Raw genomic sequence first — 57,671 nt, forward strand, 5'->3', positions numbered from 1 at the left:
TTGTGCTAGGCGAGCGGTAAAAACATCACTCACAGAAAGTTCTTCTAACGTGACTGTGCGCTGCTCTGCGAGTATTTGCTGACGCTCTTGTTTGCTGCGACGAATGAGCAACACTTCTATCGGTAGCTCTTTCACTAATTCTTGCACACGCCCAGACAAATCAGCCAAGTAGCCCTGTGCGCTAATTTCAATATCTAACCACAGAGGTAACTCATTCGTGATTTGCTGACTATACTCTTGCGCTAGCTGTTCAATGCTTGTCGCCAGCTCGTCAACACTAGTTTTGAGCATTGCCATTGGTCGAAAGCGAGGAATTGCCAGTGCTTCGACTTCAACAGTGGATTGGCCATTAAAGGTAACTAAATTAACCGTTTTGTCATGCGACGCTTCATCAAAACTGAGCGGTATAGGTGAACCTGAATAACGAATAGTGTCATTTTCGGCAACCTTTTGCGGGCGATGGATATGACCAAGTGCAATATAGTCGGCTTTGGGAAATGCATTTGCCGGGAAAGCTTCTAAGGTGCCTATGTATATCTCACGAACAGAGTCAGACGTTGTGCTACCCACTGTAGTGAGGTGGCCAGTCATGATCACTGGCAGTTGGTAGGCACTCGCCGATTCATAAAGTGTTTGATAATGCTCGGTAATTGCTACTTGCAGCTGCAATTGCTTGTCGGTTGCACTTTGTCCCGCTTGACTTGTCACTAAATCACGTGGACGTAAAAAAGGAATTGCACACACTACCCCCAGCGCCTCGCCACTGGCATTTTTAATCGTGACTAACTGCTCGTCACTATCGGTTGATGCCGTTGTGATCACTTTCGTATTCAGTGCTGCTAGCAATTGTTTCGACTCATTTAACATGGCAACAGAATCATGGTTGCCTGCTAGCGCAATCAACTGACAGCCTAATCTATTCAACTTATTAATAAAGTTAAAATACAGCTCGCGAGCATAGCTTGGCGGTGTGCTGGTATCAAAAATATCACCCGCTAAAATGATGGCGTCAACGCTGTGCTCAGTAACCTGTTCAAGCAACCAATTGAGAAATTGCAGGTGTTCATTGGCGCGGCTTTTGCCATAAAAGTGTTGACCTAAATGCCAGTCAGAAGTGTGAAGGATTTTCATCAAAAGCGGAGATTATTTTTATTTTCGAAAGCCCACAATTTTACCCGAAAAGTGAATTTTAGATAGCGCTATTTTCACACTCTAACTAAAACCTTTGATGAAATATTTTATAACTGCTTTCTGTTGATAAGTGCGCTAAAACAAGTGTTACAGCTAAAAAATTACATCGCAGTTGGCTTATTAAAGAACTCATCAGGGAAAATAAAACGATGGAATATAAAACAATCCAATCTAACGCACAAAAATCCGTGGCGCTGGTAGCTCACGACAACATGAAAGCCAGTTTAATTGAGTGGACTAATACTCACATTGAACAGTTAAGAAATCACCAGCTATACGCAACAGGTACGACGGGCGCACTCATCGCTAAACAAACTGGCCTAAGTGTAAGCCAACTCATCAGCGGCCCGCTTGGCGGCGATCAGCAAATTGGCGCACTGATCACAGAGCAAAAGATTGACGTGTTAATTTTCTTTTGGGATCCGCTAGAAGCGCAGCCACATGACCCTGACGTTAAAGCCTTATTGCGACTTGCCGCTGTTTGGAATATTCCGGTGGCCTGTAATATTGCCAGTGCAGATTTACTCATTACCTCTAGCTTATTTGGCCAAGTGTTTGAACGAAAAGTCCCTGATTATCAACGTTATATCTCAAGCAGAACATAAGGCAAAACTCTAAACAAGTCGTTGTTCTGCATATAAAAACATCTGATTCTGGTGATATTGAAAGACATTAATACCAATCCTTCAGGCCTGTTTTCCATCCATGTCTGCCACTTGTCCCAAATTTCAATCAGTTTATCCCAACGCCGTTGTTGATAAGGATAGCTCTTTGCCATACTGATCACGTCAAAGAGAAATATGAGATTCAACTACTCTCTGGATACATATTTTCGATGACATTGAGGCATGTAGTTTTGTGTTTATGATCTGTCAATTTTAAACACGATGATGACTTTACAGGGGGTGAAGTTTTGCCCCCTTCTTTTTTATGCCTAGTTTGTAGGTATAGCTTTTTCAGTTCAGCGCTTTTTAACCAACCTTTAAAAACTAAACTTCTCGCTTTTGCATCTTTGAATCAACTGACTACTGTTCACCAATCAGCGCTTCTAGTTTACCTTTGTTTCTGCGCGAAAGCGTTAACTGCTCTCCCGATTTTAAAATCACGCTATAATCGCCATTTTCATTAGGTCTAAGCTCAATAACACTCGAGCGCCTCACAATAGTTGAACGATGAATCCGAACAAACACATTCGGGTCGAGTTGCTTCTCTAAACTAGTTAGTGTTTCTCGGTGCAGCACAGGCTTGTCATCAAACAAATGAACTTCGGCATAATTTCCAGCTCCTGCAATAAAGTTAATTTGATCAACATCGACGAGTCGAATACGGCCGGGATCTTTCACCACTAAACGTGTTTTATAGGCTCGGTCTTGCTCGTCAACCATATGCTGAATAAGTTGCCCAACTTTTTTGAAGTTCGTCGGCGACTTACTCGCCACTTGTTGGCGGGCACGATCGAGTGCTGCATAGAATTTGTCATCATCAAATGGCTTTAACAAGTAACCAATAGCATTTAGCTCAAATGCCGTAATCGCAAACTGATCATATGCGGTCGCAAAAATAATCACAGTGTCATTAGGCAACTGTTCGGCTAGCTCAATGCCCGTTTTTCCCGGCATTTGAATATCAAGAAACACTATATCTGGGTGATGCTCACTAAAGACATCCAGTACCTGATTTCCATCTTGCGCTTCGTAGACGTGTCCAACGTCGGTTTGATTCGCCAGTAACAATTTTATTGTTTCGCGTGCTAACGGTTCATCGTCAGCAACCAAAATATTAAGCATCCAATACTCCAATCGGCATACAAAGATAAGTTTCAAAATAACCATTTTCCATCGGCGTCAGGCTCAACTGAAAATCCAAATGGTAGAGCTTTTCCAAACGCTTTCGACAATTACTCAGGCCAATGCCAAAGCCTTTGTGTTCATCTTTTTCTGGAATTTTATTGATCAATTTGACGTGTAAATATTCATCCTGGCAATACACAGACAATTTTAGTTCATTTTGATCGCTTTCTAACTGAGAGCCATGCTGAACAGCGTTTTCAACTAAGGGTTGCAACAGCATAAAAGGCACATCGAGTGGCAAGCATTGATCATCAACATCAACCGATGTTTTCAGCTTATGGGCAAAACGCATTTGCTGAATAGTTAAGTAGCTCTGAATAAACTCGACTTCTTGCTCGAGCGAAATCAGTTGATGCCGCTGATTTTCTAATACTTTTCTCAGCATAAAGCTGAGTTCACTCAAGGCTTTGATGGCGTTATTTTTGTTATCTAGGCGGATCAAACTAGCAATCGTGTTCAAGGTATTAAATAAGAAGTGTGGATTAAGTTGAGATTTCAGTGACTGCAACTCCACTTGCAACAACTGCTCACTGAGCTCTTGATTACGGCGTGCTTGAATTCGTGAATGTTTGTAATAGGTATATGAATAGCCAGAGCACAACACCGCTAAATAAACGAGAAAGTCCATATGCAAAGGACTTAGTAGAAGTTGCGAAAATGCCTCGGCAAGCACTGTTGGGTTAATGTATCCATTATTAATTAGCGAAACTTCAACAATGGTTAGGCCCCAATATAGAGTGAAAAACAGCAGCATCACTGCACAGGTTTTGCCAACAAAGGTCACCAAACGTTCTACATCAAACGAAATCATTTGCGTGCTGGCGATAATTAACGGCGCTAATAGCGCCCAATTTCCCCACCACGGTAAATACTCTAACCACACTTCGAACCACTCTACTGGCCTGTTAAAGTGTAGGCTCATACGGTAGCTATTGGTTGCAGCCATTGAATTTAATAACAGCCAAAACAAGGCATTAGCTAACCAAAAGTATTTAGATGGTAAGTTGTCGATAAAGGTTTTAAACATAATCTATAACGCGGATGATTCTTCCCTGTAATTAACGCTCGCCTGATTTTTGTATCTCATGCGCCTATTAGTTAGCTAAACAGTTAATTACATGCTTTATTCAAATAGTTCTCACACTAAGGCTTAATTGACGCTGTTACTTTTTGCAACTTTACCATCTGCGCACCTGTAAATTTTCCAACACCCATCTTAAAACTACATTAAAAATCATGTGGTTACTACCATAAAGAAAGTAAAAAATTCTCGCCTATTTAAATCCAGCTACCGTTTAAATCAGCTATGAGGCCAATAATCACTTTATTTGCGCCACTGATGGATTGGCTAATGTCTGTGCTTTGCGACAGGAGTAACGTGGCTCTGTTCATTCGTACTACTAGCTTCGTAAGTAGTGCTGCTAAACGTGCGTCTCGACAACGATTATAAAAAATCAGGGAGAATATTATGTTTACAAAAACAAGCGTAGCGAAGTCAGTTCGCTTTGCGCTGATGTTTGGTGCAACCTCAAGCGCTCTCCTCCTTCCGCAAACCACTTTTGCCCAACAAGCTGAACAAAATGCTGAAGAAGAGATCGAACGAATTGCCGTGACCGGTAGCCGAATTAGGCGGCCAGGGGCGGTATCTGCCAGTCCTATCGTATCTGTTGGTGCTCAAGAAATTGAGATGATACAAACCCCACAAATAGAAGAAGTTCTGCGTAACTTGCCAGCAACTATTCCAGGCGACGGCGGCAGTGTAAATAACGGTACAGCGGGTGCTGCAACGGTCGACTTAAGGGCTCTTGGTACCGAGCGTACTTTGGTGTTGATGAATGGCCGCCGAATGATACCGTTTAACTTTAACGGTATTGTTGATACCGCATCAGTGCCTGTTTCACTGATTGAAAGTGTTGACGTAGTGACTGGTGGTGCGTCAGCGGTTTACGGTTCTGATGCTATTGCAGGTGCCGTTAACTTCGTGATGAAGAATAATTTTGAAGGTGTAGAGCTACTTATTAACCATTCAGAAACAGGTGATAGTGATGGCGATACCGACAGTATTGCACTAACCCTTGGTTCTTCGCTGAGTGATGGTCGCGGTAACGTTGCACTTTCTATGAACTGGACTGATCGTAAACCAGTATTTTTAGGCGACCGACCTCTGGGCGTATTAGGGATCGCGACAGCATCTGGCGGTGGTTATCAGTCCTTTTTAGATGGCGAAGGCCCAGTTCCACCACTTGATAATTGTGGCGGCCCGAATGTAACTACCTTTGAAAGTGGCGGCGGTTCTACAACCTCAATTCCTACACGTTTTGCCATCGTTGGTGGTGGTGCAGATGCTGCTGGCCAATTTAGAGAAGATAGAACGCTAGGTGATGATTGTAGCCGCTTTAACTTCAACCCGTTTAACTTCTATCAAACCCCGCAAGAGCGCTACGGTGCAACAGCTATTGCCCATTATGATATAGCGGAAGAGCACACTGTTTACACCACAGCGACCTTTACCAATACGCAAGTAAGACAGCAAGTTGCACCATCAGGTACATTTGGTTCAACCTTTAATTTACCAATTGCTAACCCATTTATTGGCGATCAAGCGCGCCAATGGATCATTGATGCAGGTAACCAAGCGCTTGTCAACGGCTTACTGAATGATGGCGTACAAAACTGGCAAGATGTAAATGGCAACGGGGTTGTTGACCAAGAAGATTATTTGTTAGTTCAACTTCGCCGTCGTACTTTAGAGCTAGGCCCTCGTACCACTAACTTTGAAACTCAGCTATTCCAATTAGTTGCAGGTATCGAAGGGGTATTGTATGAAGATTGGGAATACAATGTATCTTTCCAATACGGTGAGTCTAACCGAACCAATATTAGTGCGGGCTACACAAATGTTAGTAACATACAAAACGCGTTAGATAGCACAGACGGCGTCACTTGTAACAATGGTGACTCAACGTGTGTTCCTATCGACTTGTTCGGTGGTTTTGGCACTATTACGCCAGCAATGGCAGCCTACTCGTCAGCAACGGCACTGATTAAGCAAGAATATTCACAAGAAGTGTTCAATGCGAGTGTTAATGGCCCTGTTGATGCGATTGAATTACCTTGGGCAGGCGCACCACTATCACTTAGCTTTGGTTATGAGCATCGCCGTGAAACTGGTGAAACTATTCCGGATGAGTGTTTAAAAGAAGCACCTACTAGCTGTTTAGGTGGTGCTGGTGGTAACACCCTACCAATTGCCGGTGGTTTTAAAGTTGAAGAATTCTTCGTTGAAGGTGTGTTACCTATTGTTGAAGGTGAAAGTTTTGCTGAATCGCTTGAAATGGAATTTGCATTCCGTACAGCAGACTACGACTCAGTAGGTAGCAACGAAACGTGGAAACTTGGTTTTAGCTGGCGTCCGGTTGATAGCTTGCTAGTTCGTGTGATGCAGCAAGAGGCGACACGTGCACCAAACGTTGGTGAAATTGCATCGCCGTCAGTAACTGGTTTAGACAATGCCTTAATCGATCCTTGTTCGGTTGCTAATGCCGCGAACATTGACAGTACATTGCGTCAGCTTTGTATCTCAACAGGCATGACAGACGCGCAAGTAGGTCGCGTTCAAGATGTTATCTCTGGCCAAGTTAATGCCTTCCAAGGTACTAACCCAAGCCAACTACCAGATGCTGAAGAAGCTGAAACCTTCACTGCAGGTTTTGTTTATACCAATGAAGAGCTTTGGGATCTAGAAGTTTCTGTTGACTACTACGACATTGAGGTCGATAACAGTATTGGTGAATTTACTGCACAGCAAACCTTAGATGCGTGTTATCAATTTGGCATCGCCAGCGAGTGTGCAAAAATCGTTCGTATTGGTGGTGACTTGACCATTGCAGGCTCTGGCATTCAGACCTTTACCACCAACTTAAGCTATCGATTAGCCGAAGGTGTGGAAGTAGGTATTAACTTCGCTATCGGTCTTGAAGATTGGGGTGAATTGCGTTTTAACACTGATATTAACCATTATATCGCGAATGAACGCCAGTCTTCGGAAGTACTACCTGTGATTGATTGTTTAGGTGCATACGGTAACAACTGTTCGCCAACGCCTGAAACAACTTGGAACCAACGTATTACTTGGGATATGGAAGACTTCACTGTTTCAATGTTGTGGCGTCACTTAAGTGGTATCGATATGGAGCCAGCACAGGCGGCAGGTTCATTTGAAGCATTTAGATCAATTGATGCTTATGACTACATTGACCTATTTGCTAGCTACCACATCAGCGAGCACATCAAGTTAACCTTAGGTGTTGATAACGTAACGGATGAAGATCCACCCGTTGTTGGCGGCGAAGCAGGTTCTACAACCTTCAACTCAGGTAACACTTTCCCAAGCACATACAGTGCACTGGGCCGTATTTACAAAGCGGGGGTAAAGTTTACTTTCTAAGACACTTGCTAAACCATTAGCAAAAAGAAAACTTGGAAGTAATGCCTGATGGCAAATGTCGGTGAGTTAGTATTCAACACTAATTCACTGGCATTTTTATTGTCACTAACTCTACTGTCACTAACTAACTTATTAAGCTGGCCTTACTTTGCGTTTTAGGCTTATTGAAAAACTTCAGTATTACGAATACGCGTATTGTTAATCACACTTTCTACGAAGTTACAAAACCGTAACCTAGCGGTTACATTTTATTACATCGCCATATCTTAATTCGATTAGAATTCGCTTCGCTTTGAGCGCATAGCATATTCTGATCTAGTTCATTCACAAAGATTATAAAACGTAACAAGTCACCAGTTTATCGCGCAGATGCATACCCGTTTTTACGCAGCCATCGACTCAAGCTCAAGCATCATTTTGCATTTTCAATAAACAACAAGATAAGCAGTAAGGTAGTACATGAAAAAGACGCTTGTTACGCTCGCTCTAGCAGCAGCACTTCCACTTTCCGCTCACGCAGAATTAAACTTCAACGGTTTTGCCAATGTTGTCGCAGGTAAAGCATCAAGTGGCGACGAACAATGGGGCTACGATGACGATGTTGATTTTAAACAAGATTCATTATTTGGATTGCAAGCAACAGCTGACTTGGGCGAAGGTCTTAGTGCTACCGTGCAATTAATTTCTCGCGGTGAAGACGATTGGGAAACTGATTTTGAATGGGCTTACTTAGCATATGATATCAGTGAAGAGACCCGCGTAATTCTTGGCCGTCAGCGTGCCAACTTATACATCTACTCTGGTTACCTTGATGTGTCTTACGCCTACCCTTGGATTACACCACCAGAAGGCGTATACAGCTTGCAGTTTACTTCTTTTGACGGTGCGAGTATCAGCCACTCATTTAGCCTTGGTGAATTCGATACCAACGTACAAGCAATCTACGGTTCAGAAAGCCGTGATGTACTCGTGTTAGACAGTGACATTTACTCAACTTTCGATAACATTCACGGCTTTAATGCGACGTTTAACCGCGATTGGTTAACGCTTCGTGCCGCTTACATTTCAACTGATATTTCGATGCCTACCCCGATTGGTAACGCAATTCTTGAAGCGTGGAACCAAGTACCTGGCTTTGAGTATGTTGGCACTGAACTAATGCTTGAAGATGACCAAGCACAATTCGTTGAAGCTGGCTTACAAATTGACTACAACAACTGGCTTGTTATCAGTGAATACACTCACACTGACTTTGATGAATCAGCATCTGATACTGAAGAGTCTTTATACGTGACTGTAGGTTACCGTTTTGACGATGTGCTTGTGCACGCAACTTATGGACGTGATAAGAATGACGCCAACCCAACGGTTAATGAGTTACCTTACGGTATTAACGCGCAACTTGACGAATTGTCAGCAACAACTGCGCGTGTATTCAATGCCCGTACTGAAGATTCAAAAAGCTACAGCTTAGGTGCACGTTGGGACTTCCACGAATCAGCAGCATTTAAAGTTGAATATAGCCGTTTAGAAAGTGACTTAACCAACGAAGACACAAACTTAGTGCGCACTGCACTAGTAACTGTATTCTAATATCGACTTAATCTGCCAAAGTAATTTGCCAAAATAATCGGCTGTATTGTTAATGGTGACCCCTATTAGGTTTCATTTTATCAATACAGCCGCATTCATCACTACATAAACTCTCTATATTAAAACTAGTTGCACCATTGGGCTTTAACCTCTTTTACTAGCCCCTTTCGCCAATTTCACCATCTTACAACAATTAATAAGAGCCTTTTGTTTGTCAAAGTTCTCATCTGCGAGAAACCTTTTCGTCAAAATAGCTAAACACAAAGTAGCAATATTGTTACAACATCTCATTAAAAAACACCTAACCATCAAACGGTTTTCCGTGAAATGCACCTTTTTTAATCTAATGTTAACACCTTTTAGCTTTTGCCAATCAGCACTGACCAAGATTTATTCATAATGTGCATTATTCACCCAAGTCATTCTATTTTATAAAATTTATCGTGCAATGAAATGTTATCCGTATAATATCGTTCTTGATAGATGATGTAGATCAAGCACAAATGGCAAGCGCTTACGTTAAACTGCATTTGCCATTTCATTCCATGGATAGTTCGCCTAACTACACTTTGTTACGTAATTACTCTAATTATTTGATTATTATTTAACCTTAGCCAATTTTTGTCAGAATTAAACACAATAACAAGGCAGTACAAAAAAAATATGATTTCAATTAAATCAATTTCTATAAGAACAAAAGTCTTACTTATACCACTAGTGGGTATGATTGGATTTTGCCTGTATTTAGCAATCAGCATATTGTCGATGAACAATACTGTAGATCAGTTGGAGCAAGCCTATAAAGTTGATTATCAACTGTTACAAGGTGCAGATCGCAACCTAGTAAAATTAGATAAAATCACAGAAAACCTAGGTAACGCGGTTACTTTAGGTGAAGAAGAATTACTTGATACTGCTGCTAGTCTTGCTGACGAATTCAGAGCAGGGATCAATGAGAGTAAAAGAGTTGCTCCTCAATCAGCACAAGAACTGACCAATATTCTTGACGACTTTAATGCCTATTTCACGACTGGTCACAAGCTATCAAGTCAGCTAGTGGATGGCAGCGCAGATTTTGAAAAAATTGGCGAAATATCAAAGCAAATGACCGCACAGCTTGATACCGTTCATGCCAAATTAGAAAAATTTCAAGGCGAACGCTATGACAGCTTTAGCAATGCTTTTGATAGTGCAGCAAAGAGCGCCAGCACGACAAGTACATTAGGTTTGATCGTTGGTGCAATTACCATTTTCGTACTCTTCCTAGTGGCTGTCCCCATTGCTAATGCGATTTACCGCAACTTAAACAGCATCATTGAATCAATGCAGGATATCGCCAAAGAGAACGGTGACCTAACCGTGCGTTTATCAACCAGCAGTAAAGATGAAATTGGTGATTTAGTATTTTGGTTTAATAGCTTTATCGAGAAACTGCAAACCGTAATTAAAGATGTAGTTGATACAGCAACCCCCGTTGCGCAAACATCAAGCCAAATTCAAGGTTTGTCAGATCAGTCATTGCAAACATTTTCTCGCCAAACAGAAAGTGTTGTTCAGTCTCGCCAATCAGTAGAAGAGATGAGCCAAAGCATTGCTAGTATTAGTCACAATGCTGCCGACGCTGCCGAAGCGGCGCGATTAGCAAGTGACGAGGCAGAAAATGGTCGCAAAGTGGTTGAGTTAACGGTTAAGCAAATTCAAACGCTAGCTGTTGATATTGAAAGTTCAGCGGTAACCATCAATCAGCTGCAGCAAGATACTGAACGTGTAAACGTAGTGCTTGATGTGATTAAAGGAATTGCCGAGCAAACTAACCTACTAGCGCTTAATGCCGCAATTGAAGCTGCTCGTGCAGGTGAACAAGGTCGAGGTTTCGCGGTAGTTGCTGATGAAGTTCGCAGCCTGGCATCACGTACGCAAGAATCTACAGAAGAAATCAACCAAATGCTGGCACAGTTGCAATCTGCGGCAGGTGAAGCGGTTGTTAAAATGGAAAGCTCTTGTGCAAGTGTAAATACTAGTGTTGATTCTGCTCACCAGGCAGGCGAAAGCTTAATTGCGATCAATGATAAAGTTAACATTATTAACGATATGAACGGTGCAATCGCGACGGCAACTGAGCAGCAACATCAAGTATCTAGCCTGATGATTAGCCATGTTGAAGATATTCAAAGTTGTGCTGACGAAGCAACGCAAGTATCAAACGATGTTGCTCAAGTAAGTGATAAACTTGCTGATTTAGCTGGCGAACTGGAAGGTGTCACTAAACAATTTAACGTGTAGTTCACTTTTTTAACGATAATTTTAATTCGGATTTTTGTGGCGAACAGCATATCGAGTTGTTGATAACACATAACCTATGTCTATGAGATATAAAATTATTGTTATCTATTTGCTTGCAATATAAATCATATTAATTGAGAATCGCCCCCTGCACTTTTGGTGCATGGGGCGATTTTTTTGAAAGTTTTTCTTTAAATCACAGTTCTGTTAAGCTGCTGAAGTTAACTCTTCAATAATCATGCGTTTAACGCCAAGTTAAACGGCACTTTCGAAAACTAGAATTACAACGCTATTCAACACAAAGGTACTCATGAAAAAAGCACTTTTAAGCAGTGTGCTATGCACCCTTTTATCTGCCAATGCTGCGCAAGCAGAAGTTAGTTTTAATGGTTTTGCCAACATTGTCGCCGGTCAAGCATCAAGCGGCGATACGCTATGGGGCTATGACGATGACGTTGATTTTAAACAAGGTTCATTATTCGCTTTACAAGCAAGCTCAGACCTAGGTGAAGGTCTTTCTGCGACCGCCCAAATTATTGCTCGTGGTGAGGATGATTGGGAAGCAGATTTTGAGTGGGCATACTTAGCCTACAGCTTAAACGACAATACCCGTATTCTTGCTGGTCGTCAGCGTACACCAATTTATATGCTGTCTGACTATTTAGACGTGTCATACGCATACCCTTGGATTTCTCCACCTAACGGCGTTTATGATTTCGAAATCACGCGTTTTGACGGTATTAGTGCAATTCACTCGTTTACATTAGGCGAGTTTGATTCAAGTATTCACGCTATTTACGGCTCTAATTCAGAAGATCTAGTAGTTAGTGGTGTTGAAGTTACTGATACACAAATTGAAAATATTTACGGTGCGGCATTAACCTTTAACAACGATTGGTTGACCCTACGCGGTGGTTACTTTACCGCTAACTTATCGTTTTCACTGCCGATCTTAGACCCTCTGCGTAACTCATGGACTAACGCAGGCTTTGAGCAAGTCGTTGCTGATCTAACCTTAGATGACGATAGAGGTGAATTCTTAGAATTTGGCGTTCAAATTGACTACAACAATTGGTTATTTATCGCAGAATACGTTGATAACACGTACGAAGGCACACCACTAGGTGATGAAGAGTCAATGTTTGCAACGATTGGTTACCGCTTTAATGATGTATTAGTACACCTAACTTACGGAAAAGATGAAGAAACACCAGCAACCGTTACCAATGGTGTACCTTCAGGTGTTGTCCCTGAGCTTGATCAATTAGTCGGTGTTACTAATCAAGTGCTTGCTGCACAACGCGAAGATTCTTCATACTATACGCTAGGCGCTCGTTGGGATTTTCATGATTCTGCCGCATTTAAGGTTGAATTCACGCGTTTTGACGACGATTTACTAAACCAAGATACCAGCTTAGTGCGCACTGCACTTGTCACAGTATTTTAAGGTAGGACGTTAATCGATGATGAAGTTTATCAAACCACTTTCTATCGCGGCGTTACTCTCGATAAGCACGACTAGTTTTGCTGATGTTGCCGTAATTGTTAACCCAGCGAATGCAAATACGATGTCAGATAGCGATATCTCACGCGCATTTTTGGGCAAGCTAAAAAACTTTGCGGACGGGCAAACTATTAAAGCCGTTAACGGCAAAGCAAATAGTGACTCACGCGTAGAATTTGAGAAAAAAGTGCTAAAGAAGTCGCCTGCACAAGTAAAAGCATACTGGTCTAAGCGTTTATTCACAGGTAAAGGCAAACCACTTCAAGAATTAGACGCGGACGCACAAGTGCTATCACTGGTTGCTTCAACTCCTAATGCCATTGGTTATGTTGATGCAAGTGCGGTTGACGGTTCAGTAAAAGTACTTAAAACATTTTAACGACTAACTGAATTAACGTTAGAGTTTCTTAAATTCAAAGGCATAAACTAACACTAGTTTATGCCTTTTTTGTAGCATCCTCTGTAATCAATTAAATTCAATTGAGTTGCAATAGCATTTGCAAGCTAAAGTTGCACAAACTCCAAACCAATAAGCAATTTCAAAAATTTAGCCATCAAGTTCACGTCAACTTCAATATTCCTCTAACAAGAGAAGAATAAATAATAACCGCCTTAGCTATTTTGACACCACCCTATAACAAAGTGACACATAGGTTTTACAAGTCCACCTCACAAAATTAACAATACCGTAACAAGTCATTGATTTTCATTGTTTTAAATCAAAACATGAACGTTTTAGCCCTATTTTTAGAAAGCGCTTTCAGTATAATTCACCTCCTTAAAATTCCAGAGAAGACAAATAACCTGTGTTCTCTAACTCACTTAGTTTTGCCACAAGTGATCACTTTAATTGATTTACTGCGGCATAGAAGTAAATAGGTAAATTATGAAAAGATCTTTGCTCGCGCTAGCGTTAACCGCTGCCCTGCCATTATCCTCTGCTCAAGCAGAGTTAAGCTTTAACGGATTTGCAAATATTGTCGCAGGTAAAGCCTCTAGCGGTGATAGCCAATGGGGTCACGACGATGATGTTAACTTTAAGCAAGACTCTTTATTTGCGCTGCAAGCATCGACAGATTTAGGTAAAGGTATAGGCGCGACAGTACAAATTATCTCTCGTGGTGAAAACGACTGGGATACGGAGTTCGAATGGGCATATCTAAGCTACGACCTAACAGAAAACACGCGTATCTTAGCGGGTCGTCAACGTGCACCACTTTACATGTATTCAGGCTTCTTAGATGTTTCTTACGCTTATCCTTGGATCACGCCACCACAGGGTGTTTACGATCTTGAACTTTCTCGCTTTGACGGTCTAAGCGTTAACCACAACTTTACCCTGGGCGAATTTGACAGCAGCGTTCAAGCATTCTTTGGTTCAGAGACAAACGATGTTGAAGTCATCGACCACATGGTTGAATCTGAATTTGAAGACATCTATGGAGTCAGCCTAACGTTGCAACGTGACTGGTTAACTTTGCGCAGCGCCTATGTACAAACTGACTTCTCACTGCCAGATGAAGGTGCCACTGAGCTAGGTAACGCATGGCGTGCAATCCAAGGGTTCGAATTTATTGGCGATGAAGTCACCTTAGTGGAAGACGAAACGAAATTTGCCGAATTTGGTATCCAAATCGATTACAACAATTGGTTGTTTATTGGTGAATACACACACGTTGAATACGACAGCATGCCGTTAAAAAATGAAAAGTCATTGTACGTGACTGGCGGCTACCGTTTCGACAACCTGCTGGTACATCTAACTTACGGTCAAGACGAAAACGAAGTTAACAATGCTATCAATCAATTGCCTTTTGGTATTGCACCAGAGCTTGATGGTTTGTCTGCAGTGACTGAGCGAGTATTTAGATTCCGCGAACAAGACAGTTCTTATTACACATTAGGCGCGCGTTGGGACTTCCACAGTTCAGCTGCACTAAAAGTTGAGTACAGCCGCTTGGAAAACGACTTATCTAATCAAGACAGCAATTTAATTCGAACTGCGTTAGTAACTGTATTTTAAGGAAGTATTATGAAGTTATTAAAAACCTTATCGTTATCACTATTGTTAAGTATGAGTACAGCGGCCTCAGCTGAAGTCGCCGTTATTGTCAATTCTGCTAATGGTAATAGCTTGTCGGATAGCGATATTTCTCGTGCCTTCCTTGGCAAATTAAAAACCTTTGCTGATGGCCAAACCATTAACGCAGTAAATAGTAAAGCGGGCAATCAAGCACGTGGCGAGTTTGAAAAGCTAGTACTGAAAAAGTCTTCTGCACAAGTTAAAGCTTACTGGTCCAAACGCCTATTCACGGGTAAAGGCAAGCCACTGAAAGAGCTTGCTTCAGATGCCGACATTATCAGCTTTGTTGCTTCAACCCCCAATGCTATTGGTTATGTTGATGCCAGCAGTGTTGATGGTTCAGTCAAAGTGCTAAAACGCTTCTAGCGAAATCTATTACAGATTTTCCATGCACTAGCGAATTCCGCTAAATCTACTAAATCAGCGAAGTACACGGTGACTTCGCTGGATTTTTTCGGCCAAAATTAACCATAAAAGTACTATTGAAGTGCTCAAAATAATCATTAGCCGATTGTTATGGTTAGGAAAAAGCGCCGTAAAACAATTAGTTTTGAGTAACGGTATAGCTTAGTGACATCTGAAAATACAAAAATATTGAAAACAAAATTATCAACAACAAGCGACACAAAGCGCGAACAAATTTTTGTCAGCTAAGCGCTGGCAATAAGCAGTAATTTTATTAGCTAATTTTATCGCTCAATTTAAAAAATCAGCCATTTCAATGGCGACTGAGCAGATAAATATAATTCAAAGGAATATCATGAAAAAGTCTCTTGTTACGCTTGCTTTAGCAGCGGCTCTTCCTCTGTCATCAGCGCATGCTGAATTAACCTTTAACGGCTTTGCCAATATTGTTGCAGGTAAAGCATCAAATGGTGATACACAATGGGGTTATGACGATGATGTCGACTTTAAAGAAGACTCATTATTTGCCCTTCAAACATCTGCCGATTTAGGCGATGGCCTTAGTGTAACAGCCCAAATCATTGCTCGTGGTGAAGACGACTGGGAAACTGATTTTGAGTGGGCATACTTAAGCTACAGCTTAAATGACCAAACAACGGTAATGGTGGGTCGTCAGCGTGCACCACTGTTTATGTACTCTGAATACCTTGACGTATCTTATGCGATGCCTTGGATTACCGTACCAGAAGGTCTTTATGCAACTGAGTTTTCAAGCTACGACGGTGTTAGTGTCAGCCACAACTTCTCATTAGGAGAGTTTGAATCAAGCATCCAAGTAATAGGCGGTGCTGAAACAACGGAAATGAATATTGCCGGTGATGACATCGATGTTGATTTCAACAATATGTACGGTGCTAACCTTACCTTAACTCGCGATTGGTTAACCTTACATACAGCATTTTTATCCGCTAAAGTAACTGTGCCTAACTCACGTGCCGATGGTTTAGGTAACGCATGGCTAGCGACGCCTGGATTTGAATTTGTTGCTGACCAAATTACCGTTGAAGACGATACCATGGACTTCGCAGAAGTGGGCATTCAAATTGACTATAACAACTGGTTAGTTATTGCTGAATACTCACGTCAAAACTACGAAACCATGACTGTCGATAATGAAGAAGCTATGTATGCCACCATTGGCTACCGTTTTGATGATATTTTAGTTCACGCAACATACGGTATGGTTGAAAACGACGTTAATCCCGTTATCAATCAGCTACCACAAGCGACAACGGAATCACTTGCGGCACAAGTTGATCTTACTCGTCAGTTCTTAAACTTCCGTATGCAAGACAACACCTACTATACAATTGGTGCGCGCTGGGACTTCCACGAATCTGCTGCGTTTAAAGTAGAGTTTAGCGCCCAAGATAATGAGCTAACCAATGAAGATACTAGCTTAGTGCGTACTGCATTAGTGACGGTATTCTAATATCGCCAAAAGGCAGTACTTTGCAGAAACGCTATAGCTATAGCTAACGCATAAAACAAAAAGCCAGACTACTTTCTTAGTCTGGCTTTTTTATTTAAAGCTTTTACTCGCTACTCTTTAATCACTATTTTTTATGCGCAAAAGGTTTAGGAGAATTTATAGGATTAGCGCAACTCGTATAATTTCAGCTACAACTGCTTATCAATTCTCACGCTGCCGTTAGCTAGGTAAATCATCCGTATTTCATCACCAGCACTAAATACCATACGGCGATCATAATCTTGAATCACCATATATTGACTGCCATCTTCTACACGAATATTAAGTTCGATCAACTCTAATACACGCTCTTGTCTACGAGAGTGATTGTTGTCAGCAGCCGCGGCACCTAATAGCGAACCTAAAATGGTCGCTATCGCTTGCCCTGAGCCATCGCCAAATTGATAACCTATCGCGCCACCAATGAGTGCGCCACCAAATACCTGCCAACCATTGGCTTGGTCTTCGCGAATTTCTCGCTCAGTGATTCGACGCGTCGAAAGCACTTCACCGAACAGCACTTGCTGCACAGGCACCGCCTGATTGCGTTGGTATTCGCTCGCCTTTGCCATTCCCGTTAAACTAACAAACAAAATGCTAGCGAACATCAGTGGCAATAACAAAGACAATGCCTGAAATCGATTAATCACAGTATTCTTCATTTGCTCACCTCTTATTTAGTTAGCTTTTCAATGATGTATGCTTTCAACATATTCAAGCTTAAAGTAGCGCTAGTGCTACCAGCCAATTGATGCTTTCTCGCGAGTTTTGCGAATCTCAGTTTCATCGGCCCACTCAATAATGCCGCTTTTTAGATCCATTAAACGCATCGTAAATTTATAGTAGACATCTTTCTTATCTTCGTTAGTTTTAACAATACTTGATAAGTTGCCGTATAACATATATTCAGCGCCTACTTGCTGACCAAACTGAATCGCTTTGCTTGGATCCACTAGGCCGCCAGTTTGTTGAAAGTTTAATTGCTTACGCACGGCTTCAACACGGCTCATATCAACAAAACGGAATTTGCCAGAACGCAGCACTTTAGTAGCAATTGAATCGGTAATGGATTCCGTATCAATATGCTCGCTAGTTTTGTTCTTTAAACGCTCAACAAATACCACTGGGCGTTTGTTTTGAGTTAATGAACCAATAATCGGCGACGCGATTAATGAGTCAGTCATCTGATTCGCCACAGTTTGTAAATCAGTTGAGCCAAAATTGATATCCGTCGTTTCAACAGCAGTTGCATCACCGTAGCTCACAACTTGCTTGCTTGAACAACCTGCTAACACCATTACTGACAACGCTGATGCGATAAATAACGCTTTTTTCATAGTTAATTCCTTTCCGTTTTTCTTAAAATTTCTTCTTGAGCTTGTGTAAACAGTTAACGTCGCTAAAGCACGGCCTGTTTGACTTGCCATACTTGCCCAATTTCTGAGATCACCACTAAGGTTATTTTATTGGGCGCTATAGTGACCATAGTGTCATTAGCCGCTAAATTTTTGCGATTAAAGCTAAGTTGATGCTCACCTGCTCGCAGGTCAGCTTTAATAATTTGAACATCGCCTGGTAACGTTAGCCAACTACGTGTATCGGCACGCTCAGACGCGAGGTTATACAAGCCAGCCAAAATATTACCGACATCACCGCCCTCTTTGCTTAGCTTTCTTCGCACTTGCTCTTTCGCCACTAAACGCAATACTTGACGACTCACGATTGACGGCAAACTCTCTGCTAACTGTTTGGCAACTAACGCCTGTAAATTAACAATGGTCTCAGCGGTTAATGTTTCTTTGCCCAGTTGAAGTTCAAGCGCTCGAGATGACGCACTATTATTCCCATCGCTTGTATTTGCATAGCTTTTTGAATGGCCTTTTACATAGCTTTTCGAATAGCTAGGCACCGACACACTGTAAAACCTTGGGTCGCCTCCGCTCGTCCAAATCGGTAAACGCACCGCTTGCTCTTGTTTAGCTTCAATCAGTGACTGTTCATAAACAACAACTAACTGTCCTTGTTTTAGCGCTAACGCGCCTTGCTTAGTGTTTTGCTCACCGCCTTTTTCATCGCCTTTTTCATCGCCAAAGACGCGAGTGTTCAATAACTCATTAACATACGCCTTACCAAGCTGCTGATTGTAGTATTCAAGATCATTATTCATCCCTAATACTGAACCAAGCCTTAATACATCGCGCTGTAAATATTGATTATCCGGGAAGATTTCTAACGCCTTTTTATAGTCAATATAGGCATCGTTAAGCTGGCCAGCCGCTTCATAAAAAATGCCCGATAAATAAAATGTGTAAGCATTTTGAAAACCATTTTTTATCTGCCCAGCTTTGCTTGTTAATGCCGACATAGTGTTATCAAGGTAACTAAAGTCAACATTCTGCTGCTCAGCATTCGCCTCAATAAGCTCATCTTCATATTGGACTAGTGCAGCTTCTTGAATCTGATTGGCGCGGCGCACTTCAACCAGAGCGCCTTCCAAGTCATGGGCCAAGGCATAGTTAAGTGCTTGGTAACCATGCATCATACTTTGCTCATAAGCAGGCATTTGATAAGCGATAGCATTGTCATTGGTCACTAAAGTATTCACGCGCTCTAGACCTTGACCTAACCTTAACTTTGCTCGATTTCGCTGTGTCTCAAGTGCTTGATAGCTTTGCTCAAACCACCAACGACTTTGGTTTATATCACCTTGTAAAAAGGCCAATCGCCCCTGTTCGACTAACGATAATTGATAATTAGTACCGCCTGCATGCGCTTTGGGTACCTGTTGAATAGCGCTCGCAACATTCCCTTGAGACAGTGCTGCCCGAACAAGTTGGAATTGTGACGCGTAATCTTGAAATAGGTTATTCAGCTGCAATGTCGCACAACCAGAAACAATCAACAAAGAGCAAGCAATAAAAAGTCGCTTTGCAAGCACAAGCATAGAAAAAACAATTCCTTACCGACAAGATATCAACCACTCTAACGAGTAATTAATGAATCCTAAATGAACGAGCCTCAATATAAATAAATTAGCGTTAGAAGATAAGCGCTGGCGTGTAAAATTTCGTAAAAATACGGGTTAGATGTCAAAAAGTATATCAAGAGGTGGAGCGTGAGTACCCATTGAACACGAGCACTCACTTTTGTCTTGGCGAATTAAACCGTTCGAGTCGCAGTTGCCGGAGCGATACTTGTTGCTTTTCGGGCTGGCCCAAATACTGCGGCTTGACCAACAAGGCAAAGCACCAACATACCCACAGGAATATAGAACCAACTCATGGGTGTCAGTGACAAAGCGTTAACTAATACCATATTAAGGCCAATCGTTAATGCCGCTCCAAGCAATACACCGAAAGCGCTGATGATCAGGTTTTCCGTCATAAAGTAGTGTAAAATATCCGCTTTCGTCGCCCCTAACGCACGACGAATACCGATCTGCTTTTTACGGCGATTAACACTAAAACTAGCTAAACCAACAATACCTAAGCTGGTCACTATGGTCAGCGTAATGATCACTGTGCTCAGAATTTTAATCATCGCGTTATGACCGCGATAACTGCGCTCTCGCACGTAGTCTACGCTGCGCATATTTTGCACGACACGAGACTTATTGGCCGATAGCAATTCCTCAACTTGCTTCATCATTTCATCTCGCTGGCCATCCTCCGTGCGAATAAAATAACTGCTTGAGTCGCGTTCTAAATACTCTGGCGATAAGAATGAATTATCAACGTTATTCCAACCCACCCACGGCGCTTGGAGTTTATCGATAACGCCAGTGATGATCATTGGTTCAGTATCATTGATATAAACAGTTTTACCAATAGTTTGAGCGTAATCTAGATCGGGAAACAAACGCTTTGCCATTGCCTCTGTCACAATAATTTTATCCGGCCAGTCGCTTGCGCTATTGCCACGCCAGCGGATATCAGACGCGCTAAAATTCTCACCGGCGAGTAACTGCACATCAAGCGCATTAATACCGCGTTCATCAACCATATAAACCGCAGTACCAACGCCATCATGCTCGGCGCCGGGTTCGGTTTGTAAGCCCATTGACCAGCCACTGCCACTCACCGGAATCGCATTGATCTGAATTGCATCAATCACCCCAGGTAGCGCGCGAATATTGGCTAAGTCTTCTTCAATGGTCGCTTTGGCGCTAAAGTTTTCAGAAAATCCACTGCTGTTCACGAAAAACGAATTCGCTTCGTCAATGCCACTGGGTCGCTTAGTTTCTTGGCTGCGCTCAATAATGATAAATACAGAGTTGACAATAATCGCCATAGTAAAGGCGATTTGTATCGCTATCAGCAGTGCGCCAACTTTGTTGCGCAACAAGGCGCGAAATATAGGTCCTAATGTAAGCATTGTGTTGCTCCTATTTTATGCTTCTTTGTTGCTGGCCAACTATTGGCTACTTAGCTGCGTCGCAGGTGCAATATTGCATGCTCGCCAAGTTGGGTATAAACCCGCTAATACACTGGCAACTATGGCAATACCAATGCCAGTAAATGCCATCACCCAGTCAAGCGACACTAAATTTTCGACAAAGTCACCGTATAAGGTCTTGATACCAACTAAGCCAAACATTGCCAGCGCTAGGCCCAGCAAGCCCCCGAGCAAACCTATAGTTGCGGCCTCAATAATGTGCTGTATAAATACATCGCGTTTCGACGCACCAATGGCACGGCGCAAGCCAATTTCGGCTGATTTCCCCATAAATTTGGCCAGCAGCAAGCCTACGGTATTAAGCAAACACACCACCAAAAACATAAACGACATCCACATCATCATTTTGGCGTCGTCTTCTACCACTTGTTGGTTTTCCATCCAGCCCATCACATCTAGCAATTGGTTATTCATGTCTCTTGGAAATCGCCCCAAGGCTTTTTGCTCACTCACATAATTGTTTAGAAACGCCAGATAATCTGACTTTTCTTGCTCACTGTTTAGCTGAACCCACATCTGGTAGTTAATACACTCAGATTGTAAAAACGCTTTAAACCCTTCACCCTCTGGGCTTTTCCAGCAGTTGGTGTTGCCCCAGTTAGGCAGCTCGTAGGTTTCCTTCAAGAAAAATGGAATAAACACTTCTTCGCTTTCGTCAAATGCGCCGTTGTTAACATCGTAGAACTTCGGCATGGGCTGCCAAGCATCAAGCACACCAACAACTTTGTAGTTTTGCCCCGCAAGCAATACCGTGCGACCAATCGAGTTCTCACCGCCGAACAACTTATCGTTAATGCGCTTAGTTAACACAATCACCTGCTCTCGTTGCTGATCACTCGCGAGTTGCCAACCACCGCCAAACAAAAACGGTGTGTCGAACATGGTAAAGAAGTCACCAGTGGTTAGACGAATTGACGCTTGAAACGGATTAATATCTTGATTCTCAGGAACAATAATGCCGCCTGACTTTGCCATTACGACCTGCTTGGTTGCTTGTTGCGCATTGAACAAGTTATTGGCTTCTGTCCAAGTAATTTGGTTGGGTGGATCGCCATTGTCATCATTAAATGCATTGTGCGGATCCCAGCTGTCAACCTGCACGTAAAAAAGCTGCGTACTTTTATCTGGAATGGGGTTGGCCGACATTAAATAGTTTACGGTGATCGTGGTCATGCTCGCCCCTATGCCTAAGGCGATAGCAAGCACCATTAGCATGCTTAGTAGTGCATTCTTTTTAATGCTTTTCACGGCAAGTTTCAGGTAATAACCAAACATATTGCCTCCTGTTATTTTTCTTCGTAAATGTTCTCTCGTGAATGTTTTTTCTGCTACTAAGCTTGTGCAGCTGGCATAGCGACCACATCTGCTGCACTTGCCGCAACTTGCTCGGTATCGATATCGCTCACTTGGCCATCTTTAACAAAAATATTGCGCGTAGCCTGAGTTGCTAGGTGCGGATCATGGGTAACCATGACAATGGTGGTTCCAGCTTTGTTAATATTTTTCAGTAGCTCCATCACACTTTGTGCCATCGCTGAATCTAAGTTGCCGGTTGGTTCATCAGCCAGCAAAAATCTTGGCTTACCAGCCAGTGCTCTGGCAATTGCGACACGTTGTTGCTGACCACCAGAGAGCTGCGAAGGCAGGTGCTTCATTCGGCTCGCTAAACCGACAATTTCAAGGCTCTCCTCAATTCGCGACTTGCGCTCTTTGGCATTAAAACCGCGATAACGCAATGGTACATCGACATTGTCGAACAGATTTAAATCGGGGATCAGGTTATAGCTTTGAAAAATAAAGCCAATTTTTTCATTGCGCAGTTTGCTGCGCTGATTGTCATTGAGGTGACTAACGTCTTCGCCATCAAGCACATAACTTCCACTGTTAAAGGTTTCTAACATGCCAGCAATGTTGAGAAAGGTTGTTTTACCTGAGCCTGACGGGCCAGTTACGGCGACAAATTCACCTTCATTTACCTGTAAATTAAAATCACGAAGTGCATGTGTTTCGACTACCTCAGTGCGAAATACCTTTTTTATATTGGTCATGGTGAGCATGATATTCTTCCTTCTTATGTCGTTTTCTTTTGAGCAGTGGCTGATAAGCGTATTACCAGCCTGCGTAATATTTTCGTTGTTATAACAAGTAGTTAATTCGTTAACAGAATTTTGCTGGCATCGTTGAACTGGTCAGTACTGGAAACAATAATTTGGTCACCAACAGCAAGGCCGCTGCTAATTTCCACCATAGACAAACTGCGTGCACCGGTGACAATTGTCACTTTTTCAGCGCTATCGCCGATAATTTTGAAGGCAAATCGTCCGCTTGAGCTTTCTAAAAATTGACCACGGCGCACCATTAGCACATCAGCTTTTCGCTCCATCAATATACGAGTGGTTAAGCGCTGGTTTTGGCGCAGGCCAGGTGGTTGTGAAGTGTCGGAGGCGGCAAAACGTACACGCCCAGTTACTTGATTGTTCTCGATTTCGGGCGAGATAGTAACTAAGTTAGCCGCATACGTTTCGCCATTAACTGTTACCTCAGCGGCCATACCAATGGCTAGATCATCGGCGTAGCTTTCGGGTATAAACACTTCGAGTTCAAATTCAGATAAATCAACAACGCTTAGAATAGGTTGGTCGCGGCTAACTTGGTTCTTTTGTTTTACTGCCAAGTTACCCACTATGCCGCTTACGGGAGAGCGCAGTATCAACTCATCAACTTTACGCTGCAGCTCTTTAACCAAAAGCGCTTGGCGGTCAACTTGCAGTTGGTTGGTTTTAATCTCAAACGCTAAGCTTTCGGCGTTCAGCGCAGCATCTTGCTCTGCGTGTTGAAAAACAAACTGCGCGTTTTGTAGATCGTCTTGCGCTTTTTCGAAATCAATTTGGCTGATGGATTTAAATTCGTAGGCTTTATCTGCACGGCGCTTTTCTCGGTCTGCCGCCACTAAAGTGACTTTAGCCATATCTACTGACTTTTGGTCTTCTAGCGCCTGTTTTCTCGCCTGAATTTTTTGTCGTTCGAGTTCGAGTTTTTGCTGCTCTAGGCTCGCTTGCTCTTGTTTCAGCTCATTGGTTAATTCAGGGCTGTCGATACTCGCCAATACTTGACCTTTAGAAACTTCATCGCCAGCATCAACAGAAAAAGTAATTGTGCCTTGCCCTGTTGCATAAAGCCTTGGGCTAACTGCGGCAACGACTCGCCCTTGCACAGATAAATCTCTGACCAAGTCGCCGCGTTCCACGGTAGCGATGCGCAGCCTGTCGCGCGCAATACTGGCTTCACCTGACGACCAACTGCTGATCGCAGGGGCTGCTAAGAAAAATAAAACAAGAATAATGGCAACGGATAAACCGCTTACTAGCCACGTTTTTTTATTGGATTTTGGCGTCAGGACGACATCCTGTCCGCTAGTGTCTGCAATTTTCACAACGCTTTCCCGAAATTTGAATTAAAAAGAACAATCAAAGGGTAAGTAGCGGGGTGAATTAAAAAGGTTTAAAAATTTGTGTAATTTATCTGCATTTTTTGTAAGGTGCGTTTAAAAATAATGGCTGTAATTCGCTACAATGCGGCAAAAATTATAAGCAGTAGCACATATAAGCTAGTAAAAAATTTTTTAGTATGATGAGAGGTTTAGTTGATTGAAATAGTAGATTACGACGCTCGCTGGCCACAACTATTTAGCGCCGAAAAACAACATATCGAGCGCGTTATTAGCCATTGGCTTTGCGGCACCATTGAACATGTAGGTAGCACTTCCATCGTTGGATTAGCGGCCAAGCCTGTAATTGATATAATGGTTGGTGTGAAGTCACTAAATCATGCTCAAGATGCTATTCAAGTGTTAGTCGATAGCGGCTACTGCTATTACCCATACAAGCCAGAGGTGATGCATTGGTTTTGCAAGCCATCGCCAGAAATTCGCACCCACCATTTACACTTAGCCCCCTATCAAAGCCCGCTATGGCATGAGCGCATCCTCTTTCGTGATTACTTGCGAGCACATCAGTCAGTAGCAATTGAATATGCCAAACTAAAGCGACAATTAGCCATGCAATATCCAAAAGACAGAGAGCGTTACACGCAAAGCAAGTGGCAATTTATAGAACAAGTGTTGCGCCGAGCTCACTTGGAAAGCAAGGCTTAGTTAAAGTATTTGTAACGATTGGTTTTTGCCACTTGGATTCTCGTAAATTAGATTTTCGAAAATCAGTTGAGTTGGTTAAATTAGAAGAGCAACCCAGCCATGAATGCTGGGTTGGCTAGTTAGGTTAATATGACAGGTTATAAATATTGAAACGCTTTAAACTAGGCTAGTTTAAAGGTCGATACATTGGCATTAACATGCTCAATCGCACTTAATACTTCAACGCTATTATCTTTCAAACTTAAGCTGTCTTTCGCAGTTTCATTGGCTATCAGCGTAATGCGATTCAAGAACTCATTAACTTCTTTCACCGCTAATTCCTGCTCTTGGGTAAAGCGCCCTACTTCGCCATTAACCTGTTGAATTTCAGTTAGTTTGTCGAGCACTTGTGACAACGAATCCGTCAGTGACAAATTCACCTCACGACAAGAATGAACTTGATCACGGCCCACTTCCATCAAGTCTTTAGCTTCATTCGCCATACCTTGCACTTTGGCAATGGTTTGTTGAATGCTACTTGTCGATTCTTGCGTTTTTATCGCCAGCGCGCGCACTTCTTCTGCAACCACAGCAAAGCCTCGTCCTGCTTCACCTGCTCGAGCAGCTTCAATCGCGGCGTTTAGCGCAAGTAAATTCGTTTGATCGGCAATTACCTGAATAACTTCGATGACCGAGTTAATTTCGCCGCTTGAATTACTCAAGGAGAAAATAACGTCGCTGGCAGCTTCAACCTTTTCAGTCAGCAAGGCCATGCGTTCATTACTTTGCTCAGTAAGTTCAACACCTTGTTTGGTGTAATCAACGATTTCGTCAGATTGACGCTGCGCAGACTCACTTGATTCAGTGACTTGTGAGCCAAGCGTAAGCACTTGGCTAATCGACTCGTTAACACGTTCAATTTCTACTTTTTGTTGTTCTGTACCTTGTTGCGTACTATCAGAAATGCGAGAAAATTCTGATAACTTGCCATGAGTATGAGTAACTGAGCCCGCTATCTCACTGACAATATGCTGCACTTTATCAATAAACGAATTGAATTCCTTACTGAGCGCGTCGATTTCATCTTTATCATTGTTGACGAGGCGACGCGTTAAGTCGCCATCACCACGTGATAACGCAATTGCTGCATCTTTAAGCCCATCAATCGGGCGAAGCAGATTTTTCGTTAGGTAAAACGAAACAAACAAGGCTGCCAATGTAAACACTAATAAAACGACTATTGAGCCTTGTACTTCACCGTCAGTCGCCTGCTCAACGTCATCAGCAATTTTAGCAGCATCTTCAAGCGTTTGTTGCGCAAACTCAGTTAACATTTGCGCAATTTCCGTTTGTTGCTGACGCAGCAGTCGCATGTCTTGCAATGATTGGTGACCTGATGCTGATAAATGCAGCTCAGTTTGCTCAAACCAATTGAGTGATGAGGCGAGTAATGATTGCCCCAGCTCACGTGTATTATCAGTCAAGGCATTTGCTTGAGCGTTATCAACCGCTTGATTAAATTCTTGTTTGAGCGCTTGATACTTAGTGATAACTGAGTTGCTATCACTTGGCATTGTCATCGCGAGCACATTATCCGCAAGCGCCGCCGCTTGTTTAAATTTATCGGCAGCGGTCTGGCTACTGACCACCGCTTGAAGTGGCTGATGAAACGCGTATATGGTTTGTTGGCCTTGCTGGAATAGTAGGTAAACCAAATAGACCGCTAGCGTACCAAAGGCCATAATGATCACGATAAAGCTCGACAGCAGTTTCGATTTAATTGTCATGAGTGCTCCGTGAAAACGTCTTAATAAGGCAAAGTAGGAAGGCTAACGGCGGTATCTTCGCCGGTAAGTGTCAGCATAAATGCCTCAAGATCGTTAATATCTTGAGCTGACAGCGCGATAGGCACCATTTTTGTCGACAGTGTTGGACGCTTAACACCACCTGGGATGTAGTGACCAATAACGCCAGTCAAATTTTCAAAACGGCCGTCATGCATGTATGGCGCGCGTTGACCTATATTGCGTAAACTAGGAGTTTTAAACGCAAAATTCTCTTGTGCATTGCCAGTTAATTGGCCGCGACCCAAATCATTACCCGGTAAGCCGATATCGTGAAACTGCATATCAGTAAAGTTCCAACCGGAATGACAATCAACACATTTTGCTTTACCAACAAATAAGTCAAAGCCTCGTTTTGCAGCCGGACTAATGGCTGATTCGTCACCGTTTACCCAGCGATCGAAGGGGGCTTCACCAGAAACAATGGTGCGCTCAAATGTTGCGATGGCTTTAGCGATGGTGTCTGCGGTAATACCTTCACTGCCAAACACTCGGCCAAACCAAGTACGGTACTGCGGCACTTGCGATAAGCGTGCTACCGCCTCAGGTAATGGCAAATTCATTTCAACCGCACTTTCTATTGGCCCTTTTGCCTGCTCTTCTAGCGATGCCGCTCGGCCATCCCAGAAATATCGGTCGCCCCAAGCAGCATTGATAATACTGGGAGAGTGGCGATCAAGTTGAGTATTTTGATCCCCGACCGAGCGCGCTGTTGCATCTTCCCAGCCAAAGCTAGGATTATGACAAGTTGCACAGGTCATATTGCGATTGTTACTTAGCCTCGGATCGAAGAAAAGCATTTTGCCCAGTGCGGCTTTTTGCACAGAGTAAGGATTATCGGCAGGAAATGGGATGGTGTCTGGACGTTTAAATTGTTCTTTTAACAATGGGTTCGCCAGTAAAGAACCCGACAGTGTGATACTGATCGATACAACACTAGTCAACAATACACGGTACAACTGCAAAATCGTTACTCAACTTTTTAACATGTGTGAAAATTGAACGGCAACAAATACACTTTATTTCAATTTATTTACATTTTTTTACGATTAAACCATCCGTGACTATATTTCGTAAACGTTTTTGAAAGTTTACATTCTATTTTCAGCCGATAACATAAAATTCACATCCGACCTCTAGTATCACTTTAAATTTCATAGTGTTAAACATAATCGTATGGGTGTTTTGCGTATGATTAACGACCAGCGGCTACGATAAGAAGGTGATAAGAACGCTGTGATAATTTGGAAAGTGAGCCAGTAACATTTTTGTTACTGGCGTTTATGTTGCTGTGGTTTGTGTTGCAAATGTTGTTTGAATATTAGCAGGTTTGGTAAATTCACCTGCTAAGTATTAAGAAGTATGTACTGAGTTATTGATGAGTTTTGCCCTAAATAAGGTCAATAAAGTGCCCAATACACTTGCGACCCCAAGGAAAACAAACACTCCGCGCAATGTGCCAAATTGATAACAAAGCAACACGGTTGCCACTACCAAAGCGAGCAAAGACACTAGCTGCTTAACGATGTTCGCTGTTAACTTGCCGCTCTCATCTGCCATTAATAAGCCAAAAACCGTTACTAATATTGCAATAATCGTCATTTAAACGGCCTCCTTAGCACCTGTCTGGTTAGCACTAGCCTGATTAGCAACAATCTGGTTAATCACCGTTGCGTTTTCGCTAGGCTGTGGTGTAGGGAAGTTTTTCATCAGCTTAAACAGGTATAAACCGAGCGCTAAGCAAACTAGATCAATACCAGAACTTAAGTAATGACCTGCCGCTAGTTCAGTCATTTTGTTGGTGCCTGTGACCAATAAATCAATCGGTAATACGGCGATAAGCAATGCTGCGATTACATAAGCTAGCTGGCGCGCAAAATGCTTTTCACAAGTTACCAAAAATGCCGCCACTATAATTGCTAACCAACTGATAAAAAATGGCCAGCCGATAATGCTACCGACATCGTTATTCCCCATGCCAAACTTAATTATCATTTGAGTTGGGAATAACAGCATAGTCGCCACCACAATGCCGCCACAACTGCCGACAATCAATCTGTTAAAGCGTTGGTAAGTTGCCATCGAGTATTTCGGATTGGCGGCATTGAGACCCCGCTCCATCCACAGCATTAATCCGGTCAACGGCAGTAACGCTGTTCCTAGGCCAAGTACAGTCCATATTGCTTTCACTAAAATGCCACCAAAATTTCCAAAGTGCAGTGGGAACATAATATCGAGTATATTGCCAGTTACCCCTTCGATGCGGCCAAAGTTACTATAGCGCTCTACAAACTCCCCCCCTGCTTGATAAACAGCGGTTTGCGCGGCAATATTCTGTCCACCAGCAATACCAACGTACATTTTTGCACTGGCATCACCGTAGCCCATTACGGTCATTGAACGGACAATGACTTCGTCATGCAGTTCAAAAGCATGATCAAATGCTGAACCAATTGCCGTAGACTGTTGAACGTTTTGAATAATGGGCTCAGGGATCGCGGTAAAGGTTTCGACAAGCTTATCCTGATCACCACCAAATGACACAAATGCCGCAGCCGGCACTAAAACAACCACAGCCAAGCCTAAAAATGCGCCAGTAAATGCGATCACAGAGTTAAATAACAGACCCCACACACCAATCGCTTTGTGCCCGTCATTAAGCATCAAGCTATAGCTTTTTCTTGGTCTAAACGTAAAAAGCTGACCAAGAATTTTACGGTGAATAAATATCCCCGTAACGATAGATAACATCATTGTAAGGCCAAGCACACCAGTGGTTAATAAGCCAATGGGGCGACCAAGGTGTAAGTCGGCGTGAAAATCGACAATAAAATCTGCCATATCGGATTCGTAAGTGGCGAAAATCTCAGACATTAACCCAGACTTTTCTCGCACCAGCTCATAGCTACGTGGATCGAATTCAAATGAAGTGCCGACAGGTGGGCTATGTTTCTGCTCGGCTTGTTCACCTTGTTCGCTTTTGGTGCCATCGATACCTGCGTCATCTGATGTAATAGGCTCACCATGATGGGCTTCAAAAATAATCGCTAGATGCTTATTACCGCCGACTCGTGGCAGAAATATCAGTATTTCTTCTTGGTAATGTTCGGGTACTTGGGTCGCATATTCAGCGACTAATTGTTCCACTTTTGCCGTATCAACTTGAGCTAAAGTACGAATTTCAGGATTCGCCCAAATTTTAATTTCAGGTCGACTAAATACCGAAACCGCGCCAGTAAAGGCAATAACAAACAACAGAATGCCTGTAATAATGCCAACCCAACTGTGTAAGGTGTAGAGTTTTTTGATTGATTTACTTTTCATTTGCTGAGGTTCCTGTTCCCTTGTTTACCCTGCTAAGGCGAGATAAGAGAGCACACCATGACTGACCGATAAGGTGATCATTAACGCCCATGGTTGCCACGCCTTTTCCACCATATAGCTATACAAGCAGAGGCCAGTCCAAATGAACGGGAACAATAGAATTGGCACACCGATCTGATCGGCAGCACTAAAAGGTAAGTAAGTCGTCATCCCTGGTATTAACATCACGCAAGTTAGAAAAGCCATGAGTACGCCAGCAAAATTACGACTTTTTAAGCTCGTAAAAACACTTTTGCGAGTTGACTCGGTTAATTCAGCATCCATTTTTATCGTTGATTAAGCTATTAACAAATTAGCAACAAATGATATGCTGACAAGCCCTTCATTGCAAATGCTAATCATTGTTATTTCGTTATATTTTAGTAAGGTAAAACTTTGAGAATAAAAAGGTTTGCGAACTAGGAGTAAAGCGCTTTATGTGAGTTTAGAACTTAGATATTGTCGACACTGTGCAATTTCAACATAGCCTATTTCCGCTATCGATTGATTTTCGCTTAAGAGGCCGCCATTGATCGTAAAATAGTTATGATAAATAGCATGGGAAAAGAGCAAACCTTTTCCCATGAAAAGTACGTTAAGTTTGTTTAACGAAATTAAAACGTCGCTAAGAAACTAATATTGGCTTGTCGCGAACGGCCTAGTTGATGCTGACCATAACTTTCGCTATTGCCTAGGTTATCTGCGCCAGAAAAGTGCGTTGCGATATAGTCTTTATCAAGCAGGTTACTAACATCAACTCTTATGATGTAGTTATCCCATTCGTAGCTGGCATTAGCATTGAGTAACGTTCTGCTGTCGTTCGTTGGATCTGCATCAAGCGCTAACTTTTGAGGTGTTAATGAAACTGCAGGATTCAAGTAGGCAGCGCTTTCATCGCGATAGTTGGCATTTATACCTGCGCTGAACCCTTCGCCAAAGTCATAAGTAATGGCTACATTAGCCGTCCACTCTGGTGCATCAGCAAATGAACGGCCAGCAAGGTCAATCACTTCTCCTGTCGACGGCAATGTGTATTCAAAATCAGTAAACTCAGACTTTGCATAGCCAAGGCCTGCGGTAATGGTTAGCTGATCAGTTGGGTAATAGTAAGCTTCTGTTTCAAAGCCTTTAACATTTGATTCGCCCGAGTTGACCGTTTCTCTATCAAATGTTCCTGTTGATAACTGAACACTGATCTGTTGATCTGTCCAATCTGTGTAGAAAAAGTTGGTATTCCACATTAAATCACCACCCTGCCACACCGAGCGAATCGATAATTCATAGTTGTCAGTATATTCTGGGTCGTATGTAAAAAGGCGAGATTGTGCGATATTGGTACCAACACCGCCAGAGCGATAACCGCGTTGGTAAACAAAACTTGCCGTTACATCTTCACTGGCATGATAACTAACACCAAGTTTAGGTAACCAAGCATCAAAATCAGCTGATGAAGGTGGCTCTACCCCTGAAGCATTCGCAGCTAAACCGTTTAAGGTATTGTTAATCGCACCAACAACTTGGTTCAATGGTGCTGGCAACACAGCTGGATCGGGCAATGTATTGTTTATTCGGTACAAGGCTGTTGACGCATTGCTTTGCTCTTCTTCGTCGTAACGAAGGCCTGCAAGTAGGTCAAACTGATCGTTGATATGCCCAGTTACATCAGCATAAATCGCTATGGTCTCAACTTCTTGCGCTAAAGTAGACGATAACCCAAGCTTGACCGGGTCAATGTCAGGGTACAATGGTAAAACAGTACCAATAAGCTCAGCTGGTAAGCCAAAACCTCCCATCGATGGCGGCGCGCCAAGTAATGTTGCTAATGGCGGTAAGCCGATACTGCTAAAGTGAATAAGGCGCTCACCTGACGCGATATCGTCAACATCGAGTTTCGAATAATAAGCACCAACCACCGCCTGAACTTCATCAGTTTGGAAGGTAAATCGCAGCTCTTGACTGACAGTCTCGTCATTGCGGGTATATTGCTGATCGAGCACCAATTGCTCAGCAGTCAAGTCGCCATCCCAGTTATAGCCATATTCAGAATCACTGTAGGTGGTGACTGAGTATACCGACAGCTGATCCGTTAAATCCCAAGTCAGCTCTAGGTTGTACAAATCGGTCTCTGTTCTTTGCCAAACAGGAGAGTTTTGCCACGATGTGCGGTCAAATGGGGAACCGCCGTAGTCATAGAGCGACCACTGCGGACCATATTCCGTATCCATATTCGATAGCGTTAGCAATGCGGTAAAATCTTCTGCTGGCTGAAATAACAATTTACCGCGCACCGTTTCTGTGTTTTCGAAATTTGCATCTTCTTTACGAGTAACGTTGTAAATATCGCCATCGTATTGTTTGTCTTCATAACCCAAACGAAATGCCAACATATCGTCAATTAACGCACCACCACCAGCGACAGCAAACTCTTGCTGACCATGTTCACCCAAGGTTAATTTACCTTTGCCAGACCACTCGTAAGTTGGATCTTGCGTGCGCATAATTATTGCACCTGCGAGCGCATTTCGACCTTGCAGTGTTGATTGCGGGCCACGGAACACCTCGACTTGCGCTAAGTCCCAAACCGATGTTGTACCGCTGCGAAGTAAACGGAAAGGCAAAGGCGCACCATCTAAGTACATGCTAGTTAAATAGCTATTTCCGCCACCAGATACGTTAAAGGCATTAATGCCACGCATACTGAAACCTTGGCCGAAGTCACCAGAAATATTTGGCACTACGTTATAAATATCGTTAACCGTATTGATGTTCAAACGCTCGAACTCTTTCGACGTAACAACGGCAACACTATTAACGGTATCTTTTAGTGAACGATCAATTTTTTGACCCGTAACTACGATTTTTTCAACGTTTTCGCCGAGCAATTCATCGGCGAATGTAACATGAGAGAATGCGCTACAGGCCAACATTAGGCCCATTGCAACTTTGTTATATTTCATTATTTTTACTTACTTTTTTACTGATATGGGATGAAATTAAGCCGCAAGCATAATCATGGCGGCTACGGTAACTAGCCAGTAAAGGAGAGTTAGATGATTTCCTTATCACGGCTATATAGGGTATCCCCTAGCAAATGCTTCGTACCTGTACTAATTCAGCAGTTGTTCCCTTAATTCAACTGCCAAACAGACAAGTAGCTCACTCAATCGCACGCTAATGTTAATGATTTGCATTTTGATTGTAAATACAATGTAAACACTTTTAATGAATGGAATAAAATTGTAGCTAAACAAGCAAGCACATCACTTAATATTGATGAATGTAAATAAATCGATTGGTTTGAATTGGGTTGGGTTGAGCTGTGCAAAGAGAATAAAGAAAAGGAAATAAAGCCAGATAAGTGCATCTAGTAATCGGCGACACAAACAATGTGCCGCATTGAGTTCTGCTAAAAAAGTTCTATCTGTAACGAGCAAGGCACCGAGCGTTCAACACGCAAAGAATTATTCATTAACAAAGCCACCGAACAATAACACTGTGATCACTAGGCAGATTGTTATTGCTGTTAATGAAAACCACTTTCCCCATGTCATAGTGCGAGTTGCAGCTAACCAAATCTTGCGGCGCACTTTAGGCTCATGCTTTCCAACTCTGGCGATACGCATACCGTAAATATACGTACCTGTAATCGCTAATGTGCTGAGTACAATGCCAAACACAAAATACACTAGTTTAGATGGTAAACCTGCAAACGTACCAAAATGCAAGGGGTCTGCTGCCTCGGAGATGCGGGCATGTATTGATAAGTCTTCCCCTTTATTTTTCACTAACAGCTGACCTGATATGGGATCAAAGCTAAGCATATTGGCGCGAACTCTGACGAGTAATGCTTCCCCATGCCCTTGCAATTGCACGCCATTGCCATTGCGCTGTGGAAAAAAAACGCGCTCTACAGCTAACTCTGGGTATAAGGTTTTGGCACTTGCCATCATCCCGGAAAACACTGCCACAGAAGGCAACACTTTAGCATCTAGTGCTTGTTCAGATAACGCTTTACCGCGGTCGGGATATTGCGCGCGCAGCCCCCACACTTCAACAAAGTACCAAATACCCGTAATGGCAATCACAGCGATAAACCAAATACTCCAAACACCAGTCAAGCGATGAACATCTGCCCAGAACAACTTGCGATGACCACGCCGTGGCATTCGGAAAAAACCTGTCCACCATTTGCGATAAACCACCAAACTGGTTATTAATGCAATTGCCAATAAAAAGCCCAATGCGCCGACTATAGTCACGCCAACTTTAGTGGGAACCATTAAGTGGCGATGGCTCATTCGGAAAAAACGCTGCCAGTTATACCAGCGTCCATCACCTAAGTACTCACCAGTAGTCGGATGAAAAAACATGCGATGCCTGATCTTGTCTTGGCTAATAAACACTACTTCAGCAGCAAACCATGGGTCAATTGGCGCACGAATATGTAACAAGTGTTTATTGGGCTGCTCTGTTATCGCTGATTGATAGATTTTCGTCCATTCCAATGTTTTTACAGTGTCGGAGTCAACACGCATTGCAGGATTAGTTAGCCAATAGAGCTCGTGTGAAAGCACCGCCAAGGTACCCGTAACTAACGTAAAACTTAATAAAACTGAGAGTTTAAAACCGATCCAACTGTGCACTTTAAACCACTGTGCTCTGCTCAATTGAAGCTCCCTACTTGGATATAAGAAAAATACGAGAAATGAAGAAAGGCGATTATTCTAGTGGCGCGATAAAATACAATCAATAATGATTATTATTTTTATATGCTTTTATATAAATTAACTTTGCGTCTTAACTCTGTATCTGAAAGTGTGACTAACAATTTTTTGTTAACGCAAGCAAGATCACTTCTTAATGCTAAACCGTATAAAACGGTAAATTTCATCGTGTAATTTAGAGAAAGTTTTATATGTCGAACCATAGGTCACCGAATAATTCATTGTTAACTTCTTCCGGCAAATCAAATGCTAAAAAAGTACCGACGTCACGTTTTTCCAGATTAGCGGCAATTGGCGGCTTAGTAGCGAAAGTTGTAACGAATACGGTTATAGACGGCACAAAACAGTGGGCACAGGGCGAATCAACCTCAATGAAAAGCTTGGTATTGCACCCTAAAAATATTGCATTACTGGCGGATAAATTAGCGCAAATGCGCGGCGCCGCAATGAAACTTGGCCAGTTATTGTCAATGGATGCCGGCGATCTGTTGCCACCAGAGTTAAGTCAATTACTAGACAGACTTCGCGCCGATGCCAAAGCAATGCCACATAAACAACTCTTATCGGTATTAAAGGCGAATTGGGGAGACAATTGGCTTGATAATTTTAGTCATTTTGAGCTTCAGCCCTTTGCCTCAGCCTCAATTGGCCAGGTCCATCTCGCGTATTTGGAAAATGGCCAAAAGCTGGCAGTAAAAGTGCAGTATCCTGGTGTTGCAAAAGCGATTGAGAGTGACGTGGATAATGTCGCGACTTTGCTTAAACTTTCTGGTTTATTGCCTGAGCATATTCAAATTGATGGCCTGATTGCAGAAGCTAAAAAGCAGCTTTTAGTTGAAGCAGATTATCGACAAGAAGCGAGTTTTATCGGCCGTTATAAAACCCACTTAAAAAGCGAACCGTTTTGTCTGCCCGAAGTATTTAACCCGCTCAGCACCAGCTCTATTCTGTCGATGAACTTTATTGAAGGTGTGTCGATTGATAAATTGGGCAACGCACCACAAGCTGCGAGAGATAAAGCGGTTGAGCAATTGATTGACTTGTTCTTTCGCGAATTATTTGATTTTAGCTTGATGCAAACAGATCCCAACTTCGCTAACTTTTTATACCAAGAAGATACCCAACAAATTGCTTTATTGGACTTTGGGGCAACACGAAATATACCCACGCATATTAGCCAAGGGTATTTATCACTCATTAATGCGGCGATGCAAGGTAATGAATCGCAAATGATCGCATCAGCTAAGCAGCTTGGCTTTTTTACAGATGACATTAGTGCAGACTACCTTGCACAAATTTTGACGATTTTTAAGCTCGCCAGCGAGCCACTAACTTGCGATAACAGCTATGACTTTGCCAATAGCAATTTAGCGCAACGTATTAAAACACAAGGGATGAATATTCAACGACAGCAAGATCAGTGGCATACCCCACCCGTTGACGCCATTTTCATTCATCGCAAATTGGCAGGCATTTATTTACTGGCGGCGAAACTCGGCGCCAAAGTAAATGTTAAAGCACTGTTTATGCCTTATTCCAAACTTGCCACCAATGCTTAAATAGATACATCTGCGCACATTACCTTTGAGTAAAGTATCTTTGCATAAATTACCTTTGCTTAAAGTACCTTTCCGTAAAGTATTTATGTGTAAAGTATCATTGCGTAAGGCAATAAAAAGCCCACTCTGCATAAGCGCGTAGTGGGCAATTTTATTGTTTTTCATTTTAGCGGCGAGATGCAACAGAGGATGAAGTATTATCTTATCTTGCTTCTACTACATTATTACCAGTGATTTCATCCTCATTCTATTTGCATATGTGTTTGTCTAGTGGTGTCTCGCCACTGTCGCTTTGTCACTTGGAATAATCACGTTGTCGATAACGTGAATCACACCGTTTGATGCTTTAATATCCGTTTTGATAACTTTGGCGTTATCAACCATCACTTTGCCGTTCATCGCAGTAATGTCGATGCTTGAGCCCTGTACCGTTTTTGCTGCGTCAATATTCACTACTTGCTTGGCGTAAAATTTACTTGGCACAACGTGATAGGTCAGAATTGCTATCAGTTTGTCTTTGTTTTCTGGCTTAAGTAGGCTTTCTACTGTTCCAGCTGGTAATTTCGCAAACGCTTCATTTGTAGGTGCAAAAACCGTGTAAGGGCCTTTGCCTTTGAGTGTGTCAACCAACCCTGCAGCTTTGACTGCCGCGACAAGCGTGGTGAAGCTTTGATTTGATGCAGCAACATCAACAATATCTTTGTTTTTCTTGTAGCCATAGCCACCTGCAGAGACCGCAAATGCAGAAAGTAACATGACAACAGATACAGCTTTAACCCAAATTTTTTGTAACGTGATCATTGTGATTTCCCGTTGATTAAATAATTTCGTTTCGACAAATTGTTTTAACAACAAAGAACTCTTCCCTCGCCCTTTGTTGTTGCCGCTGCGGTTATTCATGTTTACGGGCTTGCCTTTGCCAAAGATTACTTTTTTATCTTGCCCCACAAACTATTTGCCGTAACAAATTATTTCTGAATGCCATATCAATATTGCTGCAATTATTGCTGTGCAGTTTGCTCATTGTTAACAATAACATCACGCAGATCATTAAGCGCATCAACAGCAAAACCTCTATCGTAGAAATAGAGAATTTCATTATTGCGACCCAACAGAATAACCCGCGCATTATTTGGGTTTTCAGTACCTGTAAGTTGGGTAATTTTTTCAGCCTCTTGATAAACGGTGATCACCCCACCCCACAATTATTTCGGAATTCCTTTACGCATACCGTTATTGATAAAGGTTTCAAACATGCGCGGTAACATGCCTTTGATGGTGGGTAGTTCGTAAACCGTTACTGGCGTTTGTGTCATATCAAGACCAATGAGCCAGCGATCAATATCAAACTGTGAATCTTGCACATAGCCAATTAATAGCAGGCGATGCTCGCCGGTTAAGTCGTGCGGCATTAACACTTGCTCTTGGTTTAAGTTCTCTCCAGTAACGGTAGGAAAAGTTTCATTAATCGGTGTTCGATTGGCAATAGGTGAAGAGCAGGCACTTAGCAAAGTAACTAACGTAATACCAAGCGCAAGAACATAGCGTTTAGAAGCAGCGATGGATGGTGAAGTTATCGAGCGATTTATCATTTTGTTATCCTAAATAATTCAATTTATTAGGATTACGTAAGCATTGTTGAAAGTGATTAAGTGTTAAAATTGATTAGGCGCAAAAACTGATTAATGATTACTAGAGGTAAAATAGTCAGGCCACTAATCAAGCACTAAACACCGTAAGAACAAATCTTTACAGCCTACTTCAACGTACCCTCTAACACTTAATATTAGTGTACACACTGACGGTAACCTAAAGCAGTGACGTATGACCAGATAACACGACCTAAGACGACTAAAGAGAGGGCAACTGATATGTTTTCTATTTTTAAACGCGACCCGATTAAAAAGCTGACTAAGCAGCACGCAATCAAACTTGAACAAGCCATGCATGCGCAGCGCAATGGCGACATTAAATCATACGCCATGCTAACCGCAGAGGCAGAGCAAATCGCGAATGAAATAAAAACATTAGAACAAGAAAAGCAGCCAGCCTAATCGAAAAATCAGCGCACAAAACTGGTAAAAGCGAACGACTCAACTAAGAACGACCAAACTCAGCTAATACAGCTGAGCATTGCAAAATGCAACGACCACAAAGTTCGATGTTTTATGGTCTATCGTCATAACTTTTACGGGCACTATAAACATCTTGCAGGTGGTCATTTGCCCAAGACACAAGCCCCCATGCCGGTTTAGCAATTCCTCTACCTAAGTCGGTTAACTCATAAACCACTTTCACTGGCACCTCAGGGTAAACGGTTCGCTCAACAAATCCATCACGCTCTAAATCGCGCAGTGTTTGTGTCAGCATGCGCTGTGAAATACCTTCAATACGAGATTTCAGCGAATTGAAGCGATCTGGCCCGTCCACCAAGCTAAAAATAATTAATAATGACCACTTATCACCAATATGAGCAACTACATTTCGGATAGGACAATGTTCGTCTTGCACAAAGACTCGGCGATCTTGTTGTTTTGTTTTTGCATTCATTCATTTTTTCCTATTATTTGCTAAGACTTTCGTTTCCTTTCTAACTCACGACTATTGCTGTATTTATCTTTTTGCTTTTCTTAAGCCTGCTAGCCTGCAAATCCATAATTTGCTAACTAATTCACCCACCACAGCCAGTGATACGGTTACCAAAAGGTAACTAGCGAAGCTAAAACTGCCTTCTTGTTAGCCAATATAATTTATCGTACCTTAGTATACAACAGTAACCAACACCAAATATGGAAACTATTATGACTCAGGCACTTCTTCATACTGCAATAGCTAACTTTTCATCAACTGCGGACACAAGCACCACTACTAAAGATATGTTTACGCCCAGCTATGCCATGATAGGTAAACACAAGGTTAGATACGCGCAGTCGATCAAAGCAAATGCGCCTAACTTGGTATTACTTAATGGCTTTCCACAAAGTATTCGCATGTGGGAAAGCGCATGGTCTGAACTCGCTAAACACTTCAATCTGCTAGCCTTTGATATTCCAGGTTTTGGCTTGAGTTCAGCCGATAAATCAGATATGTCACCAAGAGCACTAAGCGCTAAAATCATCGAAGTGTTTGACTATTTCGGTATTGATAAAGCCCATTTAGTCGGGCCAGATGTTGGCGTACCAATTACCCTAGCAACAGCAATTAATTACCCTGAACGGTTAGTTAGCATTAACATATTTGACGGTCCAGGCAGCAATCCACCGGCAATGTCTCCCATTCTTAAAGCGGTAATTAACTATCGACTGGTCAGATGGTTAGCGGCAGGTCTAAACAAAAAAGCAATTATGAAAACCAACTTTAATGCGGCAGTCAAAGACGGTTATCACCATTACCAACCGAACGAGCGCGCGATTAAAGAATACTATGACATCACCCATAACGAACAAGCGCACCAGAACTCAATTGCATTTTTTGGCTCTTACCAGCGTGATTTACCTTGGATTCAAGATCATTTAACAAAAATTCAAGTACCGACATTAATCACTTGGGGCAAACACGATCCCTTTGTGCTAGCAAGCAATGCCGACTATTTAAGCTCACAACTACCAAACAATAAAGTAAAGATATTTGAAAACGCTTCACACTTCTCAGCAGAAGATGCGGGTGATGAATATGTTGAATTAATCAAGAACTGGTGCCTTGGCGATTATCAACTGAAGTAATATTAGATGGAATAGCTTTAGCCGCCTTAGGGCGGTTTTTTATTGCCTAAAACCTATCATTAAAATAGTAGTGTTTGGCTACTACATACAGCGAAGGAAAAGAGGTACTTTTCAAAAATAGCAGGCAATAAAAAAGGGCTACATCACTGTAGCCCTTTAATTATATTGGTGCGGATAGTGAGACTCGAACTCACACGCCTTACGGCACATCCCCCTCAAGAATGCGTGTCTACCAATTCCACCATATCCGCGAAATTTGATTCTGGCTGAATAGCCTAGTTAGGTACGTCGCTGTCGCTCTTGTCTTCGTCAGCCGCTGGTACGTCAGCGTTTTTAGGTTCAGCGCTTGCTGCTGGTACATCAGTTGGAATTTGTTGCTCAACTGGTGTTGATAAGTCGTTCCACTCGTCAGTCGCTTTAATGCGGTTAGCCGTCAAGTTACCTAAAACAAGGCTGATTGCAAAGAATGCAACTGCTAACCAAGTCGTTGTGCGGGTCATAAAGTTACCCGAACCGCTTGAACCGAAAATAGTAGCAGATGAACCAGCGCCAAATGAAGCACCCATATCTGCACCTTTGCCTTGCTGAATTAGCACTAAGCCAATTAATGCAAGCGCTACAATTAAGTAGATAACAATTAAAATTTCATACAACATCTAACGAGTTCCTTTTGCCGCCGAACAAATCGTTTTGAATTCTTCGACTTTTAAACTTGCGCCGCCAATTAGGCCACCATCAATGTCAGGTTGTGCAAACAAGTCCTGACAGTTTTTAGCATTAACACTACCACCGTATAAAATTGGTGTTTTTGCAGCGATGTCTTCACTTGCATTTGCTAAAAACTTACGAATAAATTCATGTGTTTGCTGTGCAATTTCAGGTGAAGCTGTTTTGCCCGTACCAATTGCCCAAACAGGCTCGTATGCTACAACAATATGGCTAAAACGCTCAATACCTACTTCATCAATTACCGGCTGAAGTTGGCTTGCTAACACTGTTTCGGTTTGCTCTGCAGTACGTTCTGCTTCGCTTTCACCGATACATAAAATAGGTACTAACCCTGCGTCTAACGCAGTTTTTACCTTGTGCGCCACTTGTGTGCTTGTCTCTTTAAACAAGCTGCGACGCTCTGAGTGACCTACAATAACATATTGTACTTTGCAGGCCTGCAACATGCTCACAGAAATTTCACCTGTGTAAGCACCTTGCTCAAATTCACTTACGTTTTGTGCACCAACGCTAATATGCTCACAAGCTTTTTCTTGTTCGAAAGCATCTGTTAATGCTGCTAAAAATGGGCTGCTAGGGCAAACAACGATACTAACATCGTTCGACAAGCCTAAATCAGCTAAACCTTGACTCATTTCAGTCACAAGACCGAAACTACCATTCATTTTCCAATTGGCTGCAACAATTGCTTGTCTTTTCATCTTGGGTTCCCATTTTAGAGCGGCGAGATAGTAACTAACCTGCCGCTAACTTACAAGTATTTCCAACGATATGTTGACTGTTTGGCGATTATTCAACCTAACAAGCTAATTTTACTTGTTCTGCAATATCGTTTGCTAGCTGAGTGACCTCTTTGCGATCTGGTCCTTCCACCATCACACGAATAAGCGGCTCTGTACCAGATTTGCGCAATAATACGCGGCCTTTACCTGTAAGTTGTTCATTTACTTGATCAACTGCAGCAATCACATTAGCGGATTCAAGCGGATCGTTATCACCTTCAAAGCGCACATTCACCAATATTTGTGGCAACTTGGTCATGCCTTGGCGTAATTCAAATAATGATTTTTCGGTGCGGCAAATCGCGGTAAGTACATTAAGCGCAGCGATAATACCATCACCTGTTGAGGTATGATTTAGGTTGATAATATGGCCTGAATTTTCAGCACCAAGCTGCCAGCCATTTTCAAGTAGCTTTTCCATCACATAGCGGTCGCCCACTTTGCTTCGAACAAAAGGCACATCCAGCTCTTTTAACGCAAGTTCTAGCCCCATGTTGCTCATTAACGTGCCAACAACACCGCCAGATAATGAACCTGCCGCTAAGTCACTGGTGGCGATCACGTAAACTAACTCATCACCATCAACCACTTCACCGGTATGATCAACCATCATCAAACGGTCGCCGTCACCATCTAGTGCAATACCTAAATCGGCACCGTGCTTAACCACAGCTTCTTGGATTTGCCCCATTGAAGTAGCGCCACATTTGTCGTTGATGTTAGTGCCATTCGGACTCGTCGCAATTTCAATAACTTCAGCACCAAGCTCTTTAAACACATTAGGTGCGATGTGATATGTTGCACCATTGGCGCAATCGACAACTATTTTTAGGCCTGCAAGTGAGTACTGACTTGGGAAGTTACTTTTACAAAATTCAATATAGCGACCAGCGGCGTCATCAATACGGGTAGCCTTGCCTAGTTTGTCTGACGCTACACAGGTCATCGGCTTATCAATTTCTGCTTCTATGGCTAGTTCCACCGCATCAGGTAGCTTTTCACCGCTTTGCGAGAAGAATTTGATGCCGTTGTCGTAATACGGGTTGTGTGATGCGCTGATCACGATACCGGCTTCGGCACGAAATGTTTTGGTTAAATAAGCAATACCCGGTGTCGGCATTGGGCCTAGTAAGCCAATGTTAACACCTGCAGCAGAAAAACCTGCTTCCAGCGCAGACTCAAGCATATAGCCTGAAATTCTCGTGTCTTTACCGACTAATACTTTCTTAGTGCCTTGCGCGGCCATTACCTTGCCCGCGGCATAGCCTAGTTTCATCACAAAATCTGGGCTAATTGGCGCTTTACCTACTAAGCCTCGAACACCATCAGTGCCGAAATATTTACGTTCTGACATACTTATCCTCGCGTCAGTTCTGGCTGCTCTGCAGCCCTTAATACAGTTAGTGCATCCACGGTTGCTTTAACATCGTGAACGCGAATTATTTTAGCCCCTTGTTGGGCGCTGATAATCGCAGCTGCCAAACTACCGGCTAATCGCTCATTAACATCCGCATTTAGCAAATTACCGATCATCGACTTACGTGATATCCCGACCAGCACTGGCAACTCCAAAGCTTGAAAAGCTTTTAGTTCATGTAACAAGCGATAATTTTGTTCAAGTGTTTTGCCAAAGCCAAAGCCAGGGTCAACCAGTAACCTTTCTTTCGCAATGCCTACTTGCTCGCATGCTTCAATGCGTTGTTTAATAAAATTAACGATGTCTTTTGTCACATCTTGATAATGCGGATTGTTCTGCATGGTTCGCGGTAGGCCCTGCATATGCATTAAACAAATTGGAATGTCGCTATTGGCAACGGCTGCTAAACAACCTTCATTTTGAAGCGCCCTGACGTCATTAATCATGCCAGCGCCATGAGCAATCGCCTCGCTCATGACCTGTGCTTTGCTGGTATCAATTGACACTATGGTATCAAACCGCTGGTTAATGGCGTCAAGCACAGGAATTACGCGTGCCAACTCATCATCCACTGAAACTTCTGCCGCGCCGGGTCGTGTAGACTCACCGCCAATATCAATAATGGCGGCGCCATCATTAATCATTTGTTCTACTTGAAACAAAGCATCGTCAAAATTCGCGAAACGGCCGCCGTCAGAGAATGAATCTGGCGTGACATTTAAGATCCCCATTACCTGAGGGTAAACCAGTGAAAGCTGTTTGTTAGGGCATGATAGATGCGTAGGCGTCATAGCGTTCAAATTCATTAATTGTTATTAGTATTTTAAGTCTAACCTTTAGTCGCTTTTTATTGCCACTAAAAATAAAGCCCCGATAAACGGGGCTTTATATCAATTGCAATGCAATATACTAGATCAATTTACTTGGCAGGTAAATCTGACGGCTCGTCTAAATCAGGTGATTTAGGCTCAACCGACTCCTTTTCATCCACCTTGCTACCTGAGCTTGGCTTTGAACCTGAATTAGAATCATCAAAGTCAGCCGGAGCACGTACTTCACAGCGTGCCATCAAATCATCAATTTGGTTTGCATCAATGGTTTCGTATTGCATTAACGCATCTTTCATCGCGTGCAAAATGTCCATATTGTCTTTTAGGATTTGCTCAGCACGTTGGTAGTTGCGATCAATGAAGTCTTTTACTTCATCGTCAATCGCTTTGGCCGTTTCATCAGACATGTGCATTGATTTTGAAGATGTGCGACCTAAGAAAACTTCGCCTTCTTCTTCAGCGAATAGCATAGGACCCATTTTCTCTGATAAGCCCCACTGAGTGACCATTTTACGCGCTAAGCCCGTCGCACGCTCGATATCATTTGAAGCACCTGTCGATACTTTATCTGGGCCATAAATGATCTCTTCAGCGATTCGACCACCGTATAGCGAAGAAATATTGCTTTCTAAATGCTGCTTGCTGTGACTGAAGCGATCTTGCTCAGGCAAGTACATAGTCACACCTAACGCTCGACCGCGAGGAATGATACTTACTTTGTACACAGGATCGTGCTCAGGCACTAAACGACCAACAATAGCGTGACCCGCTTCGTGATAAGCCGTCATTTCTTTTTCGTCTTCGCTCATGACCATTGATTTGCGCTCAGCGCCCATCAAGATTTTGTCTTTAGCTTTTTCAAACTCTTCCATAGACACTAAGCGACGTGAACCACGCGCAGCAAATAGTGCCGCTTCGTTTACTAAGTTCGCTAAATCTGCACCCGAGAAGCCTGGTGTACCACGTGCGATAACTGACGCTTTGACATCATCCGCTAACGGTACTTTACGCATGTGAACTTTTAAGATTTGCTCACGACCGCGAATGTCAGGTAAACCAACTGTTACTTGACGGTCAAAACGACCAGGACGAAGCAATGCAGGGTCTAGTACGTCTGGGCGGTTAGTTGCGGCGATAACGATAACACCTTCGTTACCTTCGAAACCGTCCATTTCTACCAACATTTGGTTAAGGGTTTGCTCACGCTCGTCGTGACCACCACCAAGACCTGCGCCACGTTGACGACCTACGGCATCAATCTCATCGATGAAGATAATACAAGGTGCAGATTTTTTTGCTTGCTCGAACATGTCACGAACACGCGAAGCACCCACACCAACAAACATTTCAACAAAGTCTGAACCAGAAATTGAGAAGAAAGGTACTTTTGCTTCACCCGCAATCGCTTTCGCAAGTAATGTTTTACCAGTACCTGGTTGACCCACCATCAAAATACCTGATGGAATGCGGCCACCTAGTTTTTGGAACTTGGTTGGGTCACGCAAGTAATCAACAAGCTCTGCCACTTCTTCTTTGGCTTCGTCACAACCAGCAACATCAGCAAACGTGGTTTTGATTTGATCTTCGCTCAACAGGCGCGCTTTTGATTTGCCAAATGACATTGCGCCTTTACCGCCACCGCCTTGCATTTGACGCATGAAGAAAATCCATACACCAATCAGCAGCAACATTGGGAACCAAGAGATGAAAATAGAGGTTAAGATGCTTGGCTCTTCAGGTAACTGACCTTTAGCACGTACACCTTGTTTAACAAGATCATTGATTAAATCGCGGTCGTAACCACCAGGGATTACGGTAACAAACTGCTCACCACTGCGTTTGGTGCCTTCAATAACACCGTTGCGATCAACGCTCGCTTCGCGCACTTGACCTTGTCTAACATCCTGAATAAAACGGGTATAGTCCATCTGCTGTTCATTACTACCACCCGGAGAAAAAGACTGGAATACAGACATCAGGACGACGGCTATTACCAACCATAAAATAAGATTTTTTGCCATATCGCTCAACTTAACAACCTCTTGCTGTTTATAAAAATGGTGCGACCAAAACTGTTCATTAATTTACTACAATTTAAAACCAGTAGCTACTAGATAAACTTCTCTTGACCTTGCACGAGAAGAATCAGGCTTACGAGTTTTAACTACCTTGAAAACGGCTTTAACTTCTTTCATAAACTGATCAAAGCCCTCTCCCTGAAATACTTTGACCACAAAAGCGCCGTTTTTCTTCAAAACTTGATGACACATATCTAATGCCAGCTCAACTAAGTACATACTGCGAGCCGAGTCTGCGGCGTCGTTACCCGTAAAGTTTGCAGCCATATCTGACATTACAACATCAATGTCTTTACCGTTGATACGCTCTAAAAGCGCTTCAAGTACCGCTTCTTCACGAAAGTCACCTTGCAGAAAATCAACGCCAGCTATTGGGTCCATCGGCAAAATATCACACGCGACAACCTGTCCATCATCGCCAACCTGCTTAACGGCGTATTCAGACCAGCCACCGGGCGCTGCACCAAGATCTACGACCTTCATACCGGCTTTGATCAACTTGTCTTTATTGTTAATCTCTTCAATTTTAAATACCGCTCTTGAGCGAAGGCCAAGCTTTTGCGCCTTTTTTACGTATTCATCGTCAAAGTGTTCATCTAGCCAGCGCTTACTGCTGGCACTGTGTTTTTTCTTACTCACTAAATAACCTTTTTTGCTACTTTAAGTTGAAGTGCGAGGATACAAATCCGTACACAAAAACCAAAGTGCGGACATAGTAATACAGTCTAGATAAGGGTAAAATATGCGAATTCAAGCAAACTGTAACGAAAATTGTTAATGAGCCTAAATAAAAAACAAATCCAACATTTAAAAGCCCTAGCACACGACTTAAAACCCGTTGTATTGCTCGGCAGCAATGGTTTAACTGAAGCCGTAATCGCAGAAATTGATTTCGCGCTTAACCACCATGAACTTATTAAAGTAAAAATCCCAACAGATAACCGTGAAACAAAAGGGTTAATTGTTGAAGCGATTTGCCGCGAAACTGAAGCTGAAAAAGTACAAGTTATCGGTAAAACGCTAATTATCTACCGCCAATCTGAAGACAAGAAGATTCAACTACCTAAAGGTTAACACCTACTAAGTAATTGCATCTCAGTTGCTCATTTATTGCCGATGTAGCATTAAATGGGCGATTCCCCCTTTTATCCTCTTTCTCCCCTTTGCTTAGCCGCTCATTAACTGCGTTGTTACTTTTGAAATTAGAACAACTAGTTAACAAAAAATAACGCCTTGCCTACATGGGTATAGGTACTTAGGTTTTGCATGGAGCATAAAACCTTTGTTTATGAACCTTTTTCCTACGCCATAATTGATCAACTAATTAATTCAATTGGTATAATCTCAAAATTTAGACATAAAAAAACGGCTCATATAGAACCGTTTTCGAATATTAACGCTTAGCTATAAATAAGCTTAACCAAGCTGCTCAGCTAGAGTATTGCTAACCAATTCTACTGGTTGCGTACCGTCAATAGTTAAGTACTTGCAGTTACCAGCATTTGCTTCTGCTTGGTAGTAATCAACAAGTGGCTTAGTTTGCTCGTGGTAAATCGCTAAACGCTTACGTACAGTCGCTTCTTCATCATCTGGACGAACAACTAGGTCTTCACCTGTTTCGTCATCTTTGCCTTCCGTTTTTGGCGGATTGTATATCACATGGTAAACACGGCCAGAACCTGGGTGAACACGACGACCAGCCATACGCTCAACAATCACTTCGTCAGCAACATCGAATTCGATAACGCTGTCTACATCAACACCGTTTTCTTTCATTGCGTCTGCTTGTGGAATTGTACGTGGGAAACCATCTAATAAGAAACCAGCTTTACAATCGTCTTGGGCAATACGCTCTTTCACTAAACCGATAATTAATTCATCTGAAACTAATTGGCCAGCATCCATCACTTCTTTTGCTTTCTTACCCAGCTCAGTGCCCGCTTTAATCGCCGCACGAAGCATATCGCCAGTAGAAATTTGAGGAATACCGTATTTTGACATTAAGAATTGTGCTTGTGTGCCTTTACCTGCACCAGGAGCACCTAACAAAATAATGCGCATATAAATCTGCCCTTAGAGTTAAAAACTTATTTGCTTGTGTAACTTAGTTAAACATTAACCAAGCAAATAAGTATCAAAATTTGAATCGTTATTAATTTACGTTTGTATTCTTGCTTAGAAATAAGTAAGCGATTAATTATTCTTTGCGAAAATACGGGGTGACACTATACATTTTCGTATCTACGCAAACAAGTGGCATTTCATTGCTTAGATCAAAAAACCAACGCATTTATTTACTTCCTCAACAACTCTTTGATTTAACTTAATATTAAGCAATTTCAATTCGATTAATTTACGCATTCATATCGTAGAAAATTCGCTAAATGCCTTTATTCGAAGACAAAATAATAACCATAAGCAACAATTAGCGCAGGAATAGCCGAATATAGCGTCGCGACAATGGCAACTTTTGGTGATAAAGCAATCGCTGGAAACAGTGCATCACCATCGTTACTGATGGCATTACCAAGCTGAGCAGACAGCGGAATTGCACCCGATAAGTACAAAGAAGTGGTGATAATTTGCGGGCCACAACCGGGGATCATGCCCACTAATACCCCCATTAAAGGCGCAGCAGCACCAAAAAGCTTAAAAGCATTAGTTAAGTCGAATTGACCATAATGCATAACTAATTCAAAGCTTAAAAACGCCATTACTACCCAGCTAGTGACAAAGTTAGTATCAAGCGCCACCTTTTGAAAAGCTTTGCTTTGTTTGAGCTTTTTATCTTCGGCAACTATTGATTCAAAGTTCGTCACTTCACGGGTAACTGACCATAGAAAAATAAAAGTGAGTGCAAATAGCGCCCCTAATGCTGATACATGGATATCGCTAACGCTAAATACACCAGCCACATCGACTTGCGCAGCCATCATAAGTCCAACAGTTGCACCTGGCAGCATTAACCATTGCCAAGCAAGCCCCTGGTAGCGCAACCGACGAGGCACAGTTTGCCTGTGAGCTGAGCTTCGGCTGCTTGAGCATTGTGAGCATTGATCACTAATGGCGTTATCGACAACCGTCTTGCGAAGGAAATCTGGCCCGTGAATGCGGTTAACCGCAAGTCCCGATAGAATTCCGACAATCAAAGACATTAATGCCACACCTAGCCCAGTGAGAGGCTCGGCTGCCAAAAGCAAAAATGCCGCGTCGCCCATCGTTGAAGTGAGTACAGCCGCCACAGCGCCAAACCCCATTCGCCCACTAACATATTGAGTAATGACAACAATCGCACCACCACAGCCCGGTAAAACACCTAAAACGCTGGCAATAACCACTTGTCGACTCGCTTGATGGCGTTTGTTTTTTGCTATGGTGAGCTGATAAATTTTATCAGCGAATAGATGATAAACCGCCAGTGTTGCTGCCACAAAAACCGCTACTTGCCAGAAAGCATCCGCTAACACTGACATAGTAAGTGAACGTGTCTCGGCATTAACAAGTAACACCATGATTATGATTGGGATTAACAAACGGCGGTAATGTGGTACTAGCGAGCGCAGCGAAAATACGTCAAATTTATCTAAGAGGGAAAACGGCATAAGGTACTTATCTTGTGACTAAATGGACGAGCAAGCAGAGTAAGTTCACATAGCTATAGTTGGACCTTTGGTAAACTGCACCGAACATGCTTTGTAAGTTTTGGAATATGAATACAGAATGACACACAATAGTTAGTGTTAATTATTGGGTTTGAATATTCTGATCACTCGGCCCAATACTTGTGTTTTATTTGCAGGGCCAAGCACTTCCACAGGCACACTTGCAGCATTTTCTCCTTTACTCCAAATCAAGCCATTGTGATCAACCACAGCAACGGTTTTCACAATAATCCCGTATTCAGGATGATCTATAAGTAAACGTTGACCGGGCTTTATTGGCATAAAGTTGAGCCATTTGGCGGCCAAAATAAAGCACCCCTGCGGAATAACGGGCGCCATACTATGGCCTTTAACTTTCCAAATTTTTAATCCAAGCATAGTGATTTAATCCAGAACAAAAGCCAACGCTTAACCTTCAGCCTTTAGGTCTGGGTAAACTAAGTTTTCACTTGGCGGATAAGGGCAAGTTGCCGTGTAAGTTGCTACGCCTTTAGTTTGCCAAAAAATATCAGCGAATTGATTAACTTTGTCTAGTAACTTCAATGTTGCCGTGCGGTCAATATGTTGTTTAGCGAATGATGCCGCTAACATAATTTCGTGGGTTAACTGGTGCAATTCAGGATGTGCATCAAGTTGCGGCTGTTTAATATAGTCGCCCCAGATAACGCGAATTTCTTCCTTAACAATTTTGCCGTGGCTTTCTTTTTCGGCAACTAGTCGATTGAATGTCGCTTGTTGCTCAAAGCTTAGCTGTTCATGGGCTTTTAATTCTTCCAGCAAATCAACCATACGAATCATTCTTAACACCGCTAGTTGTGCCGACATTGGGTCATAAATTTTGCAAGGTATATCGCAATGCGCAGACGCGGTATCAAAAGGATCTTTCTTATCAAGTTGGCTTAGTATTTCAAAAATCATTTTATTCTCTCCTATCAATCAAGCGCCGTTACTTTTGCTCTTTCGAATTACCTGCGTGTTTTTTCTTGAGACGAAACGCTATGGCAAAAGCCAATCCAATTGGCGCTAGCCATAGTAAATGTATTAACATCGCCATCGGGTCACTGTGATCGTGACCTGGGTGGGCGAAAGATAAACTTGAAAAGGTCACCGCCATTAATAAGCATAAAATGCGCATTGTCATTGTTGTTCTCCGTACTAATTAGCTATGTTAACTACGTATGTTAACTATCTATGTTTGCTGGCTTAGTTGATTGCCTTAGCTGCTTATCTGAGCTACTTATATGAGCTATGAAATGCTGAGAAATGTCACGAAGCTTGCCATTAAATCCGCTTTAATGAATCTGCGAAGCGTCTTGACTCAACAATTGCTCCATCGATTCCAGCTTGTCCTTGCAGCCTTCACAGATTGGATGCTTTTGTGCGAATTGCATTATTGGCGCTAAGGTCAAACTTAAACCTTTAAACGCGATAAGCTTGATATCTTCGTCTTGCACTTCTGACTCGGTAACTTCGATTAGGTACTCATGTGGCACCATCAAAAATCGCAAGCTCACTTCTAACCTGCCCATTTCTTCATACAGTGATGACAGGTTGTGGCAAGTGCATATCCAAGCCATCAGGGTATCAGCGCACTTTGGCGAGCTGCGGTATTGGTGGGCGAGCAAGTCATACGCTTCACTGTAAAAAAACTCTGCTTGTTGAAACTGCTGTTCGTGAAAAGATTCGTTACCCAGCTTCAACAATGATTGCCACTGGCTTAGGTCTTGATAATCGTGATTTTTATGACTGTGCTCCATGCGCCCTCTCCTACTTCACTTGTGCCAAATAACTTGCCACGCGTTCTTTATTCATGACGACGCCAGCACCAACCGTTTCCCATTGTTTTTTCACATCGCCTAGATTGTCTGCACTATCAACTTGAATAACACCTAGCATACCCATGACAAAATGCGGCGTGCATTTATAGAGGTAAACACCCTGCTCATCGAAGGTGTAGGTAAACTTCTGACCCATAGTGCTAGAAAATTTCTTCGCAGCACTCGGAATGGCAACAGATTCAACATTATGGGTTACATCGGCTGGCACAAAGGTCACCGTATCGCCTTTCGCAATTTTTAAATAACCTGGAGACATCACCATGGTTTGACCGCTACCATCGGCAGTTAATAACTGTACCTCATGGTTTTTAGCCGCAGCGACATTATTGGCACACAATGCAAGCAGCGCACATAGCCCGATAAAGGTAAAGAATTGGGTGGCTAAATCACGCGCAGAATCTAATTTGGTTCTCATAGTGGTTCTCGTATTTGTCTGATGTTGTTTCACATGTAGTCGCGTCACGATTCACGTATTGACGCTTTGAAAAATAACGTATCGAAATATCAGGCACTGACTTATCTTCTCTTGGTCTCTATGCACAGCGCTAACACCTAAATAGTAATCGTTATCATTTAGATCATCAATAACTAATTTGGAATTTTTACAAAGTTGTTTTTATAGCCGCCTTTCACAACTGCTATAACCAGCCCACAAATAACATGCTCAACAGCATCAATTGCGTTTGTCGACTAGGGTATTGGCTATTTAAGGTAAGAGCTGGTGGCGAGTCAGTTCATAAAGAAAACGAGCAAGAGAGATTTGCTGGCACAATTAACCTAGTAAACAAGGTTCAAGTTGCTTCTCTTTATCGCCAGCTAGCTAATTTGATAAACTGAGCGCTTGCTAAACTCAGGTTTAACTCAGTTTTTAAGGTTAAGCTTGGGTTTAGTTCAGGTTTAAAACAAGTCTAATTAGAATGGAATTTATGAGCGTTAATATCCGCACTGGCACCATCGAAGAGGTGCTTACCATTAATAGTCAAATTCCTGAGTTTGACGCTAAATTAACAAATGAGAAGCTATCAAGCCGACTGGCTCATACGCCAAGCTTAATTTTGGTCGCCACTATGCAAACACGCGCGAGTATTAATGACCGAGATAACCAAGCATTAGTGGCCTATAAAATTGGCTACGCCACCAGCGGCAGTGAATTTTACAGTTGGTTAGGCGGCGTTGTACCCGCGTACAGAAAATTAGGGATTGCCAACCAGCTCAGAAACAAGCAAGAAAAATGGGCAACTAAAAACGGATACCGTTACCTGCGGGTAAAGTCAATGAATCGGTTCCCGGCCATGCTGCAGCTATTAATAGCAAACGGCTACCGTATTGAAGGATATGAAGATAATGGTACGCCTGATAACAGTAAAATACTGTTCTATAAGTTGCTCTGCGAATAGCCACCGATTAAGCTGCCACAACATTAAACAACGGCTTTTAGCCTTATTCAATACCAATTTGATTAATTATTTAGTCTCTCAGAATTGCATAAGCAGTATTAGAACAAACGAAATTTATGACGATATAGTTGTTATTTTATGCGGTTATCATGCTGCTTATGCATTCCCAAGGGCGAGTTTTAAAGGCTCATATACTGCGTTATGCCATTTTACAAGGGAATAACCATTCTCTACACGCCAAGCCTTGTCTATGAGCCTTTAAATTCTCGCTGAGTGATCAAATAATTACTCAATTTGGTATAAGACAGGCCAGCCGAAATAAAAAAGGCGCCAGTTGGCGCCTTAGTGTTTTCATAAAGAGCGATTATTCTCGCACTTTATTTAGCTAAGCTCATCATTAGTTTATTCAGCTTAGCAACGAATGATGCAGGGTCGCTTAAGCTGCCACGCTCTGCTAGTGTCGCTTGCTCAAATAACACTTCAATCCACTGGTTAAATTTGTCATCGTCTTGCTCATCGGCAATGTGTTTAACTAGCTCGTGCTCGGCGTTAATTTCAAAGATTGGTTGAGTTTCTGGCACTTCTTGACCTACAGATGCCATTAATTTTTGCATCTGAATACTCATATCATCTTCGGCAGTTACAATAACGGCTGGCGAGTCCGTTAAGCGGTTAGAAATTTTAACGTCTTGTACTTTGTCGCCCAACGCTGCTTTCATTCGCTTGGCTACTGAATCAAACTCTTGCTCAAGTTTTTCTTGTGCTTCTTTTGATTCTTCATCTTCCATACCGCTTAGGTCAACACCACCGCGCGCAACAGATTGTAGTTGCTTACCATCAAATTCAGTTAAGTGACTAACTAACCATTCATCGATGCGGTCAGATAGCAATAAGACTTCAATACCTTTCTTACGGAATACTTCCAGGTGCGGGCTGTTTTTCGCTGCGGCGAAACTGTCGGCAACCACGTAGTAAATTTTGTCTTGGCCTTCTTTCATGCGCTCAACGTACTCAGGTAACGACACGTTTTGCACGCTTGAATCTTCGTTAGTTGACGCAAAGCGCAATAGCTTACCGATTTGCTCTTTGTTGGCCATATCTTCAGCTGGACCTTCTTTTAGCACTTGGCCAAATTCGTTCCAGAATGATTGATATTGCTCTTGGTCTTTCTTACCTAGTTTCTCAAGCATTTTAAGTACGCGCTTAGTACAACCCTTACGGATCGCTTGCGTGACTTTGTTGTCTTGTAAAATTTCACGCGATACGTTTAGTGGCAAGTCGTTCGAGTCTAATAAACCTTTCACGAAACGCAGGTAAGTCGGCATAAATTGCTCTGCGTCATCCATAATGAAAACGCGTTGCACGTATAGTTTTAAACCGTGTTGCTTTTCGCGATTGTATAAATCAAATGGAGCCTTGCTCGGAATATAAAGTAGTGACGTGTACTCAGTTGTACCTTCTACCTTGTTGTGCTCCCAAAGCATTGGCTCTGCATAGTCGTGCGAAACGTGCTTGTAGAATTCTTTGTATTCTTCATCGCTGACATCTGCTTTTTCACGTGTCCAAAGCGCAGTTGCTTTGTTTACGGCTTCCCACTTGGCAGGCTCTGCGTCACGCGCTTCAGTTGCAGGGCGAATCACATTACCTTCGTCGTCTTTTTCTTCCGGTTGTGCTTCTACCGCTGGAATTTCCGGTGTTAGCATTTCAACCGATACTGAGATGTGATCTGAGTACTTAGTGACAATTGACTTTAAGCGCCAGTCATCTAGGAATTCATTTTCTTCTTCTTTTAAGTGAAGAATAATGTCGGTACCACGGCCTGACTTTTCGATTTGGCGAGTAGTAAACTCACCCTCACCTTCACTTTGCCATTCCACACCTTCGCTTGAAGCAACACCGGCAGCACGAGAGCGCACAGTGACTTTGTCAGCAACGATAAACGCTGAGTAGAAACCCACACCGAATTGACCGATTAATTGTGAGTCTGACGCTTGGTCGCCAGATAGTTTAGAGAAGAACTCAGCCGTACCTGATTTTGCAATAGTACCTAAGTGAGCGATGATCTCGTCACTTGTCATACCAATACCGTTATCAGAAATGGTAACTGTGTTGTTTTCCTTATCGGCACTTACGCGAACACGTAATTCACCGTCACCTTCAAAAAGATCAGCGTTTTGTAAGGCTTTAAAACGTAATTTGTCTGACGCATCCGCCGCGTTTGATACTAACTCACGTAGGAAAATCTCTTTGTTAGAGTATAGTGAGTGAATCATTAGTTGAAGTAATTGCTTTACTTCAGTTTGAAAACCATGAACTTCTTTTTGACCTGTCTCAGACATCTGAAACATCTCCTATCTGAACTCAAAATAACCAATGTAGCGCTAATTTAGGCAAGCTAGCCGCTACGCTACTTTTTACTTAACAGGAGATATGGGGATAGTGTTTTTGAATTCAAGAAAATTTATTAGAGATTTTTGAAGTGGGCTTTTACATCAACTTGATTGAGGTAAAAACAAGCAGATACTATTCCGTTAGTACAGAGTAACTCTCAAATTCAACTTTTTCATAACTACCACTATCAAGCTTGAGGGTATGAAACGCTGGCTCGCCCTCTTCATCGACAAAGTTAATCTCTAACCATAGTTCGTTATACTCATCAATCATCCACACTTTATGCAGCAAATTAGAGTCCGCTGAGTTTTGATAAAGCTGGTAGGTGACATAAAGCTCATGTTCAGGTTTATCAGCGATAGCAAGAAGATCCGCTGGTACAGAGATGACATTGATAAGAAAGTTAACTGTTTTCATAACCTTGTTTTTTTATAGCTGCATAACTGATAGACGATAAATTTGTTGGTCTAGTCAGCCCTATTAATACCTGCGGCGATTTTAACAATATTTGACACTAGCGGGTGAACAATGCTGCCTTGAGGGGTAATGAGTTGATATTCCTGAGAGATATTTTCTGCTTTACCAATGTAGGCAACATTAAATTTACCCATAATCTCTTCTTTAATCATCAGTGGCGCGGGAAATATGCCAAAACCATCCCGACCTAGTGATTTCATTAATGCGATGTCGGTAGCGTAGACCGTAATATCAGGCGCTATTTTATTCACATCAAACCATTGCATTAGGCTGCGGGTTAAACTGCTGTTTTGACCTGGCATCACCACTTGAGCATGATCCAGGCAGTAAGGAAAATTAGCGATAAGCTCATCAATATCGCCATCACTGTGTGAGGCAAAAAAACCGATTTCGCTGTGACCAATATGCTGACAATAAAGCGGTAGATCAACGTCGGCGATCAATGGCAAATCCGTCAAAATCATATCAAGTTTGTGCAGTGCCAGCTGACCAACAAGTTCATCTAAGTTGCCATCTTGAATGCCTAACCTTACATGCTGTTCACCCGTCAAGGCTGGCGATAGCCATTTACTGGCTAATGTTTTAGGCAAGCCATCTGTCACACCAACTCGGCACATGGTAGTGACGTGTTTCTCTCCGGACGCCACCGTGTGCAACCACTCTTGTGCCTTAGCAAACATATCATCTGCGTAAGATTTAGTTAGGGCGCCAAATTCTGTTAACTCAAGACTACGTCCACGTTTGATAAATAACGGTCGATCTAATCGCTCTTCTAAAGCCGCAATTTGCGCACTCACAGTTTGGGGCGCAAGGTTCAGTTTTTGTGCAGCTCGAGAGATTCCTCCTTCATTTGCTGTCACCCAAAAATAGTAGAGATGGTTATAATTTATCTGCATTCGCTGTCCCGCTTACCTAGTCTACTTAATGAGCATTATTTCGAAAATTACGAAGTAATAGTCAGAAATATTCAGATTTTATCTTAACGAGAGTTAAATTAACTTTAAAGACCACATGGCTAATAATTGACTGGTCTGAGAATTGGTTAACCACTTCTACCTGTCAATTAATGAGGTGATTTATGCGTATTTCCATTGTATTGGTTTTAACGGTATTGTTCAGCTTTTCAGCGCCTTCTCTAGCGGCTAAATTCTCAGCTGAGGCGATGATAAATGAATGTTTATCCGACAATATATCGCAGCAGCAACAGGTTGGTTGTCAGGGCTTTTTCTATGGCCTTATCAGTAAAAAGCAAGCACTGCTTGCACCAGTAAAATCAAAAGGCCTAGTCGATCGCGCCTACAACAGTAGAACCAGCACCAGTAACTACAGTGTCGTCAAAACACGTAAGTATGGTATGGATCAAGTATGTTTGCCTGACGACATT

Annotated in this window: 51 protein-coding genes, 1 tRNA gene and 1 pseudogene (2 of these 53 running past the window's edge); 16 read left to right on the top strand and 37 right to left on the bottom strand. The window is 42.5% G+C overall.

Annotated elements, in window-relative coordinates:
* Positions 1–1,131, bottom strand: partial view of an exonuclease subunit SbcD gene (sbcD, locus tag DXX94_RS03350; protein WP_116013846.1) — the 5' portion only. It extends 144 nt beyond the left edge of the window; only the first 1,131 of its 1,275 coding nucleotides appear in the window; it begins with the start codon at positions 1,129–1,131; its stop codon lies off the left edge, out of view.
* A 209-nt stretch (positions 1,132–1,340) separates the two neighbouring features.
* Here sbcD and DXX94_RS03355 point away from each other — a divergent pair, with 209 nt between their 5' ends.
* The gene (locus tag DXX94_RS03355; RefSeq protein ID WP_116013847.1) at positions 1,341–1,796 is read left to right on the top strand and encodes a methylglyoxal synthase; all 456 of its coding nucleotides are present in this window, start codon (positions 1,341–1,343) and stop codon (positions 1,794–1,796) included.
* Between the two features lie 420 nt (positions 1,797–2,216).
* On the opposite strand, the gene DXX94_RS03360 is transcribed toward DXX94_RS03355, so the two are convergent.
* Complete coding sequence (locus tag DXX94_RS03360; protein ID WP_116013849.1) at positions 2,217–2,978, bottom strand: LytR/AlgR family response regulator transcription factor; 762 nt, start codon at positions 2,976–2,978, stop codon at positions 2,217–2,219.
* A complete protein-coding gene (locus tag DXX94_RS03365) occupies positions 2,971–4,068 on the bottom strand; it encodes a sensor histidine kinase (protein WP_245961430.1) in 1,098 nt (365 codons plus the stop codon). Before DXX94_RS03365 ends, DXX94_RS03360 begins: the two co-directional genes overlap by 8 nt.
* A 441-nt stretch (positions 4,069–4,509) precedes the next feature.
* Between DXX94_RS03365 and DXX94_RS03370 the strand changes: the two genes are divergently transcribed.
* The 8 genes from DXX94_RS03370 to DXX94_RS03405 all read left to right on the top strand — a co-directional run bounded on the left by DXX94_RS03370 (position 4,510) and on the right by DXX94_RS03405 (position 16,848).
* Positions 4,510–7,488: a TonB-dependent receptor domain-containing protein gene (locus tag DXX94_RS03370; protein WP_116013850.1), complete on the top strand. Its 2,979-nt coding sequence runs from the start codon at positions 4,510–4,512 to the stop codon at positions 7,486–7,488.
* A 459-nt stretch (positions 7,489–7,947) separates the two neighbouring features.
* Positions 7,948–9,081, top strand: coding sequence for a porin (locus DXX94_RS03375; RefSeq protein ID WP_116013852.1), 1,134 nt, complete (start codon positions 7,948–7,950; stop codon positions 9,079–9,081).
* A gap of 765 nt (positions 9,082–9,846) precedes the next feature.
* Positions 9,847–11,364 (top strand): methyl-accepting chemotaxis protein, encoded by a 1,518-nt coding sequence (locus DXX94_RS03380; protein WP_181901467.1) that lies wholly within the window; start codon positions 9,847–9,849, stop codon positions 11,362–11,364.
* Positions 11,365–11,674: 310 nt separating this feature from the next.
* Positions 11,675–12,811: a porin gene (locus DXX94_RS03385; RefSeq protein WP_116013855.1), complete on the top strand. Its 1,137-nt coding sequence runs from the start codon at positions 11,675–11,677 to the stop codon at positions 12,809–12,811.
* 16 nt (positions 12,812–12,827) lie between these two features.
* Positions 12,828–13,247, top strand: a complete 420-nt coding sequence (locus DXX94_RS03390; RefSeq protein WP_258872088.1) for a phosphate ABC transporter substrate-binding protein — start codon at positions 12,828–12,830, stop codon at positions 13,245–13,247.
* Positions 13,248–13,754: 507 nt separating this feature from the next.
* The gene (locus tag DXX94_RS03395; protein WP_116013859.1) at positions 13,755–14,891 is read left to right on the top strand and encodes a porin; all 1,137 of its coding nucleotides are present in this window, start codon (positions 13,755–13,757) and stop codon (positions 14,889–14,891) included.
* A 9-nt stretch (positions 14,892–14,900) separates the two neighbouring features.
* Complete coding sequence (locus DXX94_RS03400) at positions 14,901–15,317, top strand: phosphate ABC transporter substrate-binding protein (RefSeq protein WP_116013860.1); 417 nt, start codon at positions 14,901–14,903, stop codon at positions 15,315–15,317.
* A 394-nt stretch (positions 15,318–15,711) separates the two neighbouring features.
* Positions 15,712–16,848, top strand: coding sequence for a porin (locus tag DXX94_RS03405; protein WP_181901468.1), 1,137 nt, complete (start codon positions 15,712–15,714; stop codon positions 16,846–16,848).
* Positions 16,849–17,036: 188 nt separating this feature from the next.
* Here DXX94_RS03405 and DXX94_RS03410 read toward each other — a convergent pair whose 3' ends face one another.
* The 7 genes from DXX94_RS03410 to DXX94_RS03440 all read right to left on the bottom strand — a co-directional run bounded on the left by DXX94_RS03410 (position 17,037) and on the right by DXX94_RS03440 (position 24,775).
* The gene (locus DXX94_RS03410; RefSeq protein WP_258872089.1) at positions 17,037–17,549 is read right to left on the bottom strand and encodes a glycine zipper 2TM domain-containing protein; all 513 of its coding nucleotides are present in this window, start codon (positions 17,547–17,549) and stop codon (positions 17,037–17,039) included.
* A 75-nt stretch (positions 17,550–17,624) separates the two neighbouring features.
* Positions 17,625–18,224, bottom strand: coding sequence for a penicillin-binding protein activator LpoB (gene lpoB, locus DXX94_RS03415; protein ID WP_116013863.1), 600 nt, complete (start codon positions 18,222–18,224; stop codon positions 17,625–17,627).
* A 62-nt stretch (positions 18,225–18,286) separates the two neighbouring features.
* A complete protein-coding gene (locus DXX94_RS03420; protein ID WP_116013865.1) occupies positions 18,287–19,831 on the bottom strand; it encodes a COG3014 family protein in 1,545 nt (514 codons plus the stop codon).
* Between the two features lie 215 nt (positions 19,832–20,046).
* Positions 20,047–21,261, bottom strand: a complete 1,215-nt coding sequence (locus DXX94_RS03425) for an ABC transporter permease (RefSeq protein ID WP_116013866.1) — start codon at positions 21,259–21,261, stop codon at positions 20,047–20,049.
* A gap of 39 nt (positions 21,262–21,300) precedes the next feature.
* Positions 21,301–22,617 carry an ABC transporter permease gene (locus DXX94_RS03430; RefSeq protein ID WP_116013868.1) on the bottom strand — a complete coding sequence of 439 codons (1,317 nt, stop codon included), beginning with the start codon at positions 22,615–22,617 and terminating at the stop codon, positions 21,301–21,303.
* Positions 22,618–22,673: 56 nt separating this feature from the next.
* Positions 22,674–23,399 carry an ABC transporter ATP-binding protein gene (locus DXX94_RS03435; protein ID WP_116013869.1) on the bottom strand — a complete coding sequence of 242 codons (726 nt, stop codon included), beginning with the start codon at positions 23,397–23,399 and terminating at the stop codon, positions 22,674–22,676.
* 92 nt (positions 23,400–23,491) lie between these two features.
* Positions 23,492–24,775 (bottom strand): efflux RND transporter periplasmic adaptor subunit, encoded by a 1,284-nt coding sequence (locus tag DXX94_RS03440; RefSeq protein ID WP_116013871.1) that lies wholly within the window; start codon positions 24,773–24,775, stop codon positions 23,492–23,494.
* 210 nt (positions 24,776–24,985) lie between these two features.
* Between DXX94_RS03440 and DXX94_RS03445 the strand changes: the two genes are divergently transcribed.
* Positions 24,986–25,495: a GrpB family protein gene (locus tag DXX94_RS03445; RefSeq protein ID WP_181901469.1), complete on the top strand. Its 510-nt coding sequence runs from the start codon at positions 24,986–24,988 to the stop codon at positions 25,493–25,495.
* A gap of 161 nt (positions 25,496–25,656) precedes the next feature.
* Here DXX94_RS03445 and DXX94_RS03450 read toward each other — a convergent pair whose 3' ends face one another.
* The 7 genes from DXX94_RS03450 to DXX94_RS03480 all read right to left on the bottom strand — a co-directional run bounded on the left by DXX94_RS03450 (position 25,657) and on the right by DXX94_RS03480 (position 35,348).
* Positions 25,657–27,261, bottom strand: a complete 1,605-nt coding sequence (locus DXX94_RS03450; RefSeq protein WP_116013872.1) for a methyl-accepting chemotaxis protein — start codon at positions 27,259–27,261, stop codon at positions 25,657–25,659.
* A 20-nt stretch (positions 27,262–27,281) separates the two neighbouring features.
* On the bottom strand, positions 27,282–28,283 hold the full coding sequence (locus DXX94_RS03455) for a cytochrome-c peroxidase (protein WP_220348023.1): 1,002 nt from the start codon (positions 28,281–28,283) through the stop codon (positions 27,282–27,284).
* A gap of 388 nt (positions 28,284–28,671) precedes the next feature.
* Positions 28,672–28,920, bottom strand: a complete 249-nt coding sequence (locus DXX94_RS03460) for a hypothetical protein (RefSeq protein WP_116013875.1) — start codon at positions 28,918–28,920, stop codon at positions 28,672–28,674.
* Positions 28,921–30,642, bottom strand: a complete 1,722-nt coding sequence (locus DXX94_RS03465) for a PepSY-associated TM helix domain-containing protein (protein ID WP_116013877.1) — start codon at positions 30,640–30,642, stop codon at positions 28,921–28,923.
* 24 nt (positions 30,643–30,666) lie between these two features.
* Entirely contained in the window at positions 30,667–30,888 is a 222-nt protein-coding gene (locus DXX94_RS03470) for a hypothetical protein (RefSeq protein WP_116018265.1), read from the bottom strand.
* A gap of 407 nt (positions 30,889–31,295) precedes the next feature.
* Positions 31,296–33,638, bottom strand: coding sequence for a TonB-dependent receptor (locus DXX94_RS03475; protein ID WP_116013878.1), 2,343 nt, complete (start codon positions 33,636–33,638; stop codon positions 31,296–31,298).
* 504 nt (positions 33,639–34,142) lie between these two features.
* Positions 34,143–35,348 (bottom strand): PepSY-associated TM helix domain-containing protein, encoded by a 1,206-nt coding sequence (locus DXX94_RS03480; protein WP_116013880.1) that lies wholly within the window; start codon positions 35,346–35,348, stop codon positions 34,143–34,145.
* A gap of 248 nt (positions 35,349–35,596) precedes the next feature.
* On the opposite strand from DXX94_RS03480, the gene DXX94_RS03485 reads away from it, so the two are divergent.
* Positions 35,597–36,964: an ABC1 kinase family protein gene (locus DXX94_RS03485; protein ID WP_116013881.1), complete on the top strand. Its 1,368-nt coding sequence runs from the start codon at positions 35,597–35,599 to the stop codon at positions 36,962–36,964.
* 267 nt (positions 36,965–37,231) lie between these two features.
* Here DXX94_RS03485 and DXX94_RS03490 read toward each other — a convergent pair whose 3' ends face one another.
* Both DXX94_RS03490 and DXX94_RS03495 read right to left on the bottom strand, forming a co-directional pair.
* On the bottom strand, positions 37,232–37,765 hold the full coding sequence (locus tag DXX94_RS03490; protein ID WP_116018267.1) for a fasciclin domain-containing protein: 534 nt from the start codon (positions 37,763–37,765) through the stop codon (positions 37,232–37,234).
* 200 nt (positions 37,766–37,965) lie between these two features.
* Positions 37,966–38,556 (bottom strand): annotated as a pseudogene (locus DXX94_RS03495) (hypothetical protein).
* A gap of 279 nt (positions 38,557–38,835) precedes the next feature.
* Between DXX94_RS03495 and DXX94_RS03500 the strand changes: the two are divergent.
* Positions 38,836–39,018: a DUF6435 family protein gene (locus tag DXX94_RS03500; protein ID WP_116013883.1), complete on the top strand. Its 183-nt coding sequence runs from the start codon at positions 38,836–38,838 to the stop codon at positions 39,016–39,018.
* 112 nt (positions 39,019–39,130) lie between these two features.
* Here the strand turns inward: DXX94_RS03500 and DXX94_RS03505 are convergent, their stop codons facing one another.
* Positions 39,131–39,514, bottom strand: a complete 384-nt coding sequence (locus tag DXX94_RS03505; RefSeq protein ID WP_115999922.1) for a winged helix-turn-helix transcriptional regulator — start codon at positions 39,512–39,514, stop codon at positions 39,131–39,133.
* Between the two features lie 251 nt (positions 39,515–39,765).
* On the opposite strand from DXX94_RS03505, the gene DXX94_RS03510 reads away from it, so the two are divergent.
* Positions 39,766–40,686 carry an alpha/beta fold hydrolase gene (locus DXX94_RS03510; RefSeq protein WP_116013885.1) on the top strand — a complete coding sequence of 307 codons (921 nt, stop codon included), beginning with the start codon at positions 39,766–39,768 and terminating at the stop codon, positions 40,684–40,686.
* 166 nt (positions 40,687–40,852) lie between these two features.
* On the opposite strand, the gene DXX94_RS03515 is transcribed toward DXX94_RS03510, so the two are convergent.
* From DXX94_RS03515 to rlmE, 7 genes are all read right to left on the bottom strand, one after another.
* A tRNA-Leu gene (locus DXX94_RS03515) sits at positions 40,853–40,937 on the bottom strand.
* Positions 40,938–40,961: 24 nt separating this feature from the next.
* Entirely contained in the window at positions 40,962–41,339 is a 378-nt protein-coding gene (secG, locus tag DXX94_RS03520; protein WP_181901593.1) for a preprotein translocase subunit SecG, read from the bottom strand.
* 3 nt (positions 41,340–41,342) lie between these two features.
* Positions 41,343–42,116 (bottom strand): triose-phosphate isomerase, encoded by a 774-nt coding sequence (tpiA, locus tag DXX94_RS03525; RefSeq protein ID WP_116013888.1) that lies wholly within the window; start codon positions 42,114–42,116, stop codon positions 41,343–41,345.
* A 97-nt stretch (positions 42,117–42,213) separates the two neighbouring features.
* Positions 42,214–43,551: a phosphoglucosamine mutase gene (glmM, locus tag DXX94_RS03530; protein ID WP_116013889.1), complete on the bottom strand. Its 1,338-nt coding sequence runs from the start codon at positions 43,549–43,551 to the stop codon at positions 42,214–42,216.
* A 2-nt stretch (positions 43,552–43,553) separates the two neighbouring features.
* Positions 43,554–44,420 carry a dihydropteroate synthase gene (gene folP / locus DXX94_RS03535; RefSeq protein WP_374188826.1) on the bottom strand — a complete coding sequence of 289 codons (867 nt, stop codon included), beginning with the start codon at positions 44,418–44,420 and terminating at the stop codon, positions 43,554–43,556.
* 113 nt (positions 44,421–44,533) lie between these two features.
* Positions 44,534–46,474, bottom strand: a complete 1,941-nt coding sequence (gene ftsH, locus DXX94_RS03540; protein ID WP_116013891.1) for an ATP-dependent zinc metalloprotease FtsH — start codon at positions 46,472–46,474, stop codon at positions 44,534–44,536.
* 57 nt (positions 46,475–46,531) lie between these two features.
* Positions 46,532–47,161 (bottom strand): 23S rRNA (uridine(2552)-2'-O)-methyltransferase RlmE, encoded by a 630-nt coding sequence (rlmE, locus tag DXX94_RS03545; protein WP_116013892.1) that lies wholly within the window; start codon positions 47,159–47,161, stop codon positions 46,532–46,534.
* A 138-nt stretch (positions 47,162–47,299) separates the two neighbouring features.
* On the opposite strand from rlmE, the gene yhbY reads away from it, so the two are divergent.
* On the top strand, positions 47,300–47,596 hold the full coding sequence (gene yhbY / locus DXX94_RS03550; protein WP_116013894.1) for a ribosome assembly RNA-binding protein YhbY: 297 nt from the start codon (positions 47,300–47,302) through the stop codon (positions 47,594–47,596).
* Between the two features lie 342 nt (positions 47,597–47,938).
* Here yhbY and adk read toward each other — a convergent pair whose 3' ends face one another.
* The 7 genes from adk to DXX94_RS03585 all read right to left on the bottom strand — a co-directional run bounded on the left by adk (position 47,939) and on the right by DXX94_RS03585 (position 52,437).
* Complete coding sequence (gene adk / locus DXX94_RS03555) at positions 47,939–48,583, bottom strand: adenylate kinase (protein WP_116013895.1); 645 nt, start codon at positions 48,581–48,583, stop codon at positions 47,939–47,941.
* Between the two features lie 329 nt (positions 48,584–48,912).
* Positions 48,913–50,124, bottom strand: coding sequence for a putative manganese transporter (locus DXX94_RS03560; protein ID WP_116013897.1), 1,212 nt, complete (start codon positions 50,122–50,124; stop codon positions 48,913–48,915).
* Positions 50,125–50,262: 138 nt separating this feature from the next.
* Complete coding sequence (locus DXX94_RS03565; protein ID WP_116013898.1) at positions 50,263–50,562, bottom strand: S24 family peptidase; 300 nt, start codon at positions 50,560–50,562, stop codon at positions 50,263–50,265.
* A 30-nt stretch (positions 50,563–50,592) separates the two neighbouring features.
* Complete coding sequence (sodN, locus tag DXX94_RS03570) at positions 50,593–51,102, bottom strand: superoxide dismutase, Ni (RefSeq protein WP_116013900.1); 510 nt, start codon at positions 51,100–51,102, stop codon at positions 50,593–50,595.
* 28 nt (positions 51,103–51,130) lie between these two features.
* Positions 51,131–51,325, bottom strand: a complete 195-nt coding sequence (locus DXX94_RS03575; protein ID WP_116013901.1) for a hypothetical protein — start codon at positions 51,323–51,325, stop codon at positions 51,131–51,133.
* Between the two features lie 151 nt (positions 51,326–51,476).
* Positions 51,477–51,941 (bottom strand): hypothetical protein, encoded by a 465-nt coding sequence (locus DXX94_RS03580; RefSeq protein WP_116013903.1) that lies wholly within the window; start codon positions 51,939–51,941, stop codon positions 51,477–51,479.
* A 10-nt stretch (positions 51,942–51,951) separates the two neighbouring features.
* A complete protein-coding gene (locus tag DXX94_RS03585; RefSeq protein WP_116013904.1) occupies positions 51,952–52,437 on the bottom strand; it encodes a pseudoazurin in 486 nt (161 codons plus the stop codon).
* Between the two features lie 511 nt (positions 52,438–52,948).
* Between DXX94_RS03585 and DXX94_RS03590 the strand changes: the two genes are divergently transcribed.
* Positions 52,949–53,419, top strand: a complete 471-nt coding sequence (locus DXX94_RS03590) for a GNAT family N-acetyltransferase (protein WP_220348025.1) — start codon at positions 52,949–52,951, stop codon at positions 53,417–53,419.
* Between the two features lie 377 nt (positions 53,420–53,796).
* Here DXX94_RS03590 and htpG read toward each other — a convergent pair whose 3' ends face one another.
* The 3 genes from htpG to nhaR form a co-directional block, all read right to left on the bottom strand.
* Complete coding sequence (htpG, locus tag DXX94_RS03595; protein WP_116013907.1) at positions 53,797–55,758, bottom strand: molecular chaperone HtpG; 1,962 nt, start codon at positions 55,756–55,758, stop codon at positions 53,797–53,799.
* Between the two features lie 184 nt (positions 55,759–55,942).
* Positions 55,943–56,227: a hypothetical protein gene (locus DXX94_RS03600; RefSeq protein WP_116013909.1), complete on the bottom strand. Its 285-nt coding sequence runs from the start codon at positions 56,225–56,227 to the stop codon at positions 55,943–55,945.
* 50 nt (positions 56,228–56,277) lie between these two features.
* Positions 56,278–57,183 carry a transcriptional activator NhaR gene (gene nhaR, locus DXX94_RS03605; RefSeq protein ID WP_116013911.1) on the bottom strand — a complete coding sequence of 302 codons (906 nt, stop codon included), beginning with the start codon at positions 57,181–57,183 and terminating at the stop codon, positions 56,278–56,280.
* A gap of 182 nt (positions 57,184–57,365) precedes the next feature.
* On the opposite strand from nhaR, the gene DXX94_RS03610 reads away from it, so the two are divergent.
* Positions 57,366–57,671, top strand: the 5' portion of a protein-coding gene (locus DXX94_RS03610; protein WP_116013912.1) for a hypothetical protein. The gene runs 111 nt beyond the window's last position; 306 of the gene's 417 nt are visible here — the first part of the coding sequence; it begins with the start codon at positions 57,366–57,368; the stop codon falls past the right edge of the window.

Origin of the sequence: Thalassotalea euphylliae (assembly GCF_003390375.1) — a bacterium.
GTDB lineage: Bacteria > Pseudomonadota > Gammaproteobacteria > Enterobacterales > Alteromonadaceae > Thalassotalea_F > Thalassotalea_F euphylliae_A.

Coding starts and splice junctions, on each gene's coding strand:
- DXX94_RS03575 (WP_116013901.1), bottom strand. CDS start 51,325: ATGACAATGCGCATTTTATGCTTATTAATGGCGGTGACCTTTTCAAGT.
- nhaR (WP_116013911.1), bottom strand. CDS start 57,183: ATGCAGATAAATTATAACCATCTCTACTATTTTTGGGTGACAGCAAAT.
- DXX94_RS03475 (WP_116013878.1), bottom strand. CDS start 33,638: ATGAAATATAACAAAGTTGCAATGGGCCTAATGTTGGCCTGTAGCGCA.
- DXX94_RS03580 (WP_116013903.1), bottom strand. CDS start 51,941: ATGGAGCACAGTCATAAAAATCACGATTATCAAGACCTAAGCCAGTGG.
- sodN (WP_116013900.1), bottom strand. CDS start 51,102: ATGATTTTTGAAATACTAAGCCAACTTGATAAGAAAGATCCTTTTGAT.
- DXX94_RS03470 (WP_116018265.1), bottom strand. CDS start 30,888: ATGGCTTTTCTAACTTGCGTGATGTTAATACCAGGGATGACGACTTAC.
- DXX94_RS03390 (WP_258872088.1), top strand. CDS start 12,828: ATGATGAAGTTTATCAAACCACTTTCTATCGCGGCGTTACTCTCGATA.
- DXX94_RS03590 (WP_220348025.1), top strand. CDS start 52,949: ATGAGCGTTAATATCCGCACTGGCACCATCGAAGAGGTGCTTACCATT.
- adk (WP_116013895.1), bottom strand. CDS start 48,583: ATGCGCATTATTTTGTTAGGTGCTCCTGGTGCAGGTAAAGGCACACAA.
- DXX94_RS03460 (WP_116013875.1), bottom strand. CDS start 28,920: ATGACGATTATTGCAATATTAGTAACGGTTTTTGGCTTATTAATGGCA.
- DXX94_RS03600 (WP_116013909.1), bottom strand. CDS start 56,227: ATGAAAACAGTTAACTTTCTTATCAATGTCATCTCTGTACCAGCGGAT.
- DXX94_RS03365 (WP_245961430.1), bottom strand. CDS start 4,068: ATGTTTAAAACCTTTATCGACAACTTACCATCTAAATACTTTTGGTTA.
- DXX94_RS03355 (WP_116013847.1), top strand. CDS start 1,341: ATGGAATATAAAACAATCCAATCTAACGCACAAAAATCCGTGGCGCTG.
- DXX94_RS03565 (WP_116013898.1), bottom strand. CDS start 50,562: ATGCTTGGATTAAAAATTTGGAAAGTTAAAGGCCATAGTATGGCGCCC.
- DXX94_RS03370 (WP_116013850.1), top strand. CDS start 4,510: ATGTTTACAAAAACAAGCGTAGCGAAGTCAGTTCGCTTTGCGCTGATG.
- DXX94_RS03410 (WP_258872089.1), bottom strand. CDS start 17,549: ATGAAGAATACTGTGATTAATCGATTTCAGGCATTGTCTTTGTTATTG.
- DXX94_RS03560 (WP_116013897.1), bottom strand. CDS start 50,124: ATGCCGTTTTCCCTCTTAGATAAATTTGACGTATTTTCGCTGCGCTCG.
- DXX94_RS03585 (WP_116013904.1), bottom strand. CDS start 52,437: ATGAGAACCAAATTAGATTCTGCGCGTGATTTAGCCACCCAATTCTTT.
- DXX94_RS03375 (WP_116013852.1), top strand. CDS start 7,948: ATGAAAAAGACGCTTGTTACGCTCGCTCTAGCAGCAGCACTTCCACTT.
- DXX94_RS03400 (WP_116013860.1), top strand. CDS start 14,901: ATGAAGTTATTAAAAACCTTATCGTTATCACTATTGTTAAGTATGAGT.
- DXX94_RS03395 (WP_116013859.1), top strand. CDS start 13,755: ATGAAAAGATCTTTGCTCGCGCTAGCGTTAACCGCTGCCCTGCCATTA.
- DXX94_RS03420 (WP_116013865.1), bottom strand. CDS start 19,831: ATGCTTGTGCTTGCAAAGCGACTTTTTATTGCTTGCTCTTTGTTGATT.
- folP (WP_374188826.1), bottom strand. CDS start 44,420: ATGAATTTGAACGCTATGACGCCTACGCATCTATCATGCCCTAACAAA.
- DXX94_RS03405 (WP_181901468.1), top strand. CDS start 15,712: ATGAAAAAGTCTCTTGTTACGCTTGCTTTAGCAGCGGCTCTTCCTCTG.
- DXX94_RS03360 (WP_116013849.1), bottom strand. CDS start 2,978: ATGCTTAATATTTTGGTTGCTGACGATGAACCGTTAGCACGCGAAACA.
- DXX94_RS03425 (WP_116013866.1), bottom strand. CDS start 21,261: ATGCTTACATTAGGACCTATATTTCGCGCCTTGTTGCGCAACAAAGTT.
- DXX94_RS03450 (WP_116013872.1), bottom strand. CDS start 27,261: ATGACAATTAAATCGAAACTGCTGTCGAGCTTTATCGTGATCATTATG.
- DXX94_RS03490 (WP_116018267.1), bottom strand. CDS start 37,765: ATGATCACGTTACAAAAAATTTGGGTTAAAGCTGTATCTGTTGTCATG.
- tpiA (WP_116013888.1), bottom strand. CDS start 42,116: ATGAAAAGACAAGCAATTGTTGCAGCCAATTGGAAAATGAATGGTAGT.
- DXX94_RS03380 (WP_181901467.1), top strand. CDS start 9,847: ATGAACAATACTGTAGATCAGTTGGAGCAAGCCTATAAAGTTGATTAT.
- yhbY (WP_116013894.1), top strand. CDS start 47,300: ATGAGCCTAAATAAAAAACAAATCCAACATTTAAAAGCCCTAGCACAC.
- DXX94_RS03465 (WP_116013877.1), bottom strand. CDS start 30,642: ATGAAAAGTAAATCAATCAAAAAACTCTACACCTTACACAGTTGGGTT.
- DXX94_RS03505 (WP_115999922.1), bottom strand. CDS start 39,514: ATGAATGCAAAAACAAAACAACAAGATCGCCGAGTCTTTGTGCAAGAC.
- htpG (WP_116013907.1), bottom strand. CDS start 55,758: ATGTCTGAGACAGGTCAAAAAGAAGTTCATGGTTTTCAAACTGAAGTA.
- glmM (WP_116013889.1), bottom strand. CDS start 43,551: ATGTCAGAACGTAAATATTTCGGCACTGATGGTGTTCGAGGCTTAGTA.
- DXX94_RS03430 (WP_116013868.1), bottom strand. CDS start 22,617: ATGTTTGGTTATTACCTGAAACTTGCCGTGAAAAGCATTAAAAAGAAT.
- DXX94_RS03510 (WP_116013885.1), top strand. CDS start 39,766: ATGACTCAGGCACTTCTTCATACTGCAATAGCTAACTTTTCATCAACT.
- DXX94_RS03435 (WP_116013869.1), bottom strand. CDS start 23,399: ATGCTCACCATGACCAATATAAAAAAGGTATTTCGCACTGAGGTAGTC.
- DXX94_RS03485 (WP_116013881.1), top strand. CDS start 35,597: ATGTCGAACCATAGGTCACCGAATAATTCATTGTTAACTTCTTCCGGC.
- DXX94_RS03500 (WP_116013883.1), top strand. CDS start 38,836: ATGTTTTCTATTTTTAAACGCGACCCGATTAAAAAGCTGACTAAGCAG.
- DXX94_RS03385 (WP_116013855.1), top strand. CDS start 11,675: ATGAAAAAAGCACTTTTAAGCAGTGTGCTATGCACCCTTTTATCTGCC.
- lpoB (WP_116013863.1), bottom strand. CDS start 18,224: ATGAAAAAAGCGTTATTTATCGCATCAGCGTTGTCAGTAATGGTGTTA.